At 47.1% G+C, this 57,671-nt stretch carries 49 protein-coding genes, 1 tRNA gene and 1 pseudogene (2 of these 51 running past the window's edge); 37 read left to right on the top strand and 14 right to left on the bottom strand.

The window, feature by feature from the left end; all coding sequences use genetic code 11:
• Positions 1–399 carry the final stretch of an ABC transporter substrate-binding protein gene (locus EHV15_RS32460; RefSeq protein WP_128634898.1) on the top strand. The gene continues 900 nt to the left of window position 1, outside the view, so 399 of the gene's 1,299 nt are visible here — the last part of the coding sequence; its start codon lies beyond the left edge, outside the window; its stop codon occupies positions 397–399.
• Between the two features lie 40 nt (positions 400–439).
• Here EHV15_RS32460 and EHV15_RS32455 read toward each other — a convergent pair whose 3' ends face one another.
• A complete protein-coding gene (locus EHV15_RS32455; RefSeq protein WP_128634897.1) occupies positions 440–1,750 on the bottom strand; it encodes a sensor histidine kinase in 1,311 nt (436 codons plus the stop codon).
• Positions 1,743–2,480: a LytR/AlgR family response regulator transcription factor gene (locus tag EHV15_RS32450; RefSeq protein ID WP_128634896.1), complete on the bottom strand. Its 738-nt coding sequence runs from the start codon at positions 2,478–2,480 to the stop codon at positions 1,743–1,745. The genes EHV15_RS32455 and EHV15_RS32450 overlap by 8 nt, the downstream gene beginning before the upstream one ends.
• A gap of 226 nt (positions 2,481–2,706) precedes the next feature.
• Between EHV15_RS32450 and EHV15_RS32445 the strand changes: the two genes are divergently transcribed.
• From EHV15_RS32445 to EHV15_RS32420, 6 genes and pseudogenes are all read left to right on the top strand, one after another.
• Positions 2,707–3,627, top strand: coding sequence for an ABC transporter ATP-binding protein (locus tag EHV15_RS32445; RefSeq protein WP_178076015.1), 921 nt, complete (start codon positions 2,707–2,709; stop codon positions 3,625–3,627).
• On the top strand, positions 3,624–4,421 hold the full coding sequence (locus tag EHV15_RS32440; protein WP_128634894.1) for a hypothetical protein: 798 nt from the start codon (positions 3,624–3,626) through the stop codon (positions 4,419–4,421). Before EHV15_RS32445 ends, EHV15_RS32440 begins: the two co-directional genes overlap by 4 nt.
• Positions 4,422–4,498: 77 nt before the next feature.
• A complete protein-coding gene (locus EHV15_RS32435; RefSeq protein WP_128634893.1) occupies positions 4,499–6,265 on the top strand; it encodes an ABC transporter ATP-binding protein in 1,767 nt (588 codons plus the stop codon).
• A gap of 121 nt (positions 6,266–6,386) precedes the next feature.
• Positions 6,387–7,658 (top strand): radical SAM/SPASM domain-containing protein, encoded by a 1,272-nt coding sequence (locus EHV15_RS32430; protein ID WP_178076014.1) that lies wholly within the window; start codon positions 6,387–6,389, stop codon positions 7,656–7,658.
• A complete protein-coding gene (locus EHV15_RS32425) occupies positions 7,655–8,713 on the top strand; it encodes a TIGR04066 family peptide maturation system protein (protein ID WP_128634891.1) in 1,059 nt (352 codons plus the stop codon). Before EHV15_RS32430 ends, EHV15_RS32425 begins: the two co-directional genes overlap by 4 nt.
• Positions 8,714–9,524: 811 nt before the next feature.
• A pseudogene (locus tag EHV15_RS32420) lies at positions 9,525–9,605 on the top strand (IS200/IS605 family transposase); the annotation flags it as partial.
• Positions 9,606–9,864: 259 nt separating this feature from the next.
• Here EHV15_RS32420 and EHV15_RS32415 read toward each other — a convergent pair.
• From EHV15_RS32415 to EHV15_RS32400, 4 genes are read right to left on the bottom strand one after another with little or no spacing between them, the layout of a single operon-like run.
• Complete coding sequence (locus EHV15_RS32415; RefSeq protein WP_128634890.1) at positions 9,865–10,572, bottom strand: ABC transporter ATP-binding protein; 708 nt, start codon at positions 10,570–10,572, stop codon at positions 9,865–9,867.
• A gap of 16 nt (positions 10,573–10,588) precedes the next feature.
• Entirely contained in the window at positions 10,589–11,890 is a 1,302-nt protein-coding gene (locus EHV15_RS32410; protein ID WP_128634889.1) for a hypothetical protein, read from the bottom strand.
• Between the two features lie 16 nt (positions 11,891–11,906).
• Positions 11,907–13,988 (bottom strand): peptidase domain-containing ABC transporter, encoded by a 2,082-nt coding sequence (locus tag EHV15_RS32405; protein WP_246061855.1) that lies wholly within the window; start codon positions 13,986–13,988, stop codon positions 11,907–11,909.
• A gap of 22 nt (positions 13,989–14,010) precedes the next feature.
• Entirely contained in the window at positions 14,011–14,286 is a 276-nt protein-coding gene (locus EHV15_RS32400; protein ID WP_128634887.1) for a response regulator transcription factor, read from the bottom strand.
• Between the two features lie 235 nt (positions 14,287–14,521).
• Between EHV15_RS32400 and EHV15_RS32395 the strand changes: the two genes are divergently transcribed.
• Positions 14,522–14,734: a mersacidin/lichenicidin family type 2 lantibiotic gene (locus EHV15_RS32395; protein WP_128634886.1), complete on the top strand. Its 213-nt coding sequence runs from the start codon at positions 14,522–14,524 to the stop codon at positions 14,732–14,734.
• An 80-nt stretch (positions 14,735–14,814) separates the two neighbouring features.
• The gene (locus tag EHV15_RS32390; protein ID WP_128634885.1) at positions 14,815–18,003 is read left to right on the top strand and encodes a type 2 lanthipeptide synthetase LanM family protein; all 3,189 of its coding nucleotides are present in this window, start codon (positions 14,815–14,817) and stop codon (positions 18,001–18,003) included.
• Between the two features lie 1,183 nt (positions 18,004–19,186).
• On the opposite strand, the gene EHV15_RS32385 is transcribed toward EHV15_RS32390, so the two are convergent.
• A complete protein-coding gene (locus EHV15_RS32385) occupies positions 19,187–19,531 on the bottom strand; it encodes a hypothetical protein (protein WP_128634884.1) in 345 nt (114 codons plus the stop codon).
• 400 nt (positions 19,532–19,931) lie between these two features.
• On the opposite strand from EHV15_RS32385, the gene bglB reads away from it, so the two are divergent.
• The gene (gene bglB, locus EHV15_RS32380) at positions 19,932–21,032 is read left to right on the top strand and encodes a beta-galactosidase BglB (protein ID WP_128634883.1); all 1,101 of its coding nucleotides are present in this window, start codon (positions 19,932–19,934) and stop codon (positions 21,030–21,032) included.
• 39 nt (positions 21,033–21,071) lie between these two features.
• Complete coding sequence (locus EHV15_RS32375) at positions 21,072–22,625, top strand: MFS transporter (protein WP_128634882.1); 1,554 nt, start codon at positions 21,072–21,074, stop codon at positions 22,623–22,625.
• Positions 22,626–22,685: 60 nt separating this feature from the next.
• Here EHV15_RS32375 and EHV15_RS32370 read toward each other — a convergent pair whose 3' ends face one another.
• From EHV15_RS32370 to EHV15_RS32355, 4 genes are read right to left on the bottom strand one after another with little or no spacing between them, the layout of a single operon-like run.
• The gene (locus EHV15_RS32370) at positions 22,686–23,777 is read right to left on the bottom strand and encodes a GerAB/ArcD/ProY family transporter (protein ID WP_128634881.1); all 1,092 of its coding nucleotides are present in this window, start codon (positions 23,775–23,777) and stop codon (positions 22,686–22,688) included.
• 20 nt (positions 23,778–23,797) lie between these two features.
• Entirely contained in the window at positions 23,798–24,040 is a 243-nt protein-coding gene (locus EHV15_RS32365) for a hypothetical protein (RefSeq protein WP_128634880.1), read from the bottom strand.
• A gap of 18 nt (positions 24,041–24,058) precedes the next feature.
• Positions 24,059–25,234 carry a Ger(x)C family spore germination protein gene (locus EHV15_RS32360; protein WP_128634879.1) on the bottom strand — a complete coding sequence of 392 codons (1,176 nt, stop codon included), beginning with the start codon at positions 25,232–25,234 and terminating at the stop codon, positions 24,059–24,061.
• Between the two features lie 30 nt (positions 25,235–25,264).
• The gene (locus EHV15_RS32355; protein WP_178076092.1) at positions 25,265–26,752 is read right to left on the bottom strand and encodes a spore germination protein; all 1,488 of its coding nucleotides are present in this window, start codon (positions 26,750–26,752) and stop codon (positions 25,265–25,267) included.
• A 179-nt stretch (positions 26,753–26,931) separates the two neighbouring features.
• On the opposite strand from EHV15_RS32355, the gene EHV15_RS32350 reads away from it, so the two are divergent.
• The 10 genes from EHV15_RS32350 to yajC all read left to right on the top strand — a co-directional run bounded on the left by EHV15_RS32350 (position 26,932) and on the right by yajC (position 35,539).
• On the top strand, positions 26,932–27,411 hold the full coding sequence (locus EHV15_RS32350) for a nucleoside deaminase (protein ID WP_128634877.1): 480 nt from the start codon (positions 26,932–26,934) through the stop codon (positions 27,409–27,411).
• 99 nt (positions 27,412–27,510) lie between these two features.
• Positions 27,511–27,584: transfer RNA gene (locus EHV15_RS32345), tRNA-Pro, on the top strand.
• Between the two features lie 102 nt (positions 27,585–27,686).
• Entirely contained in the window at positions 27,687–28,376 is a 690-nt protein-coding gene (locus tag EHV15_RS32340) for a BofC C-terminal domain-containing protein (RefSeq protein ID WP_128634876.1), read from the top strand.
• 297 nt (positions 28,377–28,673) lie between these two features.
• Positions 28,674–29,177 carry a crossover junction endodeoxyribonuclease RuvC gene (gene ruvC, locus EHV15_RS32335; RefSeq protein WP_128634875.1) on the top strand — a complete coding sequence of 168 codons (504 nt, stop codon included), beginning with the start codon at positions 28,674–28,676 and terminating at the stop codon, positions 29,175–29,177.
• Complete coding sequence (gene ruvA, locus EHV15_RS32330) at positions 29,174–29,791, top strand: Holliday junction branch migration protein RuvA (protein WP_128634874.1); 618 nt, start codon at positions 29,174–29,176, stop codon at positions 29,789–29,791. The genes ruvC and ruvA overlap by 4 nt, the downstream gene beginning before the upstream one ends.
• 36 nt (positions 29,792–29,827) lie before the next feature.
• On the top strand, positions 29,828–30,832 hold the full coding sequence (ruvB, locus tag EHV15_RS32325) for a Holliday junction branch migration DNA helicase RuvB (RefSeq protein WP_128635660.1): 1,005 nt from the start codon (positions 29,828–29,830) through the stop codon (positions 30,830–30,832).
• Between the two features lie 45 nt (positions 30,833–30,877).
• Positions 30,878–32,974 (top strand): SpoIID/LytB domain-containing protein, encoded by a 2,097-nt coding sequence (locus EHV15_RS32320; RefSeq protein WP_246061854.1) that lies wholly within the window; start codon positions 30,878–30,880, stop codon positions 32,972–32,974.
• Between the two features lie 8 nt (positions 32,975–32,982).
• The gene (gene queA, locus EHV15_RS32315) at positions 32,983–34,011 is read left to right on the top strand and encodes a tRNA preQ1(34) S-adenosylmethionine ribosyltransferase-isomerase QueA (protein ID WP_128634873.1); all 1,029 of its coding nucleotides are present in this window, start codon (positions 32,983–32,985) and stop codon (positions 34,009–34,011) included.
• A 24-nt stretch (positions 34,012–34,035) separates the two neighbouring features.
• Positions 34,036–35,175 carry a tRNA guanosine(34) transglycosylase Tgt gene (gene tgt / locus EHV15_RS32310; RefSeq protein WP_128634872.1) on the top strand — a complete coding sequence of 380 codons (1,140 nt, stop codon included), beginning with the start codon at positions 34,036–34,038 and terminating at the stop codon, positions 35,173–35,175.
• A 40-nt stretch (positions 35,176–35,215) separates the two neighbouring features.
• Positions 35,216–35,539, top strand: coding sequence for a preprotein translocase subunit YajC (gene yajC / locus EHV15_RS32305; protein ID WP_128634871.1), 324 nt, complete (start codon positions 35,216–35,218; stop codon positions 35,537–35,539).
• 50 nt (positions 35,540–35,589) lie between these two features.
• On the opposite strand, the gene EHV15_RS32300 is transcribed toward yajC, so the two are convergent.
• Entirely contained in the window at positions 35,590–35,982 is a 393-nt protein-coding gene (locus EHV15_RS32300) for a TIGR04086 family membrane protein (RefSeq protein WP_128634870.1), read from the bottom strand.
• Between the two features lie 254 nt (positions 35,983–36,236).
• On the opposite strand from EHV15_RS32300, the gene EHV15_RS32295 reads away from it, so the two are divergent.
• The gene (locus EHV15_RS32295) at positions 36,237–36,941 is read left to right on the top strand and encodes a DUF421 domain-containing protein (protein ID WP_128635658.1); all 705 of its coding nucleotides are present in this window, start codon (positions 36,237–36,239) and stop codon (positions 36,939–36,941) included.
• A 21-nt stretch (positions 36,942–36,962) separates the two neighbouring features.
• Here the strand turns inward: EHV15_RS32295 and spoVB are convergent, their stop codons facing one another.
• On the bottom strand, positions 36,963–38,546 hold the full coding sequence (gene spoVB / locus EHV15_RS32290; protein WP_128634869.1) for a stage V sporulation protein B: 1,584 nt from the start codon (positions 38,544–38,546) through the stop codon (positions 36,963–36,965).
• 195 nt (positions 38,547–38,741) lie between these two features.
• Here spoVB and EHV15_RS32285 point away from each other — a divergent pair, with 195 nt between their 5' ends.
• The 6 genes from EHV15_RS32285 to EHV15_RS32260 all read left to right on the top strand — a co-directional run bounded on the left by EHV15_RS32285 (position 38,742) and on the right by EHV15_RS32260 (position 45,544).
• Positions 38,742–38,999 (top strand): post-transcriptional regulator, encoded by a 258-nt coding sequence (locus EHV15_RS32285; protein ID WP_128634868.1) that lies wholly within the window; start codon positions 38,742–38,744, stop codon positions 38,997–38,999.
• A gap of 101 nt (positions 39,000–39,100) precedes the next feature.
• Positions 39,101–40,354, top strand: coding sequence for a protein translocase subunit SecD (secD, locus tag EHV15_RS32280; protein WP_128634867.1), 1,254 nt, complete (start codon positions 39,101–39,103; stop codon positions 40,352–40,354).
• Positions 40,344–41,237 (top strand): protein translocase subunit SecF, encoded by an 894-nt coding sequence (secF, locus tag EHV15_RS32275; protein ID WP_128634866.1) that lies wholly within the window; start codon positions 40,344–40,346, stop codon positions 41,235–41,237. Before secD ends, secF begins: the two co-directional genes overlap by 11 nt.
• Positions 41,238–41,348: 111 nt before the next feature.
• Positions 41,349–42,305 carry a cation diffusion facilitator family transporter gene (locus EHV15_RS32270; RefSeq protein ID WP_128634865.1) on the top strand — a complete coding sequence of 319 codons (957 nt, stop codon included), beginning with the start codon at positions 41,349–41,351 and terminating at the stop codon, positions 42,303–42,305.
• A gap of 62 nt (positions 42,306–42,367) precedes the next feature.
• Entirely contained in the window at positions 42,368–44,776 is a 2,409-nt protein-coding gene (gene recJ / locus EHV15_RS32265) for a single-stranded-DNA-specific exonuclease RecJ (RefSeq protein ID WP_128634864.1), read from the top strand.
• Between the two features lie 255 nt (positions 44,777–45,031).
• Positions 45,032–45,544, top strand: coding sequence for an adenine phosphoribosyltransferase (locus EHV15_RS32260; protein ID WP_128634863.1), 513 nt, complete (start codon positions 45,032–45,034; stop codon positions 45,542–45,544).
• A gap of 397 nt (positions 45,545–45,941) precedes the next feature.
• On the opposite strand, the gene uraA is transcribed toward EHV15_RS32260, so the two are convergent.
• A complete protein-coding gene (gene uraA / locus EHV15_RS32255) occupies positions 45,942–47,231 on the bottom strand; it encodes a uracil permease (protein WP_128634862.1) in 1,290 nt (429 codons plus the stop codon).
• Between the two features lie 288 nt (positions 47,232–47,519).
• Between uraA and EHV15_RS32250 the strand changes: the two genes are divergently transcribed.
• The 9 genes from EHV15_RS32250 to EHV15_RS32215 form a co-directional block, all read left to right on the top strand.
• Positions 47,520–49,697 (top strand): RelA/SpoT family protein, encoded by a 2,178-nt coding sequence (locus EHV15_RS32250; RefSeq protein WP_128634861.1) that lies wholly within the window; start codon positions 47,520–47,522, stop codon positions 49,695–49,697.
• A gap of 23 nt (positions 49,698–49,720) precedes the next feature.
• Positions 49,721–50,170: a D-aminoacyl-tRNA deacylase gene (dtd, locus tag EHV15_RS32245; protein ID WP_128634860.1), complete on the top strand. Its 450-nt coding sequence runs from the start codon at positions 49,721–49,723 to the stop codon at positions 50,168–50,170.
• Between the two features lie 457 nt (positions 50,171–50,627).
• Positions 50,628–50,795, top strand: coding sequence for a hypothetical protein (locus EHV15_RS36750; RefSeq protein WP_178076013.1), 168 nt, complete (start codon positions 50,628–50,630; stop codon positions 50,793–50,795).
• 255 nt (positions 50,796–51,050) lie between these two features.
• Positions 51,051–51,509 carry a hypothetical protein gene (locus EHV15_RS32240; protein ID WP_128634859.1) on the top strand — a complete coding sequence of 153 codons (459 nt, stop codon included), beginning with the start codon at positions 51,051–51,053 and terminating at the stop codon, positions 51,507–51,509.
• A 638-nt stretch (positions 51,510–52,147) separates the two neighbouring features.
• Positions 52,148–53,395: a histidine--tRNA ligase gene (gene hisS / locus EHV15_RS32235; RefSeq protein WP_128634858.1), complete on the top strand. Its 1,248-nt coding sequence runs from the start codon at positions 52,148–52,150 to the stop codon at positions 53,393–53,395.
• A gap of 220 nt (positions 53,396–53,615) precedes the next feature.
• Entirely contained in the window at positions 53,616–55,394 is a 1,779-nt protein-coding gene (aspS, locus tag EHV15_RS32230; protein ID WP_128635657.1) for an aspartate--tRNA ligase, read from the top strand.
• Positions 55,395–55,432: 38 nt separating this feature from the next.
• Positions 55,433–56,188 (top strand): tRNA threonylcarbamoyladenosine dehydratase, encoded by a 756-nt coding sequence (locus tag EHV15_RS32225; RefSeq protein ID WP_128634857.1) that lies wholly within the window; start codon positions 55,433–55,435, stop codon positions 56,186–56,188.
• On the top strand, positions 56,185–56,853 hold the full coding sequence (locus EHV15_RS32220; protein WP_128634856.1) for a YdeI/OmpD-associated family protein: 669 nt from the start codon (positions 56,185–56,187) through the stop codon (positions 56,851–56,853). The genes EHV15_RS32225 and EHV15_RS32220 overlap by 4 nt, the downstream gene beginning before the upstream one ends.
• A 432-nt stretch (positions 56,854–57,285) precedes the next feature.
• Positions 57,286–57,671: the 5' portion of a 4'-phosphopantetheinyl transferase family protein gene (locus EHV15_RS32215; RefSeq protein WP_178076012.1), read on the top strand. It continues 322 nt past the right edge of the window; only the first 386 of its 708 coding nucleotides appear in the window; its start codon is at positions 57,286–57,288; the stop codon falls past the right edge of the window.

The following is a 57,671-nucleotide window of genomic DNA, read 5'->3' as shown; positions in this document are numbered from 1 at the left end:
AAGGCGGCTTTATTCTTAAGACCAAGCATGTTTTTTTCCATCCCCAAGAGTTCAACGCAAAAAGAACAAGCGGCCAAGTTTATCGATTTCTTTGTAAATAATGTGGAAGCCAATAAGTTGATCAAAGGCGACCGAGGTGTTCCGGTATCTTCGAAGGTGATCAAAGAAATTAAACCGGAATTATCCGAAGTTGAAGCCAAAATCTTTGATTATGTTGAAAAAGCGTCCAGGCATGTAAGCGCTACGGATCCGGTTGATCCGCTGGGCAATGCGGAAATCATGAAAGCGCTTGATGAGTTATCCGAACAAATTTTATTTAAGAAAATTACACCGGAAGACGGAGCGAAGTCCTTTAGAAAGCAAGCAGAACTGATTTTAGGAAGAAATAAGCAATCCTAAAAACAAGTATGTTTTTTAAACATCCGTTTACCATATGAACTCACCTACGAATCTCTTTCGGTTCAGTTGTTTCAGGGATAATCACATTAAAAAGAACAATTTCCAATTGAAAAAGACGGTTGCTATAAGATACATCTACCAGGCCTCGACTATCGTCAACGATCTTTTTTATACTTTTCAGTCCTATACCAATACGAGAATGTGCATTAGACTTCGTAGAAAAGAATTCCCCATAAGTATTCATGCGAATTTCATGAACATACGGGTTTTGAATTCTCATGAATAAACTGTCATTTAAATAATGCATTTGAAGTTTAATGTAGCGATCAATATTGGTCTTTGCTTTGCATGCTTCGATTGCATTGTCTAATCCGTTCCCTAGAATGACACTGATTACAGTGGTATCTAGTTCAAGCCCTGACGGGATGTTCAAGTCGATGAAAAAGGGAATGTCGTACCTTTTCGTGACTTGAGCTTTGTAACTGATTATGGAGTCAATAATCAAGTTTCCACTATTGCAGATTCCTGACGGATTTTCGACATTGCCAAGTAATTTGTCTATCTCTTTAATGCTTATGTCATCCTCACCAGACTGCAGCTGCGCCCGCAGCCCAAGAAGAATGTTTTTGAAATCATGTTGAAATGTAGAGGATTCTTCGTGTCTTTCTTTAATTAATTGAAACTGGTTTATATAGTACGTATTTTGTTGTTCAAGTAGCTGATTTTTACTCTGAGCGGATTGGACACATAGAATCCGATCAGATAATACAAAAATTAGGAAGTTAATCAAAAGTAACCCAGACGATACCAAAGGTATAAGAATAGGGGAAGTTCGAAAGAGCTGGTTGGCTGATAGTTGGACTATCCCCAAAATGCTTATAAATGGACAACAGAATAAGACAACCCAGTACCATCCTGATAGACTGCCCTCGCCAAATGCATGTGATATACGCACAGATATGTAGACCAGCATTAACATGAGTAGCTTGGACAGAAAGAGAGTCATAATATAACCGCTTGTAGAATAAACAGGCTGCATGATCGCATCGCTAAGAAGTATAAGAGCCATAATAAACAGAGCAGTACACATCCTCCATTTAAGATTTCCCCTATAAAGAAATGATAAAATTGCAATGAGCCCTGTATTTATTGTAAGAAGTACAGAGCCAGGCCAGGAACTAAAGTATAAAGTGAGGTGGCATCCAAAATAGAGAGAATAGAGTAAAGCAATCTGAAATTTGTTCTCGATACGACAAAAGAAAAAATGGCTATAAAAATAATGAATGATAGGCAGCAAAAGCGGGAAGGTCACTATATAAAACAGTTCTTCCATAAAAATATTATTATTCAATCAGAGTCCCCCTAAACTTCAAATAGTTCTGCTTAACGGAGGCGCTGTTTTTCATGCTAATGGGAAGTTCTAGGCCGGTTATGAGAGTTACTTTCTTATAGCTGATTTCACGAATAAAGTAAAAGTTCACGATATATGATTGATGTATTCTGATGAAATCGCTAGAAGGAAGTTTGTTCTCTTCTTTGTTTAAGGTGCTGTAGTATTCGATTCGATCCATTCTGGTGTAAAGATGTACTTTTCTAATTCTACTTTCCAAATACATAATTTCCCGATAAGGAACTAAAACTTCCTTACCTTTTTGTTGCACAGGGAGGAAGTTTCTGATACCTAGTTGTCGTTTGCGGATTACTTTTTGCATGGTAGAAAGTAGTTTGTGTTTAAATAGTTCTGGTTGAATAGGTTTTTTAATAAACCCAGATGGTTGAACGTCGAAAAGTTGTACATGATATTGTTCATGACTAGAAATATAAATGAGCCGCACCAAATCATTTCCATCGTCAGCCCTTAACAAATGTCCTGCTTTAATGCCATTCATACCATCCATTTCAATGTCCATGAAAATAATATCAAATGGGCAACCGTTTTGAATAGCCTTAGAGAATCTTGTCCCCGAGTAAAAGGTAGTGACCTCTACTTTATTTGAAATACTATTCGAGATTTCTAGAATCAATCTTTCAACCAGTTCCGTTACTTGAATGTCATCATCGCATATAGCGATATGAATCACAAAATCATTCCCTTTCACAGATATTATATTATTATTATATAATTTTGGAAAAAAAATCTATATGATAAACTAAACAAATTAGGGTGAATGAACTAAAAATGACATAATTAGCCTTAATATAAACAATTTGTAGGCCAAATCTATGTACGAATGTTAATATTACCTTGTCAACAAACGATGATCAAGTTTTGCTGATGTTAGCAGGGGTAAGATGAGGAGTGTTCTGGTGGATACAACAATTTTTGAGGCAACAGGATTAACAAAGCAATATGGAATAGCTTTTGCACTACAAGATATCAATATGATAGTTAGAGCCGGGGATATTTATGGATTTGTTGGCGAGAATGGAGCGGGGAAGACCACCCTTATGAAAATTATTGGCGGCTTGGTTCATCCAACGAGTGGGAAAATATCCCTTTTTGGAAAAGATGATAAGAATCAACTGGATTTAGTTAGGCGACAGATTGGATTTCTGATTGAAAGGCCAGCTCTTTATCCACATTTAACTGCGGAAGAAAATTTGATATTCTATTGCCAAATTTATGGTATTAATGATCCAAATAGGATTACTGACGTATTACAGGCAGTAAATTTGACTAATGTTGGAAAAAAGAAAATATCGGACTTTTCACTTGGAATGCGACAGCGTTTAGGTCTTGCTGTTGCTCTTCTTAATGATCCAAAGTTTCTGGTGTTAGATGAGCCGATCAATGGACTTGATCCTTCGGGAATTGTAGAGGTGCGAAAAATTTTGGAGTATTTGGCAAACGAGAAGAAGGTGTCCATATTAATATCCAGTCATATTTTAAGTGAGTTGCAATTGCTGGCAACAAAGTTTGGATTTATTCATAAAGGGAGATTAATTAAAGAAATATCTGCTGACGAATTGTTGAAATCTGCAGAAAAACAGATATGTATTCGAACGCCCGATCCTGAAGTAACTGCGCAAATATTAAAAGATGAACTTCAAATCGAGTATATTACAATCTCTGAGACTGAGGAGATTCAAATCCCTAAAGAAAATGCAGATCTGGAAAAAGTAATGTCCGTTCTTTTACAAAGAGGAATTCAAATTCAAGGAATCAATTTGTCTACTCCTAATCTTGAAAACTACTATATGGATCTAATAGGGGGTAGTAACTCATGAGAAGTTTTCTAAAAGGTCAAACCTATTATTTAAAAAAGGATTCAGCTTTTAGAGGAATCAGTTATATTTTTCTGATCGGAACTATTGTATTGCTTGCTTGGATAGGGATAAAGGCTGGGTTTGAAATTAGTAACCTTTTACAGCCCTTAAGAACTGCAGTCTCATTATCTCCTTTCATGTATTTTATTATTCCTATACATGTCTGTTTTTTCGCAACAGAAGGGTTTGAATATGGTTCTGTAAAAAATATCATTTCATCTGGTCGAAGTAGATCAATGTATTTTATTGGAAAATATATTACAGAAATCAAAGCAATCCTATGGTGGATTTTTCAGTTCTTTGGACTGTTTTATTTTTTATATATGGTTGCCGCACTTATTACGGGCTCTCACATTGGAGTTAACAACCTAACGAAAGATTTCATAATTATAATCTCGGCACTCAGCTTCAATATTCTGTACTTGGCAGCTTATGCTGCCATTGTCATGATGGCAGGTATGCTTATCAGAAGAACATCTTCCGTAATCGTTGTCACTTTTGTCATTGTTTTTGGAGATTTCTTACTAAGTGGTTATCTTAAAGATTCTTCATCCCCATTTCTGCAAATTATCTCTGAAAATACATTAATGACTCAGATTTTGGAATTTTCTCGGGGGATCGTTGTGAACTCACAGCTGAACGGGTTATCGGGTATAAATGATTATATTCGTATGACGCTAATTCCCGTAGTCATCATTGCCATCTGTTTGATCGTTACTAAAATTTCTTTTGAAAGGAGTGATATTCATACTTAAATAAGCTGCAGAATTTTTAATGATGATTGTAAGCGCTTTGTCAGCTGTAGAGATATTACAATCGGGAGTTATGTGAAATGAAGCACAAAGAACTTGTCTTAAAAATGAAAGAACTATTTGCACCCTATCGAAAAAATTTAATCATTATAAGTGTAATTATGATTATTACTTCGATTGGTAGTTTTTTAACTCCATGGTTAACTAAGCAGCTCATCGATATTGGAATTATGAAAGGTAATTTTTTGCAAACTGTTTTTTATGTTGGATTGATATTTATAATTTTTTTTGCACAGCAATTATTTGGAGCAATCCAATTCTATTATTATAGAAATATCAGTTTAAGGATCCCCTTTGATCTAAACAATCAAGCATGCAAACATGTTTTATTAGTTCGTACGAAATACTTCAAAGATCGGAATTTCTCAGAGGTAATGTCGGAACTTTTTCAAGACATTTCCAATATTTCTTCTCTAACTGATACACAATTTCTTTCTTCTTTCGTTAGTTTATTTAAAATAGTAGCTGGATTAGTCGCACTTTTTCTAATTAATTGGAAATTAACATTAATTATGCTAGCGACTATACCTATTAAGGTCTTGATTAGTAGTTATTTATTTAAGAAACAAGAATCGATTTATAAAGTTATTATGAGAGTGCAATCAAATTTCTCGGCTTGGCTTGGGGATGGGATTAGCGGAATCGTCGAAATTAAATTATGGGGAATTATTAACAAAAAGCTCTCCAAACTGAACGATATATTAGAAAACAGTATGAAGGCAAAGTCTCGCTTGATGTTTTGCGGATATATTGACAACGTGGCAGGTTCTACATTATCTATCCTTTTTACATGCATTCTTTATTTGTTTGGTTCGTGGCTAATCCAAAAGAATGAAATGTCGATTGGAAGTCTGGTTTCTTTTGTTTCCTATTCTTCTTTAGTATTTGAGCCAATTGGAATTATTTCATACCTTATTACTCAACTATCGCTTGTAAAGCCTGCCTTTGAGCGGTTTTTGAGATTTCTTAGTACAGATATAGAAAATGATAATCCAGGATCCATAGAACTTCCAAATTCAATGGATATAAAACAGATCAAATTTGAAAACGTTTCTTTGGTTTATGACGAAGAAAAAGCATTAGATCATGTTAGTTTTACCATAAATAAAGGTGAAAAAATTGCTATTATTGGATTTAATGGAAGCGGAAAAACATCGATAGTAAATTTACTTCTACGTTTCTATGAACCAACGGAAGGGGTTATAAAGATAAATAATAATGATATAAGAACTTATACATTTGAGTCTTATCGCTCTATGTGGAGTTTAATGGCTCAAGACAATTATATGTTCAATGACACTATTAAAAATAATATTAATATATCCGAAGAGCTTTCCATGGACGAAATTATTGAAAGCTGTAAGAAGTCAGGCGCTTATTCGTTCATTCAAGAATTACCGGAAAAATTCGAAACTCGTATTGGTTATAACGGTTCAAAACTTTCTGGAGGACAAAGACAAAAGGTTGCTTTGGCTCGTACATTAGCTCGAAAGAATACAAAAGCATTGATTCTAGATGAAGCTACATCCAGTTATGACTATTATTCAGAACAAAATTTTAATGAGGATATTGTATCTTCAAGTTGTTATATTTTCACTATTATAATAACTCATAGGCCAGAAGTGTTGAAAAAACTAGATAGAATCATCTATTTAGATAAAGGTAGAGTTATGGGGACAGGTACTTTTGATGAGTTATACGAGTCTATGGAAGGCTTTAGAAATATTATCGTAAATACTCAAAACAAGGAGATGCAAGACCATGCCGTTCATGCCTTTTCAAACTAGGCCCAATCTGTTCTACGTATATGATATGAACAAAAATAGTATTTATAGAACAACACAACGACAGTACGAATCATTGTGTAGAGTTAAATCCGGAAGTGATGATGCTGAGGATTTTAAGATTTTGGAAAAATATCAAAAACAAGGAATATTGTTGGATTCACCGATAACAAAAGTACAACATCCGGCTACAGAATTTTTAGAGTATCAATTAGAGCGTTGCATTAACTCTATAACATTTCAAATGTCCCAAAATTGTAATCTGCGGTGTTCATATTGTCCTTACTCTGATAATGGAATTTACGAAAATCGTTCTCATTTGGCTAAAAATATAAAGTGGGAAACTGTAAAAAAAGGTATAGATTTTATGGTTGCTCATTCTAAAGATGTCGATCATTTACATGTGTCCTTCTATGGGGGAGAGCCTTTAATTGCTAAAGATTTAGTAATCGCTGCTATGGACTATACTTTAAAACAAGTCCATGGAAAAGATATATCTTTTGGTATGACTACGAACGCAACACTGTTAGATGACGAGTTTGCGAATGCAGCCAGTAGTTATAATTTAACCATAATGGTTAGTTTGGATGGGCCAAAAGAAATACATGATAGAAATCGTGCTTTTGCTAGTGGACGTGGTTCTTATGACGTGTTATATCAAAACATTAAGCGAATTAAAGAGAAGTATCCCCAGTTACATGAAAAAATGAAATTTAATACAGTAATTAACCCGGGGAGCAATTATGGTGAAATATTTGATTTTTTCAGGAGCAACCAAGACATAGTAGATCTTTCAAAAGTTAACTTCAATACATTATCTTTGAACTATACCGATATGAGCTTTACTTACGGAAAGGATTATTTCGAGGAAAGAAATTATGAGGCACTTAAAGCCTATCTAATACTTCTAGGAAAATTAAAAAAAGAACCTGTTTCGTATCATAAAGGAGATATAGAAATGATTTTTAGTTTAAAAGAATTTTTTTCTCCTATAAAAGAAACACCATCAGAAGCCCACCCAAGTGGAACCTGTGTCCCAGGACTAAAAAAACTTTTTGTTGATGTGAATGGAAACTTCTTTCCATGTGAGCGAATAAATGAAAATTCAACGTTAATGAAAATTGGAAATGTAGAGCAGGGATTTGAAATAGATAAAGTTCGAGAAATTCTTAATGTTGGATCAGTGACAGAAGATCATTGTAAAGATTGTTGGGCATTTCATTGTTGTTCAATATGTCCTGCCTCAGCGGATAATGGTAAGGATGAGCAATATTCAAAAAGCTATAAACTTAGTAAATGCAATAGGGTAAGGGCGGTAGCCTTAGAAAATTTAAAAAATTACACAATGCTAAGAGAATTCAAATATCAATTTAATAAGGAGGAGTTGATAACATGAGAAAGAAGTTGGCGATTTATCCGTTTTTTGAGGAATTAATGCCGGTTTTACAGTATAAAAACAAAATTCGAGATTATGAACTGGTGTACGCCATTACTCCTACTGGTTGGGAATCCTTTAGTGAATCTGGCGAATTTTCAGAGTACATTTGTTCTGAAGAAAGATTTTATTCGGAAAATCTAATTCATTCAATCGACATATTTTTATTGTGTTTACCCATGTTCCAAATTAATAGTTCTATATATCATCGGATAATTACTCTCGCAGAGCAGTATGGTAAACAAATTATTTATGAAATTGAGTTGGAACCAATCATTAAGGAATTATTTAAAGGGCAAGGGATTTGTTTAAACCCTGAACTGTCTGACATAACACCAAGTACCGAGATAGTCAGTATAGATGTTCCGGTTATCATGATTCTAGGACTTGGTGAAAATTGTGAAAAGTGGAGAATACAACTTGATCTACGTGACTTTTTTCACCTTAAAGGATATCGTGCCAGTCTAATTTCGAGTAATCCAATATCTCAACTCTTGGGGTTTCATACTCTTCCATCAAGTCTTGATAACAAGGGACTGATTTTCTCCCAGCAAGTTCAGAATTTGAACTCTTTTATAAAAAAAATTGAGTTAAAGGAGAAACCCGATGTGATTATTTTAGGTGTTCCCGGAGGTATCTTAAAGTATAGCAACAGTGTTCCTAATGGCTATGGTTATCTTCCGTTTTTAATTAGTAATGCTGTAACACCAGATTTATCGATTTTGAGTTTATATGGCGGAAATTATACAGAACAGAATATTCAAGAAATTAAATCAACTTGTTATTACCGTTTTGGCGTAGTAGTGAATTATTTTCATATTTCTAAAAAAATATGCGATTACAATTTTGAAACTAAAAGAATAAATTATTATTCCGTAGATAATTCTTACTTAGTTGAAAATATCGTCAAGCCACAGCAAAACAAGAATACCTTCAATATTTCAGATTCAACGAGTACGCAAATGGTTTTTGAAATGATTATACAAGAGCTCCAAAATAACGTTGCTGCAGTTTAAAAGGAGGGGAGACTAATATGATTTACACAAAGGTATATGAAGTTATCAAGAAGACGGTTTCTATGTATATAAAAGAAGACTTTAATGATACAACGAATCTTTTTGGCATAACGTCAGTTCGTAATATTATTTATATTTTGACGGACCTTGAAAAAGATCTTGGATTAGTAATCGACGATTTATTTATCGACGAAATTAAAAATTTGACTATCGAGAACTTAACTAAACTCATACCTAGATACTCTTCAACTTTTTTGAATTATTCGGTTATTAAGTAATAAGTTGTCATGTTGGCGCAAGAGATGTATTCAAAGCAGAATGCTAAAAGAAAAAAGGAGGACTAAAAATGTTAAACAAAAATGCTGCACAGCAGTATACTCCCTCTGTTTCGACACTAGCTACTTGTATTTGCATGTGTTTCTGCTTGATTTTCACAGAAAAACGTCATAACGATAATTTGGATAATCTTCACTCTGATCAGAACTAACCGTATTATTTTTTATCATGTTTGTCTTTGTTAATTTAGTATAAATTTAAGCACTTCTGTTTTGGATACATCCCTCGCACCAACATTCAACTAATTTATTTTTATCACAATATGCATGGAAATTTACTTGTTTTAAAATAAGAGAAAATTGATTTTTGCGAAGGTAGTCCTATAGAAGGGACTGCCTTTTATTGTATAAGAAAACCCCAAGTTCGACTGGGGTTCAGGAAAGCTTACAGATATGAGTGAGTCATCCATTGAACTTTGGTGATAAGATGGGAGCTGGTCTACCAACCGCTACCAAATCATCAAGGAGGACAAGGGATGGATAAGAGCAGTCTAGCTCACATGAAATGTAACTGCAAATACCACATCGTATTTGCGCCGAAATCCCGAAGACTGGTGGATTTATAGGGAATTGAGGGGGACATTCGCAATCAACTAGCAGAAAGCAAGAACTACGAACAACTCACCATGTAAGAATTGTACCGGTTCACGGGGGATTACGTAAAAAAGGCAGGCAATAAAATCACCTTTAAAGGGCACTCGCGCCCCTAGTAGACTTTTCAATGCGCATTTGAGGCGCTTGCTTGTACTATAGCCCTTTTAGGCCTGGTGGAAGCCACCGGCTAGGCCGGTGGCTATTACTGATTTAAGCAGCAGGTTATTTATTTGCCACGTATAGACTCTCCAGATCCCCCGTAAATTTGCCGGCATATACAATACGGCCATTTCGCAATATAGCGGCTTGATTCGCCAGTTTTTCCGCTAGCCCGATAATATGAGTGGATAACAGGATGAGAGCACCTCGGGCACAGTATTGCTGCAATGTATCGCGTACGATTATGACTTGATCTGGGTCAAGTCCGTTGGTCGGCTCATCTAAAAGAAGGATATCCGGTTCGTGCAGCAATGTGGATGCCAGTGCGACCCGCCTTGCAGTTCCTTGGGACAAAGCGCCAATCGCGTAGTTGCTGTACGGTTCCAATGTAAAATGCTTGAGCCAGTGCCGTATTCGATCCTCCAGTTGATCAGGGGAGACGTGGCGCAGTTGGCCGATAAGCCGCATCATTTCGATTAAGGTCAAGAACGGATACTGAAACGGAAACTCCATCATATAGCCGATGCGTTTTTTATATTGTTGGTCCTGCCAATGAACTGCTTGCTGGTTTAGCAAAATGCTGCCTTGCTGGGCCGGCTTCATCCCGGCCAACAAATGCAACAGCGTCGTCTTACCTGCGCCGTTGGGACCGAGCAGTACCGTAATTTCTCCCCCCTGTAGGGTCCAGTCGATGCCATGCAGGATGCGTTTATCTTCGTAAGCATAGCTGACTTGCTGCAGTTGCAAGGACAGCGCTAAGCTTGTCTGCATCTTATTTGATCTCTCCTTATATAGAAAACTTGCCGGGAAGACTTTTAGGTACCTGGCGTAAAAGTCGATAAAATCCAAGTTGTATAGTTATTGAGACGATTATGAATAATACTAGATTCGCTTGGTGTAAATAGATGAACAAAAACATGCAGATTGTAATTAAAAGCTGAGCGGGCAGCGAAATACGTCCTTGAGTTGTAAAGTAATATCCAACCAGCAAACTGAATGATACTAACGTGGAAGTAAGCAGCAGGCACTGCGCTAATAACTCGAAAAACGACCATACCGTCCAAGTCCAGTCTAAACGAAATCCCCAGATTAAGGTATGAACGATGAACAAACTTGTGCCTACTGTCCCATAAAAAAGCCATTTTGCCCATAACCCTCTATGCCAGGCATCCAAGGTAACGGTGTATAGTGCTATACCTCTGCCTTCGGCAGCGAAGCTTCTTATAATCCAAACGTCGCTGACTAGCCAGACCATCAAGGCTGCACCTACCGGGACAACTATCGGGGTATCAACTGCCGAATAGTAGGTAAAGAGCTGTAATAAACAAACGGTAATAAGAAAAGGAAACATATCTTTGAAGCGGGTTAGAAAATAAACCTCTTTACGAAGTAACGGATAGCGGGACAAGATATGCCGTTTGGCGCCGGATTCAGCCGGCGGAGCTGCGCTTATCATTTGCGGCCAGGAGAAGCGTGACGCTTGAAAAGCGGCGATGTATTGCAGCAAGGTAACGACTATTGCAACAATCAGCCGAACCGTAGGCATCATGGGCATCATCATCAATGAAATATTAAGCGCCAATACTGTCAATAACAGCAAGGCTAACGATAGCGATCCGGCTTTTCGCTCTCTTGCCATTCCCGAAAGCACCACAAAGCAATAGACACCGAGTTCTGCATAAGAGAGTCCGAGCAACAGCATTAGGAATGCTTGTCCAAAACTATATGACGGTGACCAAAGCAATTGACCCAGCAGCATCCAAACAAGCACAAGAACAAAGGGGGACTTTTTCCAGATCATATATGACGTTAAAAAACGAGCCCCTCGTCCAAGCGACCATAAGAAGCGCATTTCCGCCATCATCAGGTTCCCGGCAAACAGACCAATTCCAACGGTCATCCCTATTAGCCCCCAGCAGCCCGTTATAAATGTGGATGAGAAGCCCTTATCGGCTAACATCGTAGTGAATTGATATGTCCCGCGGAGCAGCAAAAGAAGGAGAAATAGCGTTAAAACGATATCGCGCCATGAAATATACTTGATGCGAATGAGATAAACGGATGCGTAAAGCTTAAAACTTGAACTCATTCTAATCTTTCTCCTGTCAAGAAATTGGTGAGAATGAATGCTTTTCTTCCTGTAAAGTATAGAGATTGTAATATTGCCCTTTTAAATATAACAATTCCCGATGGCTTCCTTCCTCAATTATTTGCCCATTATCAAGAACTACGATACGATCAGCATGTCGAACAGTACTTAAGCGATGAGCAATAATAATCTGAGTACATTGAATATGACTTAAAGAGTCACAAATAAGATGTTCCGAAGTCGAATCCAACGAACTGGTTGCTTCATCCAGTACAAGGATTTTAGGTTGATATAACAATGCACGTGCGAGGAGAAGCCTTTGTCTTTGACCTCCAGAAAAATTAAATCCGTTTTCGGATACCATTGTTTGATAACCAAGTGGAAGCTTCATAATGTCATCGTGAATGGCTGCTTGTTTCGTAGCTTGAACAATCATGTCCAACGTAATATCGTTGTGATGCATTCTTATATTATCTGCGATAGTTGAATTAAATAAACGAGATTCTTGTACCACGGAACTAATTCGTTTTCGAAGCTCTTGCTTATTCCATAGATGTAACATTGTTCCATCGATTTTGATAAAACCTTCGGTTGGTTCATATAGACCAAGCAACAATTTTGCGAGTGTGCTTTTTCCAGATCCCGACGTGCCAACAATAGCTAACCGTTCACCCGGACGTACAATGAGAGAAATATTCTTTAGAACTTCATTACCATATTTATTGTATTTAAAGGAAACATCACAAAATTCAACATGGCCTTGAAAAGATATTGAAGGTACCTTTTCTCCTGTATATTCAGGCGGACTTTCAATAACATCTTGTAATCTTTGAATATAGGTTCGAACATTCACAATATCAGAATAGGTTTGCCCCAAAGAAACAATAGGAACTATAAAAGAGGCAGCCAATGCTTGAAAACCCATTAAACTTCCTAAGGTTGCATTACCTTCAAGTACGTAATAAGCCCCTGGCCATAGTACAAATAAGGGGAGTGTCAATTGAATACTAACCGAATTGGAGCTTAATATCGATGTCCAAACGTTTCGCTTTTCAGTTGCTTTTAATTGCTTTTCAAAGATTGACTTCCATTTTGCAATCGCATCCCTTTCTGCTCCTAATAATTTCAAATCAGTAATATTCTGAATATTTTCGGATAAAAATCCGTACAGTTCAGTTTGAGTTGAAACTTCCTGACGGGATAATCTTTGCGAAATGTATGAACTTAAAAAAATAAATCCAAGCATGAAAATTCCTATAGTAATAACAATTATACCCATATTAACCATGTTGTTCAGCATTAATGCTGCAAAGGTGATAAAAGAAAGGCAGTCTATTATAATAGAAACAACACGGTTTGAAAGAACATTTCGGATTAGGATATTAGAATTTGCTCGAAAAACAAGTTCGCCTCCCTTTCGATTTTCAAAAAAGTTATAAGGGAGCATAAAAAGTCGTCCAATATATTGTGTCATCATCGTTGTATCTATTTTGGACTGCAGCTTTGCAATAAGCCATCCTCTTAAACAATGAAATCCCAAAATATATAAAAATAATAGAACGATAGCAATACTAAATGGAAACAATAAATTTTGACGTTGTCCTCCTATTACGTCATCTATGAACCACTGTGTTAATTGAGGAATGAATACTCCCATAGCCTGTAAGAACAAGGCTACAAGAATGATAGAAAAAAGCAGTTTCCATCCTTTGAGCACGGACAAAATAAAAAAAAACTCTTTCTTCCTTTTTTTCGGTGTAAAAAGATCTCCGGGGACAAGTGAAAGAACAAAACCAGAAAATTTTTCACCCAATTCTTTTATACTAATTCCGTACCGTCCTTTAGCCGGATCTAGTATGCTCACCTTATATTTCCTGAATTTTTCCATCACAACAAAATGATTATTGTCCCAAAACAAAATAAGAGGGGGCTTCATACGATCTAGTTGCTCTGTAGTTATCTTGTATCCTTTACATTCCAATTTATATTCAAGAGCCATCATTTGAAGTTGATGCATGTTTACTCCAGAGGGGGCTTCCCCAAATCTTTTACGTATTTCCGGTAGAGTTGTATTGTACCCATAATAACCCAATATCATTGCTAGACAAGCCAGGCCGCATTCACTGTGTTCCATCTGTTCGATGAAGGGAATCTTTTTTTTGAATATGTTCAGCTGGAATCACCTCCAAATTAGTCGTTATGCAGACTAGCCCAAAATGATGGGCGACTATCGCAAGTTCCGCTCTTGTTTTAATATTCCATTTGTGTTTAATAGAAGCTACAATTTCACCGGTACGTCGCATACTTATACCTAACGTCTTTGATATCTCGCTATCTTTAAGTCCTTGTGCCACAAGAATTGCGACTTCTTGTTCTCTACAAGATAATTTTGCCAACCCCTTTCAACCTCCTATAGAGCTATGGATAAATTTAAAGAAAAAGCTTTGTCGAAATTTAAAAATTGTATATGACAAAATAGATAATAATACCATTATTTACTTGTAATAATAATTATCCAACTATTTTCTTTTTTTGTCAAAGACGTTTCTGCAGCTTTATGAAGTGCAAATAAAACTCTTTTTGTAATATATTAGAATAGAAGTAAAAAAATAAATGAAAGGAGGTTGCTATATGACAACGCAAGATTTGGTAAAGGCTTGGAAGAATCCTAACTTCCGCACTGTGGATATTGTTCATCCTGCTGGTGACGCTCTGGTAGAAGTAGGTGCGGAAGAATTGGCAAGAGTTCACGGCGGTCTGGTTGAACCTCAAGCTACTCCGACTATTACTATTCCAATTACCATTATTACAGGATTATTTTGTTTCCCTACAACAGTGCACTAAGGTAAATAGGCTACTAGGAGGGTACGTATTAATTACGTACCCCATCTTTATTATTATTTAAATAAGGAGTGAGCGCTTATATGAAAGAACAATTTCTACGTTCACTTTTTGTACATGAGCGGTTGCAATTGTTACATAATCATGAAATTACCCGTGCTTTTTCCCAGCAACAAAGTAATTCGGCTTTAGAGGAATGGTTTCAGTTTGCTCTAGTTCAAACAGAAGCGAAAAGAAAAGCTAAGCTCGAGTCATTGGGAGTTAATAAATTGATTTTTGGTTCGTTAATACAGACCACACAGGATTTAAAATGGAACGAGAGCTGTCTTCCAGCTATTATGGATTACAATGCAGATTGGTTAATGGTACTAGAGGAAGCTTTGGAATTGAATTGCCAGATAAATATAAAAGAAAATGAACAACGTTCGATCGAACTTCTAGTAAGACCATTTTTGTTATGGGCAAATATGAAGTTGGAAAATTTATTGGCATCCATTGATGCACAAGGAAAATATATAAATACTTCCCTCTTAATATCATCAATTCTACCGCATTTAACATCCCAGTTATGTAAAATAGCAGGGCGTTCCTTTGTCCTGGAATTACATGTTGCGAAGGCTATGCAGGAACTGGAAGGCGACACTCCGGAAGAACGGTTCTCAAATTTTGTAGAAAAACATATGGTTGACAATGGTAATCTTCGATTGTTTTTTTTAGAGTATGCTATGTTTGCCCGATTACTTTCGGAACGGACAATCATGTTTGTTACCGTCATAGAAGAAGCAATAACACGATTTATTCAGGATTGGAAGGTGCTGAAAGAAACATTCCAACTAGAAGAAAGCCCTCTTATTGCGATAAAAGCTGATTTAGGAGATTCTCACAAGGGCGGAAAAACTGTAATGCGCTTTCAACTTAAATCTGGTCAAACTTTTATGTATAAGCCCAAGTCTCTGGCTGTTTCTCATGCATTCCACACTTTTTTAAGTTGGATAAATAGTAAAAGGTTTTATCCTGAGTTTAAAGGAGTCCCAATTATCGATCGAGAAGAGTATGGATATGAAGCCTTTGTGAGAGCCGAACAATGTGAGACTAAGGACCAGATTCGGAATTTTTATCGGCGATTAGGTGCTTACTTAGGAATCGTTCATCTCCTGGAAGGTGCGGATTTCCACAGTGAAAACATTATTGCTTGCGGAGAGCATCCAATGCTTATTGACTTGGAGACATTGTTCCATAACCAAGTAAAGCAAGATGTTCCTGATTCAGCCGATGTAGAAGCTCAATTTGCAATACGTAATTCTCCTATAGGGACATCATTCTTACCAATCCTTTTTCATCAGGACGAAAAAGGATTGGGAATTGAGTTAAGCGGTCTAAACGATAGAGAGCAATTAATTCCCTACAATGTGTTAAAGGTTGTAGATATGAATACTGATAATATGCGCTATATTCGGGCGCGGCATATCACTACATCAAGTCACAACTTACCATCATTGAACGGTACAACTATATCAGCTGCTGATTACTTAACCGATTATGTAAATGGCTATAAAGATATTTGTTATTTCTTTATCGAGAACAGAGAAGAAATGCTCAGCATCGATGGACCATTAAAGATATTTTCTAAAGTTCCAGTACGTATTCTTCTGCGAACCTCCCAATTTTATATGAATTTTCTTCTAGAATTAACACATCCCGATTATGGAAGGGATGCCCTTGACTATGAACGTTTGCTCGATAGAATGTGGTTTTCCTACCTTGACGATAGGCTTATTTCTTCAGAGATAAAGGATTTGTGTATAGGGGATATTCCTTATTTTTATTCGTTCCCCGACTCTCATCATCTGTGGGATAGCCGTGACCAAAAGATTGATAATGTTTTTAAAGAAACCGCCATGGATCATACTAAACAGAAGCTGTTATCTCTGACTCCTGAAAAAATTGAATTATACGCTAAATGGATTACCGAATCTATTATAGGTTCATCTTTAAGCAAAAAAATTCACTCTGTTGAACCAGAGGCAGCTAATATGGATACAACCAAAGAGTCGGTTATTAAGTCGGATCAATTTTTAAATGAAGCAATCAGAATAGGAGAACAGCTGGTAAAGGAAGCTATATTGAGTCGTAACGAACGGACAGCGACCTGGATAGGATTAAATCCTAATTATTTGGGGCAACTAGGTATGTCTGGACTAAGAGGGGGCTTATTTGATGGTACAGGCGGCATTTCGCTCTTTTTTGCACATTTGTATCGAATAACGCAGAAACAACATTTTAAGAAATATAGTTTGGCGGCATTTCAATCGACGTTAGAGAAATTCCCAATAACCATTAAATTCCCATCTTCTTTTTATGGACAGGCTTCCGTACTATATGTTATCACCCAACTGGAAAATATAATGGGGGAAAATAAAGAATGGAAACAGCATCGTCTAAATCTATTGGACAATTTGAGTAGAAGTGTAGAGCAGGACACATTCTATGATTTACTTGGCGGGGCAGCTGGAGCTATTCATGTCCTCCTCAACGAATCAAAGATGCGTGGTTCGGAGCAGGAGATTGAGATTGCCTCTATGTACGGAGATCACTTGCTTAAAAATGCCCAAAAAAGTGATAAAGGATACTTTTGGCAGTCAAGCGTGTTATCAGATGTTTATGTAGGTTTAGGACATGGAAGCATGGGAATTGCTTGGGCCCTTTTCCGTCTTGCAGCGGTCACAGGAAAGGAAGCTTATCGTGAGACAGCAGAAAATGCACTTCAATATGTTCGTTCTCATTATTCGAGTGAATGGGGGAATTGGGTTGATTGCGAAGCTGGTACCACCCTGGCTAATTGGTGTCACGGAGCAAGTGGAATCGGGCTTGGCTTGACGATGTGTCTTCCATTTTTACGATCTTCACAAGTCAAGCAAATTACAAACGAAATTGAACAGGCAGTAGCGACGACGATTCGATACGGTTTTGGCAATAGTCATTGTTTATGCCATGGCGATCTTGGAAACTTAGAATTATTACTTCTAGCGGGAAAATACTTGAATCGGCCAGAATGGGTTGAATTGGCCCGAGGATATGGAATGGAAGCTGTAAATTACTATCAGAGCAAAGGAGAGTACTTGACAGGTATCACTAAGTGCTCAAACATTCAAGGACTATGGTTAGGTCTATCCGGGATAGGATATCAAATGCTCCGTCTTGCTTCAGATAAAGATTTCCCTTCAATTTTATCGCTTCAAGAGCCGCTCGTCCAAACGAGGTCATTAAGATAGGCTATTTTATTCGCGTTACAATACTTGGTTTTCAAGATAGCTACCAGCTGTTTGGTGATCTCTACAACATAGTAAGGGAGCACGTCATTAACATTGGTGGTGTCAAAATTTTAACTCCCTAAGTTTTACATCAAGCTTCAATGCCATAGGTTCGAAGGTTTATTATACATGTTTTGGAGTAACGGCCAGTGGACCGGCCTTATTCTTACGTTATCAAGGGCTACCCTCGCAGTATATTCAACTGCTTTAGTTAAGCTTGTATTTTTATCGAGTATGAAGCAGAGGGAAATGGGTTCTTTACGGATGTGAAGGTTCTGGCCGTCACGAAACTGACGGATAATAAGCTGCATGATGCTGAACGAGAAATATATAATGGAAAGTCAGACGCTATAAAAGGATTTTATGGCCGTTATGGACAAATGGAAAGCAAGATGAAAGGGAACGTGGTTATCAGTACATCAAGAGGAGACCAGGCGAAGCCAGAGTAGCGTCTCCTTTGCCCTATACGTAAAATATTATGTATGCCGCCCAGAACTCGTTCCGGGCGGTTTTCTCGGTGTCTTTTGGTTATGCTTGCTTAAACCTGGAACGCGGCCCTTCATATATTCTCACCTTTCCATCCAAAATTTGGATCATATACATATATCTTTGCTGATCTTTTCTATCACACAAAATTTCGATAATTTGGAGGTCGTCATGGCAGAAACTATCAAGTTGATCAACATAAACAAGTCCTATAGGGGAGATAACGTTGAAACTCACGTCCTATTCTAAGCGACCATAAGAAGCGCATTTCCGCCATCATCAGGTTCCCGGCAAACAGACCAATTCCAACGGACATCCCTATTAGCTCCCAGCAACCCGTTATAAATGTGGATGAGAAGCCCTTTTCGGCTAACATCGTAGTGAATTGATATGTCCCCCGGGTCAGCAAGAGACAAAGTTAAAACGATATCGTGCCATGACATATGCTTGATCCGAATGAGATAAACGGATGCGTAAAGCTTAAAACTTGAACTCATTCTAATCTTTCTCCAGTCAAGAAATTGGTGAGATCGTCGAATGCTTTTTTTCTATGAATATACCATATGAACCATTTTAATCGACACCAATCAGCAAAGGTATGAAAGAAGTAAAGCGAGTCCTAACGTGGAGCCGATTGTTCCGGCGGCGAAGGCCAAAATCAGTTTTTCGGCCAGGATGGTGCGCAAGAGGCGAACAGTGGACCAGCCGACCGTATTAAAAATGGCCACATCCCTTTTTTCTGGAGAAGCGAAATGACTACCTGGTTCCCGATCATCAAAATCGCCGTCAAAAACGAAAACAGAGCCATCGCGAAAAAGAAGGCGCTTTGCGTTTTGAGCGTTTTCTGCAAACTTTCAATGACCGTACCGTTTACGGAATAGGCGACAGCGGAGGAAGGCAAGGAACTGTTTAAGGTGGCCAGCGTGGTTTGCAATTCCTTGGCTCTTGCCTCTACGTAATAAACAAGCCGCGTCGGCTTTCCGTATTGCTCCAGCGTGCCCATCGGGACACGAATTCCCGCCGCTCTGCAGCGAAGCGAAATTTCTCCGCAGCTTCTTCCTCATTAATGCGCGAAAAGAAACCCTTCCACGGTCTATCCGAGCAGATTTTATTTAAGAAAATTACACCGGAAGAAGGGGCAAAGTCCTTTAGAATGCAAGCGGATACGATTTTGGGAAGAAATAAGTCACCCTAAAACACTCATGAAATGTGCTACCAGCCTATGGGCTGGTTTTTTGTTTTGATTGGTGCGCCCTAAAAACTTAAGCAAGTATTCAGTCTGTAAATTAAACGTAAACCTCTGTTTTTTTTATGGTTTCAAGAAAGCACTTTCACTACAATGGCAATATAAGTGAAAACGGTCACAATCGGGCAGAAAGAGATCATGATTTGGAGGGATTACGGTGTTGCAGGAAAGGGCGATCGCCAAGAAAGAGGTCATTGATGACATTCATTTATTAATGAATAATCTCACGGAAATCAAGGACCAAAGCGGTGAATTTTTACTTAACTTTGATGGGTTGATTGTGGATGACAAAAGCTGGAACGTGTGGAACTGGCCGCAAGGCGTAGGGTTATACGGAATCTATAAATACTGGAAATTGACCAATGACCAAAGGGCTCTGGAAATGATCAATGAATGGTTTCATGCCAGAATCCAGGAAGGCGCGCCGCCGAAAAACGTCAATACGATGGCGCCGCTGTTAACACTGGCCTTTTTATATGAGGATACCGGAAACCAGACCTACCTGCCCTATTTGGAGGATTGGGCTGAATGGGTCATGCATGATATGCCTCGGACAAAAGAAGACGGGTTACAGCATATGACCTATGGACCGGAGAACAAAAATCAGCTTTGGGATGACACATTGATGATGACCGTGCTGCCGCTCGCAAAAATCGGCAAACTGCTAAACAAACCTGAATACCTGGAAGAAGCCAAAAAGCAGTTCCTCATCCATATCAAATATTTAACGGATAGAAAGACAGGGTTATGGTACCACGGCTGGACCTTTGAAGGAAACCATAATTTTGCCGAAGCGCTCTGGGCAAGAGGAAATTGCTGGATCACGATTGCGATTCCCGAGATTATTGAAATCTTGGAATTGGAAAAAGGGGATTTTCTCCGTGAATTCCTGATCGATACATTGAACAGGCAAATTGAAGCTCTTGCCGGCTACCAGGATGAAAGCGGTTTATGGCATACGCTAATTAATGACCCGAGCTCTTATTTGGAAGCCTCAGCTACAGCCGGATTTGCCTATGGAATTTTAAAATCCGTGCATAAGCGGTATGTCAGCCAGGAATATAAAGAAGTCGTCCACAAGGCTATCCGTGGGATTATGAGTGAAATTAATGAAGCAGGCGCATTGCAAAAAGTGTCCGTAGGAACAGGTATGGGAGACACCTTGGAATTTTACAAGGCAATTAGAACGACCACCATGCCTTATGGACAATCGCTTGCCGTGCTTTGCCTATCGGAATATCTTCATACGTATATCTAAATTTCCAGCTCATAATTTCCCAAAATGGAGGAGAGTAAAGTGGTTAGACAACCCAAATTTATGAATTATTTGTCCTACGGGTTAGGTGATTTCTTAGGGGCAGGCGCCTTTGCCTTGACAGCAGCGTGGTTGCTTTTCTTCTTAACCACGTTTTGCGGCCTAACCGCCGTGGAGGCCGGTTCTATTTTCGCGATTGCCCGGATTGTAGATGCGGTTGCCGCACCAACGATGGGATATATTACGGATAATTTTCATAAAACCAAACTTGGCCGGCGTGTTGGAAGACGGAAGTTCTTTATATTAGCGTCCATTCCGCTTGTCCTTGTTTATACGGCCATTTGGATTTCCGGGTTTAGTTACTGGTATTACTTATTAACCTATATCTTGTTTGAAATTGTGTATTCCATGATTTTAATTCCTTATGATACGCTTGCCGCCGAAATGAGCAGCGACTATAAAGTACGTTCGAAGTTTACGGGAGCCAGAATGTTTGTCGCTCAAGCTTCCGCCGTATTCGCCGCATTTATTCCCGGCCGTCTTGTGGAAGCATTGGGTAAGGATGATCCTCTTACCTTCCTGTACTCAGGTATGATTTTCACGGTCATATTTATAGTGGTATTGTCCCTGCTTTACAAAAATACATGGGAACGTCCTTTCGATGAAATCCCTCAAGAGGAAGTCATTGATAGTAGAACCTTTTTCCAAAATGTTCATAAGATCTATGCGGATTTAATTTCGACTTTACGGGTAAAAACATTCCGCCACCATCTGGGGATGTATTTGGGCGGATATTTAAGCCAGGATGTATTCAACGCCGTATTTACTTATTTTGTTGTTTTTGCTCTCATGCAAAGTGCTGTTGCCGCATCCAACTTGTTAACCTTTATGTATGTCATGCAGCTTTTTGGCGTATGGATTGCTCTTACCTTAACGATTAAATTAAATCCCGCCCCGGCGTATCGAACGGCAATTTCTCTCTTTATCGCAGGAATTATTGGTTTTATCGTCTTAAAGTTCACCGGAACGCTGAATAGCACCGCTTTATTGTTTGTTATGATTGGAATTTGCGGATTGGGACGCGGGGGGCTGAACTACATCCCCTGGAACAACTACGCATTTATTCCGGACGTAGATGAAGCATTAACCGGTCAAAGACGTGAAGGCGTGTTCGCCGGTGTCATGAGTTTGATCCGAAAAGGGACACAGGCTTTAGCTGTCTTTTTAGTGGGTGTGGCCTTGCAAGAAGCAGGTTTTGTATCCGGACAATCATCGCAACCGGATTCGGCTATAACGATGATTATTTCTATCCTGCTGTTTGGCACACTGATCTTTTTGGCGGGAGGTTTGATGATCTCCTATCGTTACAAATTAACGAAAGAAAATCACGTCGTATTGTTGGATGAAATTAAACGCTTGAAAAATGGCGGCTCTAAACAAGAGGTTACACCCGAAGCCCGCAAAGTTTTTGAACAATTAACCGGCTGGGAGTATGAAAAAACATGGGGAAATAACACGGTGGGGTATGAAAATCTGGTGAAGTATAAAGAAAACAGAATTTTTGGAGGTTCATTGCACGACAATGCCATCAAGTGAATTTTTATTGGGATGGCTTGCGCGATAACGACCATTTTCATAGCCGTATCACATGGAATTTCATGTGGTGCGGCTTTTCTTCAGCAGATGAATGGCAACCACGATTAACAAAGGAATTGTAAATCCGCTAAACTTCCAAAGGGGGAGGATTACCGTGATGTGCTCGAACAATCTGGTTTCGCTTCTATGCAAAATAAAAGCACATAGCATATTGATAAAAGCCAGTGGTAATATAAGCACTTTCTCATCCTTTAATTTACATACACGTACAATTAATTGATTTAATATGAAAAGTGTAATGCAGGCTTTCATATAGGAACTTACGATTAAAGCTATCCCAACAATGAATTCTACCCGCTGAATAATAGGTTGTATATCAATCATTCGCGCAACCTCTACCATCGAATACTTTCTTTCCCCGGCCAAGGGTCCGAAAACAAGAATGGTTGATATCGTGACCGCAATCAATGTGATAATACTGATAGCAAACGCAATAATCAGCTTTTTATGTAACCCCCCGGCCGGCCGGCGAACAAAAGGAAAGAGCAGGGCAAGCAAGACCGCTTCCGCGTGGGTGAAACCAAATGAAACGTAGGCGCCATGTAATACAGGTTTGATTCCGTCAGGAAGAATAGGCAAAAGAAATTCGCTGTGATAATTAGGAAAGGACAACAACATCGTCAAGATGATGAACAGCATCACGACGAAGATTAAAATAGTAAACATTCTGCTCATGACTTCAATCCCTGCACGTACAGTGACGGCCACTGTGGTGAAGATAAAGATATCGAATATGTATTGGGGAGTTTGCCTCATTAAAGAACTGTTAACATATTTGCCTACTTCAAATACGATATCCGTACTCATTTCAAACATGAGCGAAATAAACGGGATAACAATAACAACGGTGGGCCACTTTCCCAAAACAGCTTGGCTGTATTCAATAAAAGATTTCCCGGGATATTCCTTATCCAAATAAAGGACAAGCAGCAATTGAATCATGGCAGCCGCGCCGGAGAGCAGCAGAGAAATCCATACCCCGTTCTGGGCGAATCCAATTAACGGACCGGGAAGGTTTACAATAACCGAGCCGGTCAAATAAACAAAAAACAATACGATCAATTGTTCTTGACTTATGATTTGCTTATTCATAAAAATTATGCTGCTCCTTTCTAAGAAGCTACGTCTAAATACCTGGTAATACTACGCCCCAAACCTTTATACAGCCATGCTGCAATGTCGTGAAGAATCGGCATTCCCAAATCCCCAACATACTCAATACCAAGATAAATAGAGACAATTACGGTCACTCCGTATGCGATCTTGTCGCGCAGCTCTATTTTCTTTGTTTTGGCAAGATTATAAACCGTCATTAACAAATAACTCGAAATCACGACCATCAATTTTTCAGCCATTCGTTTAATGCTCCTTTGCTACTTGTCCGTAGAAAGCGGTTTTGGTATTGCAGTTCCGCTATTCTTTATTTCAACCTTTACTTTAACGTCGAATTGAGTATCGGCGAAACGCTCTTCCCAATTCCGCTTCCACCGTTTCCATAAGGCTGGATCTTTACGATAAATCCGGTCTCCTAATCCAATCAGGTCTAATTTCTTTTGTTTCATTTGGTTCAAGGTTTTCCTTAAAGATTCTTCAACTGTCTGAGCCGCGGCCGCGGCAAATTTTTTTTCATCTTCCGGAGTTTTTAATTTCGTGCACTTCATCTCTCCCATAGCTCCTGAGAACTGAACGAATACTTGAAGGTTGACCGTCTCACCTTCAATTTGCGGTTTTAGTTTGGAATGGAAGGATAATACTTCCAGGGAATTGTCGCGTGCACCTTTCGAATCGCTCCCCGTTTCGCACGGAACTCGGATAATTCCACCCTTGTACTGATTTAGCAACATATGAATCATTCGCGTATCTTGAGGAGAAACGATCCCTTGCCATTTTCCTTTTTTTAAGACGGCCATTCCGTTAGCCATCAGTTCTGCTCCTTTTTCTCCGTCTTTTTTAGTGATGTAAGGGACTAACGAAATCCCCGTCTGGCTGCGAAGACCGAGAAAAAGATCAAGTAAAGAAGTGTCGGTTGTTTTGTAATTGTGCCGATTAGAATATTCTGTAATTTGTATTAACTGTTGACTTACTGTTTTTTCTATTAAAGGCTTTATCTCCAAATATTGCGCTGCTTTCCCCTGGGAAATAAAAAACGAAGAACTTAGTCTAGCTTCATGATCCCGATAAAAGAAATCCAAAACGTCACCGACAGGATAGATTTGTACTACCTGATCTTCTACAATGATCGCCTTCAAATGGCTCCATTGTCCTTTGCGTCCTACATGAAGGGTAATATCCCGAATCCCGTCAAACATCGTTTCACCCTTAGTTTGCACATTGATATAGGAAATATCTCCACCGCCTTGCTTTCCTTCCGAACCGCCGGAGTGTATCGGCTTGTATATTTGCACGGTAAGATCAACCATTCCGTTATCGGCTTTGTCTATAGCAAGTCCTAAGATAAAGGACCGATCCGTAAGTTCTGCCTTATCCCAGCAACCCGGCAGCAATAGAACGCAGATTATCAGACAACCGGCAACAGCAATTTTTCGCATCACAAAGCCTTCTTTCAAAAAAATTGCTTTTTATTTTTTAGATCCGAATATCAGCTTGCTGCGCGGTGAACGCAGTAAAATTTTTAACGGGGCACGAATGAGCGTATCCAATAATTGTTTAGGTTGAAGAGGCGCTAACGGGGCAAGGTAGGGCTGCCCAAGGGATCTGAGACTCGCTAAATGCAGCAAGATCCAGAGAAAACCGATCATCAGGCCGAATCCGCCCAGGACTGCGCTTAAAATCATGAGCGGAATCTTTATAATTCTTAAAGCGGTAGCCATGTTGTATTGAGGAATGGCAAAAGAAGCAATTCCGGTTAATGCAACGACCACGACCATCGTCGGAGAAGCAATACCTGCAGATATGGCTGCTTCACCAATAACGAGAGCGCCGACAATACTGATCGTGGCGCCAATCTGTCTTGGCAATCGGGCCCCGGCTTCTCGAAGAAGTTCAAAGAAAAATTCCATGATAGCTGCTTCAATAAATGCAGTGAACGGAATTCCTTCCCGCGCATTCATGATGGCAAGCAAAAGAACGGTAGGAATCAATTCCGGATGAAAAGTCGTTAAAGCAATATAGATGCTGGGCAAACTTAAAGCAATAAAAAATGCAATGATCCTCATAATGCGAATTAGAGAGGCCATCATACTTCTTTGGTAAAAATCTTCCGGGGATTGATACATTTCCGCAAAAAGTCCCGGACATATTAAAATCGAACCCGTGCCTTCGACGATCACGAGGATTTTGCCATCCAACAAAGCTGCGGCAGCGGTATCCGGCCGTTCTGTATAGCGGTATTGAGGGAATGGAGAATAAGTCGAATCCTCAATCGACTCTTCAATAAAAGAGGTATCAAGAACATTAACTTGCTGCATCCCGGAAATTCGCTTTTTTAACTCATTTAAGACCTCCGAGTTAACCGTATTTATCAAATAAGCGATATTGACTTCCGTTTTGGTTTCTGCGCCAAGCATAAATTTTTCTAATTTAAAATTAGGAGTTTTTAGCCGCTGCCGCAACATACCGATATTCTTTTGCACATTTTCAACCGTACTCTCGCGCGGGCCATGAACTACGGATTCTGCATTCGGTTCGGTCACTTGCCTGGTGATTAGTGAAGCAACTTTGTAAGACAAAGCTTGATCCCAACCATCAAAGAAAATAACAAGATGCCCTGTAACAATATGATCCGTTGCTTCTTTTAAATCGTTTACAAGTTTGGCGGATTGTGTGGAAACACCGTGGTTGCTGAAAAAGCGAATTACATCTTCGGGAATGATAGAAATTGCAGGGCCTACTTCGTGGGGGACCAGGTCCTGAAGCGATGTTTTCATATAATTTAATGTTTTATTTTCGATTAACGAATCAAAATAAACGGAAAATGCGGTGTGCCGGAACTCCGGTCCAAAGTGCCACTGAAAAACGGATAAATCATCGCAGTGTTCAAAACGCTTTTCGAGCCACTTTAAATTAGATTCCAATACGGGTGAAATCGGCTGTATATCCATATCCATTTCAGAACGGGTATCGGAAACGATCGTTTGGTTCACGCTGTTAGCCTCCGGAAGTAAGAATTATGCTAAAATTATCTCCAGCTCAAGTAGGGCTCATTCATGCTTTTTCGAAAGCGGGCAATCCGGGTTATAATGCTTAAAGCACCGCTTAAGGTGCATTACACGAGAGGTGACATCGTATGGGAGAAAATAACCATAATTATTGGATGGAAACGGCGATACGCGAAGCTTACGAAAATGTACGCCATGCACAGGGAGGCCCTTTTGGCGCGATTGTGGTTAAGGATGGGAAAATCATCGGGAGGGGACGCAACCTGGTTACCTCACTTAAGGACCCTACAGCCCATGCCGAGGTGCAGGCCATTCGCGAAGCTTGCCGGCATCTAAACGATTTTCAACTGAAAGGCTGTACGATTTACACCAGCTGCGAACCTTGTCCGATGTGCATTGGGGCGATTTATTGGGCGCGTCCCGACGCCGTTTATTATGCCTGCACCAAGGAGGAGGCGGCCGGGATCGGATTTGACGATCAGTTCATTTATGAAGAAATCGCCAGACCGATGGAGCAGCGGTTTATTCCAATGGAACAAATCAAAACAGCCGAAAGCCTGCTGCCGTTTAACGCTTGGAGAGCTTCCAGCGACAAGATCGAATATTGAATATGCCTCGGAGCCAAGAATAAATAATTAGAGTTGACTAATTAATTGCCGACGCTATAATAGAAAAAGCGGCCTGATTTCCGGAGGCCTGAAATTTTACGGGACGTAGCTCAGCTTGGTAGAGCACCTGGTTTGGGACCAGGGGGTCGCATGTTCGAATCGTGTCGTCCCGATTCATCAACAGTCATCCGCGCGGATGGCTGTTTTTTTGAACTGAATAAATCCCCTTTCCGTCGGTCACAATAGAAAATAAACTCCGACAGAAGGGGATAACCGTGAATATCTTCCATATCAAAAAGCAACTCAAAAGAAGATGGAGAAGATGGAGACGTGCCATCTGGACGATCGGCGCCTGCAGTTTGGTTGCGATCATGGCTTGGCTCGGGATGCCCTTGTCCGATCAGATGGAAAACTTGATGACCAATGAGCCGATCGCGATGGAAACTTGGGGCAAGCTGCAGGAGGCAGCGCCCGAAGCGGCCGAGGATGATTGGTTAACCGAATTGAAGAGAACGGATCGCACCCGCATCGTTCATTTGAATAAAATCTATACCTGTGGCGCAGAAAGCAGCGTATTGGGCATTATGCGGCCGGATGAAATCGCGGCATTGATGAAAGCCCATCCGGAATGGGAAGGGCGGCTTGGGGCCGGCGGCGATGTGTGGATCGACGAAAGGATCAACGGGCTGTCCGAAACCTGCAGCAAGCAAGGATATATCGGCATCGACAAGGATGGCAATCTGACGTTGTTCGACGGACCTCCCAAGAAGGAAAAGGTCATCCGGACCTTTTTTCAATTGGATGTTGAGATGATGGAGAGCGCCTTGCCGGCGGATGTTTTGAAGCAGCTGCAGCAGGGCATCCGCATTCAGGACGTTGAAGAGTACAACAGCGTTTTGTCCACTTTTAGCGATTTTGCCTTAGAGCAGACTGAGAAGGTCATGCAGCAAAATGAAGAGCAGTAGCAGTGCGGCGGGCCAAAGGAGCGTCCTCATTCCGAATCATGGGATGGGCGGCGCTTTTTTTAATGGACGTTGACGTTGCCCTCCAGTGTGGTATTATCGCAGAAAGAAGCTGCTTATTTGCTGCTCAAGAAATAGCGGAACTTTATGTACTTATCTATCCCGGCGCTCTACAAACTTTTTCCTCAATGCATGCGATCTTTTGTTATAATAAAGTGAATACATATGTTCGCTTCAAAAAGGGACGCGAGCTCCGTTAGAAAGACGGGAGTTCGAGCACACACTTGGGGAGAGATGAGCTTGCGTATACTTGGAATCGACCCTGGGATCGCGATCGTAGGGTTCGGATTTATCGATAAACAGGGCAGCAAACTGACTCCGGTTCAATATGGCTGCATTCAGACGGAGGCGCATACGCCGGAGGAAGAAAGGCTGCTTCATGTGTATGAAGGCATGGTTCAGTTGATCGAAAAATATAAGCCGGATGCGGTGGCGCTGGAGAAGCTGTTTTTCAACCGCAACGTCACGACGGCGATGTCGGTAGGACAAGCTAGAGGCGTACTGGTTTTGGCCGCGGTCCAGAAGGGGCTGCCGGTCTCGGAATACACGCCGATGCAGGTCAAGCAGGCGATCGTCGGATACGGCAAAGCCGAGAAGCGGCAGGTGCAGGAGATGACCCGCATGTTCCTGAAGCTGCAGGCGATCCCAAAGCCGGACGACGTGGCGGATGCTTTGGCCGTCGCGATTTGCCACGCGCATTCTTACACATTAAATTCTAAATTAAATGAGGTATTGCGTTCATGATCGATTTTTTGCGGGGCCAGGTGGCCCATTTGGAAACGGAGTATGTTGTACTGGACGTGCAGGGTGTAGGTTATCAGGTGTTTTGTCCAAACCCGTACGCCTTTGCCGCGAAAGGACAAGAGACGGTGACGATTTATACGCATCATCACGTCCGTGAAGACGCGATTTTGCTGTTCGGCTTTCCGACCCGCGAGGAGCAGAGGCTGTTCCGCAAGCTGATCGAGGTGTCCGGCATCGGGCCGCGCGTGGCGCTGGGCATTTTGAGCGGGGGCAGTCCCGACCATGTGGTGGCCGCGATTCACCAGGAGAATATCGGTTTTCTGACCAAACTTCCGGGCATCGGCAAAAAAACGGCGCAGCGCATGATTTTGGACTTGAAAGACAAGCTCGAAGGGATGGGCGGCCCCTCTTTATTTGATGATCCGTCCGAGGCTCTCCCTGCGGCCGAATCCGCATATCCCGGCTGGCCGGAAGCCCGGGAAGGGCTTAAGGCGCTCGGATATACGGACGCCGAATTGGACAAGGTGTGGCATCGCATGAAGGAGGATGTCAGCCCGGATGAAGCGGTGGATTCGGTAATGAAAAAGGCGCTTAAGCTGCTGTATGCCGGCTGATGAGAGAAGGACAGGAAGGAGAGCGAACGCGCGATGATGGAAGACCGGATCATATCGGCGAATTTGATGATGGAGGATCAGGCCGTCGAGCTGAGCCTCCGGCCCCGCTACTTGGCGGAATATATCGGACAAAGCCAAATCAAGGAAAATTTAAAAATCTACATTGAAGCGGCGAAAATGCGCAACGAAGCGCTGGACCACGTTCTTCTTTACGGGCCGCCGGGACTCGGCAAAACGACGCTGGCGAACATTATCGCCAACGAGCTTGGCGTCAACATCCGCACGACGTCGGGCCCGGCGATTGAACGGCCAGGCGACCTGGCCGCCCTGCTGACGAATTTGCAGGAAGGCGATGTGCTGTTCATCGACGAAATTCATCGCCTGCACCGCACGGTGGAAGAAGTGCTGTATCCGGCGATGGAGGATTTTGCCCTGGACATCATGATCGGGAAAGGGCCAAGCGCCCGCTCGGTCCGGCTTGATCTGCCGCCGTTTACGCTGGTGGGGGCGACCACCCGGGCGGGGCTGTTGTCGGCGCCGCTGCGCGACCGCTTTGGCGTCGTAAGCCGCCTCGAATTTTATACGGTCGACGAGCTCAGCTTTATCGTATCCCGGGGAGCCGATATCTTCGGCATCGAAATGGTCGGCGACGCCGCCGAGGAGATCGCCTTAAGATCGAGAGGGACGCCGCGGATCGCCAATCGGCTGCTGAGACGTGTCCGGGATTACGCGCAGGTGCGGGGGGATGGGATGATCACGACGGACATCGCCAAGGAAGCGCTGAAGATGCTGCAGGTCGATCCGATGGGACTCGATCTCATCGATCACAAAATGCTGCGGGCGATGATTACGAGCTTCCGGGGAGGGCCGGTCGGACTGGATACGATTGCGGCGACGATCGGCGAAGAGAGCCAAACGATTGAAGACGTGTATGAACCTTATTTGCTGCAGATCGGATTTTTGCAGCGGACCCCGCGCGGCCGCATGGTGACCCCCGCGGCTTATCAGCATCTGGGGCTGCCCATGCCGGAAACGCCTTAATGGCGGCAAATCGATAGCATCGCATCATAGAGAGGAGAATCGCGTTTGAGAGGGACGAAACGGGCAATCACATTCAGCAAATGGGGAAAAGGAATCGCAGCCGCTCTGCTGCTGACTACAGCGGTACAATTTCCGGGGGTTGCCGGCGCTGCGGCTTCCGAACAAGTTCGCGTAGCCATGTACCTGGATCTTGGCAGCACCTACAGATCGACCGCGCCGGCGGTAACGCTGAAGGCGGAAGCGGCCGCGGAAGCGGGCATCTTAACTGGCGGGGAGTTTGAGCCTTGGCTGGAAATGGCCGCAGCCGAAACCTCCCGCTTTAGCGTCAACGGCTTTAAAGTGAAGGCGCTGGAAAGCGCCGATTGGGGAACGGTCGCCGCCGCGGTCAAAAAACTGCAGGGCACCGCCGACAAACCGGTGGCCTACGCGGTTGATCGGCCGGACGGCACGGTTTACCGGATTTATACCGGCCCGTACGCCAGCGCGGCCGAGGCCCTGACAGCTGCCGGCCGGGTCAGTCAGTCCTTATCCGGCCAGCTCCTAGGCCAAAAGCCAAGTGTGCGGGGGCCTTATTACATATCGGCCGGCCTTTTCGGTTCACGGAATGAAGCCGAATCGCTAGCCAAAACGTTGAACGGGCAGGACATCGAGGCGTTTGCGGTCATGACCGGCCCGCGAAAGTATGCGGTGTGGATCGGGGGGATGTCCAGCGTGGCCGAACAAGCGACATTGCAGGCCGAGCTGGCCCTAACCGAGCCGCAGCTGTTTTTAACCCCTGTGGATATGGTGACGCCTGCTATTTTGCTGCATAATGATGTTTCGCTCGCTTTGGGCGCTCCGAATGGGGCCGCGCATTACGAACTGTACGGAGAAGGGGCCAAGCTGATGGTCCGTGACAATAAAGACAACTCGGCGATTAAGGTCGTCGAGCGTTCCGAACGCAGGTACCGGGGCGATTTTGAAATCAGTAAAGTGAACGGGCAGTTGGCGCTCGTTAACGTGCTGCCGCTCGAGCAATATTTATATTCGGTCGTATCCGCCGAAGTACCGTCTTCATGGCCGCAGGAAGCGCTCAAGGCGCAGGCGGTCGCCGCCCGCAGCTACGCGCTGTACAATGCCGAATTGAACAAGTATAAGGTCGCGGGTTTGGTGGATACCACGTTAAGCCAGGTTTACAACGGCGTGGATCAGGAGGCGGACAGCGTCGTGAAAGCGGTCGAAAGCACCGCCGGCGAAGTGCTGGAGGTAAGCGGCAAAGTGGTTGAAGGCCTGTTCTCATCCAACAGCGGCGGCGTCACCGCCGATGCCGCGGAAGTGTGGAGCAACGTCAATCCGATTTACGCCAGCGTGAAGAGCGAAGGTGACGAGTCCGCCCAGGCTTCTTTGAAATCGTGGTACCAGATTCTGCTCGACAACGGCAAAACCGGGTATGTCCGGGAAGACAACGCCAAGATCGCGGGAACGAACGCGGCCGGGCTGGAGCTATTGACCGTGACGGCAGACAACGTGAACGTGCGTCCGCTTCCCCTGATTCAATCCGACGCTGATCCAGTGGCGAAACTAAGCCCGGGAGATAAGGCCATCGTGCTCAGCAAGGTGGAGGAGTCCAGTTCCTATGCTTGGATTCGGGGGCCTTACACCTCCGATCAGCTGTCAAAATCGCTAAAAGGCAAAACGGCGGCCGAAGCGCCTTCTCCGATTACGAGCCTGGAGGTTACGCAAAGAGGAACGTCCGGAAGAGTGACGCAAATCAAAGCGAACGGCCAAGTTTTGGACGTTAAATATCCGGATTCATTCCGATCCGCCTTAAACGGCTTGCCCAGCACCCTGTTTGAAATTGTTCCAACCGGAAGGTATACTGTTCAAGGTGCCGGAGAGGCCACCGGTTCGGCCGCTTCTGACGCGGCGGTTTTATCCGCTTCCGGAAAAACGTCCTTGAGCGGCGGAAGTATGGTGGTGCTGGGCGCGGACCAAACGGCCCGGGTCATCGACAAGAGCAACGCTTTTCTGTTTGTCGGCCGCGGAAACGGCCACGGGCTCGGATTATCTCAATGGGGAGCCAAAGGAATGGCCGACGCCGGGTATGATTACCGGGAAATATTGCAACACTACTACCAAAATGTAACTATCGTTAAGGAATGAGCAGAACAATGAATGTAGATATGTACGACTTCGATCTTCCGGAGGAACTGATTGCCCAAACTCCGCTTCCGGAGCGGAGCGCTTCGCGACTCTTGACATTGAACAAGGAAACCGGAGAAATCCGCCATCATAGTTTTTCCGCTATTTTGGATTATCTTCATCCCGGCGATACGCTTGTGCTGAACGATACCCGCGTGATCCCGGCCCGGTTGTTCGGGGTCAAACAGGATACCGGCGCCAAAGCGGAAGTGCTGCTTCTGAAAAACCTTGGGGAAGACCGCTGGGAAGCCCTGGTCAAGCCCGGGAAAAAACTAAAGACGGGCGCGGTGATCGTTTTTGGCGATGAGCTGCGGGCGACGGTGGAATCGGAAGCGGACATGGGCGAGCGGGTGCTGCGTTTTTTTTACGAAGGCATTTTCAACGAAATTTTGGATCGCTTGGGCCAGATGCCCTTGCCGCCTTATATCAAAGAAAAATTGGACGACCGCGAGCGGTATCAAACCGTTTATTCCAAACACGAAGGCTCTGCGGCGGCGCCCACGGCCGGGCTCCATTTTACCGAGGAGCTGCTGGAGCAGGTACGGGCCAAAGGGATCAACATCGCGTTTGTTACGCTGCATGTCGGCCTTGGCACATTCCGCCCGATGTCGGTGGAGCGGGTCGAGGATCATGTCATGCATGAGGAATATTACGTGCTGCCGCAGGAGACGGCCGACATCATCAACGAGACCAAAGCCAAGGGCGGCAGAGTCGTTGCCGTAGGAACGACGTCCGCGCGCACGTTGGAGACGGTCGCTCAAGCGTGCAAAGGCGGTCCGATTGTCCGCAGCAGCGGGTGGACCGGGATTTTCATTTACCCGGGTTATGAATTCGGGCTGGTGGATGCTATGCTGACGAATTTCCATCTTCCGAAATCAACGCTTGTTATGCTGGTCAGCGCGCTGGCGGGACGAGATCATATTATGGCCGCCTACAAAGAAGCGATCGCGATGAAATACCGCTTTTTCAGTTTTGGCGACGCCATGTTTATTTATTAAGAAAGAAGAGGACGGTTGATTAGAGTGGCAGCAGCAATAACGTATGAACACATAAAAACCTGCAAGCAGTCCGGGGCGAGACTGGGCCGCGTGCACACGCCGCACGGGTCGTTTGATACTCCGGCATTTATGCCGGTCGGTACCCAAGCCACGGTTAAAACGATGAGTCCCGAGGAATTGAAGGAGATGGATGCGCGGATTATTTTGAGCAATACGTACCATCTTTTTTTACGGCCAGGCCACGAGATTATCCGCGAAGCGGGCGGACTGCACAAGTTCATGAACTGGGATCGGGCGATTCTGACCGACAGCGGAGGTTTTCAGGTGTTTTCGCTGGCCGAAATGCGTAAAATCTCGGAAGAAGGCGTGCATTTCCGCTCCCATTTGAATGGCGACAAGCTGTTTATTTCTCCTGAAGTGGCCATGGAAATCCAAAACGCCCTGGGCTCCGATATTATGATGGCCTTTGACGAATGCCCTCCTTACCCGGCAGAGTACGAATATGTGAAAAAATCGACGGAACGCACCACGAGATGGGCCGAGCGCTGTCTGAAAAGCCATGCCCGTCCGCATGATCAGGGCCTGTTCGCGATTCTGCAGGGCGGCATGTACAAAGAATTGTGGGAACAAAGCGCGCGCGATTTGACTTCCCTGGATTTTCCGGGGTATGCTATTGGTGGACTAAGTGTAGGCGAGCCCAAGCAATTAATGTATGAGATGCTGGAACATGCCGTGCCTCTTTTGCCTGCGAACAAACCGCGGTATTTAATGGGTGTCGGTTCGCCTGATGCATTAATTGAAGGTGCGATTCGCGGCGTCGATATGTTTGACTGCGTTCTGCCGACCCGCATCGCCCGCAATGGCACGACGATGACTAGCCAGGGCAGACTGGTGGTACGGAATGCCCAGTATGCCAAGGATTTCGGACCGCTTGATCCCGAATGCGATTGCTACACGTGCCGAAATTATTCCAGGGCTTATCTTCGCCATCTGATTAAAGCGGACGAAACGTTCGGGCTTCGGTTAACTACATACCATAACCTGCATTTTCTCATTAACCTGATGAAAAATGTTCGCCAGGCCATCATGGAAGACAGGTTGCTTAGTTTCCGCGATGAATTTTTCGAACAGTATGGGTTGTTCGGCAATGAAAAAGGATTTTAAAAGTCCGTAGTTTGTTTTTTGAAAGGGGGGAACGCGCAAGATGTTTCAGTTTGCAGCAGCAGGAGGAGCCGGAGCAGCCGGAGGCACAGGCTCTCTGATCCAGATGATTATCCCGTTTGTTATCATGATCGCCGTATTTTACTTTTTGCTGATCCGTCCTCAAAAGAAAAAGCAGCAGCAGCGCAACACCATGCTGAATCAGCTGAAAAAAGGCGACAAAATCGTCACGATCGGCGGCCTGCACGGTACGATCATGGAGATGACGGACGATACGGTCGTCATCCGCGTCAACGACGTCACCAAGCTGACGTTTGACCGCAGCGCCATCAGCCACAGCGTTAATACGGAGTCCGACAGCAAATAATCGAAACAAAAAGGGTCTTAGCCATTTTCCGGCTTAGGCCCTTTTTTCATTCACTTCCGGTTTAAATTCACCCCGATCATTCCCCCAAATGCCCCGATGACAAGCCCCGGCGCCAGCAGGATGCAGTCGCGCAGGGTCAGCGACGTGTCGAGGGCGAGAAAGCTGATAAGCAATAGCAGCACAACGTACAACAGACCGGTCAGGCCACCCTTGTACCAGCCTTTCTGCTTCGCTCTTTTTCCGGATACGATGCCGCCGAACAACACGGCGATGCCATGAACGAGATAGGTGTACAGCGCAAGCTCGGGCTCCTCCAGCATTTCGCCTTGCAGCAGCAGCGACAAAACCAGAGCCCCGATCATCATCCATAAGAAAGCGTACCAAAGTCCCGAGACGGTAGGCTGCGAAATCCGAAAACTAAATAATTTGCGGATGAAATGCATAAGGCCATCCTCCTGTCCTCTTATTACCACCATTTTATGGTCAAGCCCATGCAGTTATTACCGCGTAGCACCGATATTTTTGGAGAGGTTGATCAAAAGCGACCTTTTTGAACTACCTCTAAGGAAGATTCTTGCAGGCAATCCGCTTTTTAGTTCCATGTTACACCGCATGGAATGGAGAAGCGGCGGTCAGAATACCCAGTACCATGTTCTGTTCGATCTTTTCATGAGGAGGGATTGCCGTGGTCGATGATATGCTGCCCCATGTCTTTCGAACCGTTCTGATGTATATTACTGTATTTGTCGTGATGCGAATCATGGGAAAAAGAGAGGTCGGTAAGCTATCGATTTTTGATCTGGTGATTTCAATCATGATTGCGGATATTGCCGTATTTGCTTTGGAAGACGTCAAAAAACCGCTCTATGAAGGAATTGTCCCTATGGCCACGCTCGTACTCATTCAAATCGGCATGGCCATGCTGTCGCTCCGCTTCCGCAAGCTGCGGTTATGGCTTGACGGCAAGCCGAGCGTCATCATTCATAACGGTAAAATCAACCGCGAGGAAATGAGAAAGCAGCGGTACAATCTGGACGATCTGCTCATGCAGCTGCGTGCCAAAAAGGTCGACAGCGTAGCGGACGTGGAGTTTGCCGTTCTGGAAACGAGCGGACAGCTAAGCGTTTTCCCCAAGGACAAATCCGGCAATGCGGACAATAGCGGGGGGCGCAAAAACAAGGAGAGCGCGTCCATCGTCTCCAAAATTAAATATGAAGAGCTGCCGCTGCCGCTGATTATGGACGGCAAAGTGAACGAAGAAAACTTGCAAAAGATCGGAAAAACCAGATTTTGGCTGAAAAATCAAATTCAGTCCAAAGGGCTTAGCGATTTTAAACTGGTGTTTTTCTGCAGTATCGATCATAATGGCAAACTGTATATCAACCCTATGGATGAAACGTGAAGAACCTAAACCTAAGCCGCATCAGCGGCGGAACCACTTGCCCAGGAACGGCAGCCGTTTCAGGTCGTGCAGGTCAAACAGCCCCATGACGCCGGCCAGCGCGAGATACAAGATTCCGGAGGCCGCCGCCGCGGCGGTAAATTGGACTGCCGGGACGGAAGCGAACGGCAGGCGGTTCATCGCGTAATGAGCCGCTGCGGCCATAATGACCATGGCGGCGCATACTTTGGTGAAATCCAGATATGGCAGCGAATAGCGGAGCATGCGGGCCACGCTGTATCCGTGCATGAGCGTCACGACGATAAAATTGACGACAATGGCGATGATGGCTCCATAAATGCCCAGGGACGGATTGGAGGCGAGATACAAGATCAGCGATATTTTGATGACGGCTCCGGTCAGGGTGTTGATCAGGGCCCGCCCCGGCTTGTCTAAAGCTTGGAGCGTCGCCTGCAGCGGCGCCTGCGCGTAGAGGAACAGCGCAAACGGAGCCATCGTCTTCAGCATTCCGGCGATTTCGGCGTTGTCGTAGATGATCAGGCAGAGCGGCTCGGCCATCACGTACATGATCGCGGCAAACGGGGCGCCGGTGACCAGTGCAAGCCGGAGCGATTGATGCAGCCGCAGCTGAATCGACCGCATATCCCCGCGAGCCTGGGCTTCGGCCAGCGAAGGAACGAGCGAGACGGCCAAAGAAGACGTCAGCGCCCCGGGCAGCAGCAGCAGCGGAATAACCATGCCTTGCAGCGCCCCGTATTGGGAGGTGGCCACGGCGACGCCGATTCCGGCCATCGCCAGGCTTCGCGCTGTCGTGATGGATTCCAGCAGGTAGGACAGCGAGCCGACGAGCTTGCCGCCGGTAACCGGAATCGCAATGCGCAAAATCCGGCGCAGCAGTTTGCCGAGCAAGGGTTGTTTCTCCGGGTCCGGATTGCCCGGCGTTTCCTGGGCTTCGGTTTCCTTCCGCTCACGCCGTTTGAGCTGGCGGTACTGCCATAACAACACGCCAAGCCCGACGATTTCCCCGGCCACGACGCCTAGCATTGCTCCCGCCGCGGCGTACGCCATCCCCATCGGCAGAAGCAAATACGCGAACCACAACGTGCAGACGATGCGGGCCACCGTTTCCATAATGGAGGAGACGGCGGACGGAATCATGTCCTGCTTGCCCTGAAAATAACCGCGAAAAACGGAAGAAACGGCAACGATGACGATCATCGGGCTCATCGCGACAAAGGTATGGTAAACGCGGGCATCCGTAAGGATATAACGGCTTACCCAAGGCGCCCCGAACAAGCATAAAAAGGTGAACAGAAAACCCGCCGCCGTCGTGAACACCAGGCTCGTCCGCAAAATGGCGCGGGAACGCCCCGGATTCCCCGAGGACTCGGCTTCGGCCACCAGCTTGGCGACGGCCAAAGGAATCCCTCCGGTAATGATCGTTACGATTACGAGGAAGAAAGGATATCCAAGCTGATAAAGTCCTACCCCTTCCGCCCCGATCACGCGGGGCAGCATAATGCGCGGAATGAAACCAAGGAGCCGGTTGACGATTCCCGCCACCAGCAGAATCATCGTTCCTTGGATGAAGGTTTGTTTGTTCAAAGTGCTTCCCTCTCTCCCGGAAATAGCTTCGCCGATAGTTTTTTTCTTGGGGGTTATTCTATGGATATGTCCTACCTGTACAAGTTCATGACTTGTCTTTTCGGAAGCTTTTAAAATTGGAAAAAGTCAGTAGAGGCAGGAATCGGTAAATTGGAGTAGAATGTATTAAGACGGGGGTTGAAGGGGGCAGAAATCGTGGCTGAAGAGGAATTGACGGAACAAGAGTTGAACGAGGCGATAGAAAGCCTATGCCGCAGCAAAGCGGAGGAATTCAGATTGATCGGTTACGAGCATGTAACCGGGCCTGAGATTTGGGAATGCGTCAGTCAAAAATATGAAAAAGAAGGCATTCCGCCAATGCACCAACTTGTCAACGATATACTTTCCTTAAAAGTGACCCAATTTATGAATTATATGACGATTTCCGCATACCGTGGATCCCGTCTTATATGAGGCTGGGGTCTTTTTTTCGTCAAAATTTGATAAATTGACTCGCTTTTCAGGCATCGCTATAATAGGAATATTGAGAATTTGAAAGGGGAACGAAGTACGGGATGAAAAGAATCATCGCATTCATAACCGTCGTGGTTGTCTCGCTCGGGATTATGGGCTGGACAAGCCCCGGCCTGTTGAAAAACGTACGTCTCGGCCTGGATTTGAAAGGCGGCTTTGAAATTTTGTATGAAGCATCGCCGCTGGAAGGCGGAGGAGCGGTGACGAGGGCATCGCTTCTCAAGACGGCGCAAAGCCTGGAGGACCGGGCGAACAAACTGGGGACAAGCGAACCGGAAGTCACGACCGAAGGCACCAACCGGATTCGCTTGAAGCTGGCCGGTGTCACCGATGAGGCAACGGTGCGCAAAACGATGAAAGAGCCTGCCTCCCTTACATTCCGCAGTAAGGACGGTACGGAGAAGAACCCGGACGAGTACAACAAGATCGAAATGGTTGGTACGGATTTCGTCGAAAACGGGGCAAAACTGGAATACACCCAGATGAACGAGCCGGTTGTCAGCATTAAAGTGAAAGACAAAGAAAAGTTTGCGGAAATAACCAAGCGTTTGCTTGGAAAACCACTGGCGATTTTCATGAACGACCAGCTGATATCGGCTCCCGTGGTTCAGGCGGTGCTGACGGACGGCTCCGCGCAAATCAGCGTTGGCGGAGACTTAAACGAAGCCAAGGAGCTGCGCGACCAGATCAATCTCGGCGCCCTGCCGCTGAAATTGACCGAGAAATATTCGCAAAGCGTAGGCGCTACGCTGGGCATGCTATCACTGCAACAAACGATTGAAGCCGGGCTGATCGCTTCCGTGTTCATCTTGTTGTTTATGATCGGCATGTACCGGGTTCCCGGGCTGATCGCCTCGCTTACGCTTATCATTCATACCTGGCTGCTTATTCTGGTGTTCGTGTGGGCGGACTTTACGCTTACCCTGCCAGGGATCGCGGCTTTAATTCTCGGGATCGGGATGGCGGTCGACGCCAACATCATTACCAATGAACGGATCCATGAAGAAATGCGTTCCGGGAAGAGCGTTATGTCCGCCGTGAAGGCAGGCGACAAGCATTCCCTGCGTACGGTTCTCGATTCGAATATTACGACCATTATCGTTGCCGCGGTAATGTACTGGTTCGGCACCGGCGCGGTAAAAGGTTTTGCGCTCGTGCTGATCGTGGAAATCGTGCTCAGCATCGCCACGAATGTGTATCTCTCCCGCTTCCTGCTGAATCTGCTGCTTAAGGCGGGCAAGCTGTCGAAACCGAAGTATTTCGGCGTAAAGGAGCGTGATATTCGTGCGCTTTAATAAAAACCTGGACTATGTGCATCTCAGCAAGTACTTTTATATTGCGTCGATCGTCTTGACGATCGTTGGTCTCATCTGCCTATCGGTGTTTGGCTTGAATTACAGCGTCGATTTTAAAGCGGGCTCCAATGTGGACATCTCGCTTACAAAACCGCTGACGGCGGAGCAAGTAAAACCGGTCTTGGACAAGCTCGGCATTGCGGAAGGCACGACGATCAGCCCGGGCGAGGACCGGATGAATATCCGCTTTACACAAGTGCTTAGCGATGATAACGATGCGCAGCTGAAAAGCGAAATCTCGAAGCTGGACGACAAAGCCTCCTTTGAAGTCAATACGGTCGATCCGGAAATGGCCCGGGAATTGGCGCGCAACGCAATTTACGCCGTGCTGATTTCCTGTATAGGGATCATCATTTACGTCAGCATCCGTTTTGAATGGCGGTTTGCTCTTGCCGCGATCGTGGCCTTGCTGCACGATGCGTTTATGGTCATCGCGGTTTTCTCCATTTTCCGATTGGAGGTCGATTTGACCTTTATCGTCGCGGTATTGACGATCATCGGTTATTCGATCAACGATACGATCGTTATCTTCGACCGGATTCGCGAGAACTTGCGCTTTTCCAAGCTCAAAACGCGGCAGGATCTTGTTGAATTGGTCAACCACAGCGTAGCGCAGACGATTATGCGTTCCTTATATACCGCGCTTACCGTGTTTGTGGCCGCCTTCTTCCTGTTCCTGTTGGGCGGCGAGTCGATCAAGATGTTCTCGCTCGCCATGGTCATCGGCCTGCTGTTCGGAGCTTACTCTTCAATCTTTATTGCCAGCCCGCTCTGGTTTGTCTTTAAAGGTACGCAAAAGAATAAACCGGCTAAAGCATCCTAAGCGGCTTTTTGAAGATATCTAGCCATCGGTTGGTTCAAAAAAGAGCCGCGTCGATTTAAGACGCGGCTCTACCATTCTTCATCAGTTTTTACATGGTTTTAGGAGGTCATTATGAAACGCGAACATGCTGCCTTTTCCGATTCCGCCGCTTGGCTCAGCATCGTGAGTCATATTGCGCTCGCCATCTTCAAAGGGATGGTGGGGCTATGGTTTGACAGCCGCGCGCTGCTGGCTGCCGCTTTGCATTCCGCTTCGGATGCCGCGGCCGAGATCGCCGGCAAAGTGGAGTGGCCCGGTCTGAGGAAGCGGAGAGCGCTGCACGCGGCATATGCCGGGAGAGAAAGGGCGGAGCCGCTGCTCGCGATCTTTTTTTCCGTGTTTCTGCTTATGGGCGGACTGCAGATGATGATTGCCGCCATATCGAATATCGCCAGAGGTGAGCTCCAGCCTCCGGAAGTGATGGCCGGAGTTGCCGTCGTCGTTTCATTTGCCCTGAAGGAAGCGGTGTTCCAATTCCGTTTTCGCCAGTCGCGGAAAGAGGAGCCCAAAACCGCACAGTCGCTGATTGCCACGCACCGTTACTCTCTCTATTCCTCCGTGGCTGCGTTCATCGGCGTCTTTGGCGCGGTAGCCGGTCAGGCGATGGGGGTTCAGGAATTGCTTTATCTTGATCCTGCGGCCGCCTTTTTCATCGCTTGTCTCGTCTTTTGGCGAGCGTACCGCCTGATCAGGGAATCCCTTTACGGACAGCTGGTTTCCGCCATTCAAGAGGAGGATGCCGCTTCTTTTATCGAGACGGTGCAACGGGTTCACGGCGTGATTGCCGTCGATGAGCTGAAAGCGCAGGAGAACGGGCATTACGTCACCGTGGACGCCAAAATCAGCGTGAATCCGCGGATCACGGTCATGGAAGCCAACGACATCGCCAACCGCGCCAAAATGCTGCTGCTCAACCGGTTTTCCCATGTGAGCGACGTACGGATTCAAGTGGCGCCTTACGACGCCGGTTATCCCTATAAGAGCAACACGGAGGAAAACGGCAGCGATCTGCCGAATTTACTGCAATGACACTGGCCCTGAGTAAAAGACATTAATGAAGTTCAACTTCTAGAAAGAAGGTGACGCCACCTATGCTTCATTCCAAGTATCGCTGGGACCCGCTTCCCGCGGACGAAGAAGCTGCCCGCTTGCTCGCCGAAGGGCTTCATCTCTCCCCGCTTATAGCCTCGCTGCTGGTCACGCGGGGGATTGCGAAGCCGGAGGAAGCGGAGCTTTTTTTGCAAGGAACGGTCGCCGATCAACATGATCCGATGCTGCTTAGCGGCATGAAGGAAGCGGTTCCGAGAATCCGCCGCGCCGTCGAAAACGGGGAGCGGATTCTAGTCTGCGGAGATTACGACGCCGACGGGGTGTCCTCGACGACGCTGATGATTTGTCTGATGCGCAAGCTAGGCGCTACATATGAATACTATATTCCGCATCGCACCAAGGAAGGTTACGGTTTACATATTCCGGTTCTGGAGCAGGCTAGGCAGAAGGGAGTTACGCTGGTCATTACCGTGGATACCGGCATCAGCGCGGTGGAACAGATCGCTTATGCCCGTGTGGCGGGCATGGACGTGATCGTGACGGATCATCACGAGCCGCCGGCGGTGCTTCCGGAAGCCTATGCCTTAATTAATCCGAAGCTCCCCTTTTGTCCTTATCCGTTTAAGGGATTGGCCGGTGTCGGTGTCGCTTTCAAACTGGCCAAAGCGCTGCTTGGAGATGACACGCCGGAATGCTGGACGGAGCTGGTTGCGCTTGGAACGATTGCCGACCTGATGCCGCTGGTTGGAGAAAACCGTATGCTTGTCCGCGCCGGACTCGCCGCGATGTCGCGATCCGCCTTCCCGGGGATGACGGCCTTGCTTGGGACGGCCGGTTGGTCCAAAGGCGAAGTGACCTCAACGGCGGTTGCTTTCGGGCTGGCGCCGCGCATCAACGCCAGCGGGCGCATGAGCCACGCGGACCGGGCGGTGGCCTTGCTGACCGCGGAGAACGCGGACGAGGCCGAAGCGATTGCCGAGGAGCTCGATGTGCTCAACAAGGAGCGGCAGATGCTGGTGGAGAGCATGGTGCAGGAAGCGCTGCTGCAGCTGGAACAGCAAACCGGTGACACGGGTTTGCCGAATATCATCGTTGTGGCCGGCGAAGGCTGGAATGCCGGAGTCGTAGGCATCGTAGCCTCCAAGCTGCTGGAGCGGTACTATCGTCCGGCGATCGTGCTTGGCATCAATCCGGAAACCGGCGAATGCAAAGGCTCCGCCCGCTCCATACCCGGTTTCGATATCTACGAGGGGCTAACCGATTGCGCCGATTTGCTCGGCCATTTCGGCGGCCATCCGTCGGCGGCGGGCATGTCGCTGGCGCGCGGCAACCTGGCCGAGTTTTCGCGGCGCCTAAATGCCTTCGCCGCAGACAAGCTTCGGCCGGAGCATTTTGTACCCGTGATTACGACCGATTTGGAATGCTCGCTTAAGGAGATCACGTTATCGGCCATCGAGGAGCTGGAAAGCCTGGCTCCGTTCGGGATGGCCAATACGTGCCCGCGCCTGCTGATACGCGGCGTAAAACTGGTGGAATGCCGGCAAATGGGCAAAGACGGCAAACATTTGAAGTTGGTTGTCGGACAAAACGGAAAAACCGTGGAGGCTGTAGCCTTCGGCAAAGGAGAGCTTGCGCCCCTGCTGGCGGAAGAAGCGGTTTTGGACATGGTATGCGAAGCCGGAATCAACGAATGGAACGGCTCGCGCAAGCCACAGCTGATGATTCAGGATCTTGCGGTTTCCCATCTTCAGGTGTTCGACTACCGCGGTTCGCGGAATCCGGCTACGCAATTGGAGCAGCTTAAGAGCACGCTTGTTCACCTGCCGGCGAATGAACGGGACAACCCCGCCGTGATTGCGGCGGGCTTGGGCTCCCAATTGCTTCAGCTTGGCGATTTGAAGGACACCTCAGTTTGGGTATATGATAAGGACGATGGCGCCATACCGGGGAACGCCTTGGCGGAATCGGCGGGCGCGAACGGCGTTACGACGTTGTTTGTGATTGAGCTTCCGGATTCCTCAGAAGGCTGGAGCCGGATGATGAACGCGTTTGTTTCACTGGAAAGGATCTATCTGCTTCATCCGCTGCGCTCGCCGCAGGAAAGGATCGAAACACCGTCCCGCGATCATTTCAAGCAAGTTTACGGACTGCTGCTCAGAACCGCTGGGCAGGCCCTGCGCGAGGAAGAAATGATGGCGGCGCTGCTGAAACGGACCGGCTGGTCGCGGCGGATGCTGGAGTTAACACTGGGCGTGTTCGAGGAGCTGGGTTTTATTTCCCGGACGTCTGGAACCATCACCGTCAACCCTTCTCCTTCCAAACGGCCGCTGGAAACCTCAAGCCGTTACCGGGAGCTCGGGCTGCTCGCCGAAATGGAACAGATGCTGCTTCATGCCGGGGTTCCGGAAATTACCGAATGGATGTTAACCCGTATGCGCGGGGCTTCATAAGTGTCTATCGGCGTATTGTTAAAGAACGGAACAAGCTTATTTTATAAGTTGAACTAAGGAAAGAGCGGGATATAGGCAAGAGTGTGAAATGATGCTGAAGAAGCGCCAGCGTTCGCCTTTGTGAGCGGATTTCTTCCTTGTTGGAATCTAAAAAATCATCAGAAATCCGCGAACAACAGTGATCGTAAGAACATTTCACACGGCTGTCCTAATCCGTACAATCAATAGTTCAACTCTACCTAGGAGGAGATTGAATTGGACTATAAAAATTATATCCGGGTGATTCCTGATTTTCCCCAGCCCGGGATCAGCTTCAAAGATATCACGACCTTGCTTAACGACGGTGCCAAATACCAGCAGGCCATCAACGATTTGAAGGAGCTCGTTGCGGGCCTGAAAATCGATCTCATCGCCGGGCCGGAAGCGCGCGGTTTTGTCGTCGGGGCGCCGCTCGCCTATGCGCTTGGCGTTGGCTTCGTGCCGATCCGCAAAAGCGGCAAGCTCCCTTACAAGACGATTGAGGTGGAATACGATCTGGAGTACGGGAAAGACCGGCTGGCGATGCATAGCGACGCGGTGAAACCCGGCCAAAACGTGCTGATTGCTGACGATCTGCTGGCGACGGGGGGAACGATTTCCACTTCCGTTAATCTTGTGCGCGAGTTGGGCGGTAATGTGATCGGCACGGCGTTTTTGATCGAGCTTAGCGAATTGAACGGCCGGGCCAAATTGCCGGGCATTGAAGTATTCTCCCTTGTAACTTACTAAAAATGAAAAAAGGCCGAGCAGGATAGATTCCTGACTCGGCCTTTTATTAGCTCAATGATGGAGCGCGGGGCTCCCACCAAATGCAAAAATACAGTTGCTGCGAAAGCTGAGTTATTAAATTCAAAATAGCGGTATTTTATGTTCCTATTATCTGAGCCATGCAGATTGATCCGCAATAGGGGAATATTTTGGCCTTATTTTCCTGTGAACGGTTCAGAACGCGGACATTTCCTGGCGATCCGAGAAAATAGAGGCATAAATTTCCTTTATTTCTCTCCATTAGACTGATATCGCTGGAATAACGGCATTTTTTACCGCTATTTCTGGCAATCGGGCTGCACATCAATGGACCGCCGGAGTGATATGCTCCGACGGTTTTTTTATCCGCTTAATCGTGTTAATGCACGGCATCTTCTTTCTCGTTGGACCAGCCAAGCACCTGGATCAGCTTGAAGAACAGGCTGAGCAGGATGCCGACGATCGTGGCCAGGGCCATTCCTTTAAGCTCGACGTTGCCCATCGTCAACTTCGTTCCGCTGAGGCCGATGACAAGGACAACCGTAGCCAGCAGCATATTGGTCGGCTTGGAGAAATCGACCTTTTGCTCGACGAAAATCCGCAGGCCGGAAGCGGCGATGACGCCGAACAGCAGGAGCGAAACGCCGCCCATGACCGGGGCCGGGATGCAGGCGACGATCGCCGAAAATTTGCCCGAGAAGGAGAGCAGGATGGCAAAGATGGCGGCTCCGCCGATGACGAATATGGAGTACACTTTGGTGAGCGCCATGACGCCGATATTTTCCCCGTAGGTCGTGTTTGGTGTAGAGCCTACAAAACCGGAGAGGATCGTCGAAATGCCGTTGCCGAGCAAAGAACGGTGCAAGCCCGGATCTTTGGACAGGTCTCTGCCGACGATATTGCTCGTGACGAGCAGATGCCCGATATGCTCAACGATAACGACGAGCGCCACGGGGATGATCGTGATAATGGCCGGCACGCTCCACTGCGGCGTGGTCACCGTCGGCAGCGAAATCCAATTCGCTGCAGCGATCCTGGCGGTATCGACTTGGTCCAGGACTAAAGCCAGCACATAACCGACGACGATCCCGATCAGGATATGTATGATTTTGGGGAATCCGCGAAACAGTACGGCGCCTAGCACGGTAACGCCCAGCGTAACGAGCGAGAGCATGATGCTGGTTGGATCGGGAGTCCATGGTTTGCTCGGATCGCTGTTGATCCAGCCGGCCATGCCCGCCGCCACCGGAATAAGCTCGAGGCCGATCAGCGCAACGATGGCGCCCATGGCCGCCGGAGGGAACACAACGTCAATCCATGTGGTACCGGCATATTTGATCAGGAGCGCAATGACGACAAAAATGACGCCGGTCACGATAAAAGCGCCGAGCGCCATGGCGTAGCCGTTACCCGGATTGTTCTCGATCACCAGGGTAACCGGGGAGATAAACGCAAAGCTGGAGCCGAGATAAGCGGGGATTTTCCCTTTGCAGATCAAAATATAAAGCAGGGTGCCAATGCCGTTCATCAGCAAGATCATGCCGGGGTCGACGCCGAACAGGTTCGGGACGAGCACGGTGCTTCCGAACATGGCGAACAAATGCTGTAAGCTCAGCAGAACGCCGGGTCCGAAAGGAACTTTTTCGTTAACTTGAATTTCGCGTTGCAACCAGGACCACTCCTCTAAATTTAAACGTTCATAGGATAACTATCCTTAATAGATTAAATACATTGCCATCATTTTTCAACAAGAAATTACTCGGACATGTCATTTTCCATAACATCCCCTGCCTGGTCATTTGACATGCAACAGGGCATCCCGCCATGCCGGAAATGCTGCGGGCCGCCGGATAGCCGGTAGTTGACGGGAGGGGACGCAAGAGTCATAATTATAGGAAATCAAAATAAGGCGATTTATGCATATTTTCATATAGAAAGGAATCGAACGGGGATCTCAATGGGCATAGAGCAATTACTCGAAAAGGCGTCTGCCTATATAAAGGAACCGGAGCTTCAGCGCATACGGGTAGCGTACGAGTTTGCGGAGCAGGCCCATCACGGACAGGTCCGCAAATCCGGAGAGCCGTATATTCTTCACCCCCTTGCGGTGGCCGATATCGTGGTTAACATGCAGATGGATGCATTGTCGATCATTGCGGCCTTGCTTCATGATGTCGTAGAAGACACTACCGTGTCTTTGAAAGAGATACAGGAACAATTCGGAAATGACTGCGCTCTGCTTGTCGACGGGCTGACGAAACTGGAACGGATCAAATTCAGATCCAAAGAAGAGCAGCAAAACGAAAACTACCGGAAAATGTTTATCGCCATGGCGCAGGACATCCGTGTGATCGTGATTAAACTCGCGGACCGTCTGCACAATATGCGGACCCTGAAGTACCAGTCGGAGGAAAGCCAGCGGCGGATCGCTTACGAAACGCTGGAAATTTTTTGTCCGATTGCCAATAGATTGGGTATTTCCGCGATCAAATGGGAGATGGAAGATATCGCGCTGCGGTATCTCAATCCCCAACAGTACTATCGGATCGCCAACTTAATGCGCAAGAAGCGGGCCGAACGCGAGGAATACATCAAAAACGTCATCGCCCGCATCGCCGAAAAGCTGGAGGAAATGGGCGTGCAGGCTGATTTGTCCGGCCGGCCGAAGCATATTTACAGCGTATACAAAAAAATGACGACGAAAAACAAGCAGTTCAACGAAATTTACGATCTGCTGGCCATTCGCATCATTGTGGATAATATTAAGGATTGCTACGCTACGCTGGGCATTATCCATACGTTGTGGAAACCGATGCCGGGGCGGTTCAAGGATTACATTGCGATGCCCAAAGCGAATATGTACCAGTCGCTGCATACGACGGTCGTTGGACCGAACGGAGAGCCAACCGAGGTGCAGATCCGCACCTGGGAAATGCACCGGACGGCGGAATACGGGATTGCGGCCCATTGGGCTTATAAAGAAGGCTCGGGCGCCAATGGCCTGGTGAACAAAATTACGTTTTTCAACGAAATTTTGGAGCTGCAGCATGAGGCGAAGGACGCCTCCGAATTCGTGGAATCGCTCAAGATGGATTTTTTCTCCGACCTGGTGTTTGTGTTCACGCCATCCGGGGAAGTCATCGAGCTGCCGGCCGGCTCCGTCCCGCTCGATTTTGCCTACAGGATTCATACCGAGGTGGGCAACCGTACGATCGGCGCCAAAGTGAACGGGCGCATCGTGCCGCTCGACCATCGCTTGAAAACGGGCGATATCGTCGAAATTTTGACTTCGAAGCATTCCTATGGGCCAAGCCAGGATTGGCTGAAAATCGCCCAGTCCTCCCACGCCCGAAGCAAAATCAAGCAATGGTTCAAAAAAGAGAAGCGGGAGGAAAACGTCGAGAAGGGGCGCGAAGCGATCGAACGCGAGCTGAAACGCGCGGGGCTCGAGCCGCCTTCGTTTATGACGGACGAGAAGCTGCTGGAGGCGGCCAGGAAATACGCCTTTAACGACATCGACGACATGCTGTCGGCCATCGGCTTTGGCGGCATTACCGCGTCCCAGGTCGTCACCAAGCTGACCGAAAAGCTGCGCAAGGAGCAGGAGGAGGCCGCCGGCCATATCGAATTGACCTCCGAGGTCAAGGAAGTGAAGGCTCCGGAAGAACGCAAGCATCGCCCGACGAACGGCGTGGTGGTCAAAGGCATTGACAACCTGCTGGTGCGTTTTGCCCGCTGCTGCAATCCGGTGCCTGGCGATGAAATTGTCGGCTACATTACCCGCGGCCGCGGGGTTTCCGTGCACCGCAGCGACTGCCCGAATATCCCGTCGGGCGCCGACGGGGAAGAGGCGGCCCGCGTGATCGAGGTGGAATGGGAAGGCGCGATCGAAGCGAACTACAGCGTCGATATCGAGATTACCGGCCACGACCGCCGCAACTTCCTAAACGAAGTGCTGCAGGCGGTTTCGGAAAGCAAAACGAACATTTCGGCGGTATCCGGCCGTTCGGATAAAAATAAAATGGCTTTGGTGCATATGACGATTTTGATCCGCAATACCGATCACCTGCAATCCGTGGTGGAGAAAATCAAGCGGGTCAAAGACGTGTATACGGTGCACCGGATTATGCAATAGCCGTATTTGAAAGGTGAAGGAAGATGAAAATTGTAGCTCAGCGCTGCCGGCAGGCTCGCGTCACGGTGGAAGGGGAAACGACCGGTTCCATCGGGCGGGGCTTAATGCTGCTGGTTGGCGTTACTCACGGGGATACGGAGCGGGACGCCGCTTATTTGGCGGAAAAAATCGCCGGTTTGCGCATTTTCGAGGACGAGGCCGGCAAAATGAACCTTAGCGTGCTGGATATCGGCGGGGCTATTTTGTCCGTGTCGCAATTTACGCTGTACGGCGATTGCCGCAATGGCAAACGTCCAAGCTTCACGGCGGCCGCCCGGCCGGAAACCGCCGAGCCGCTTTACGAGCGGTTTAACGCTCTGCTCCGGGAGAAAGGGCTGACGGTGGAAACCGGGAAATTCGGGGCCGACATGGATGTCGAGCTCGTCAACTGGGGACCTGTCACGCTGATATTGGACAGCCCCGGCGGCGCTTAAGTGGGGATTTGCTGGCGCTTGCAGGACAGGACGATCCAACGATCCGGCAGGCGAATCCAATCCTAACGGACACCAGCGTCTGATGCAAGCTAATAGGCGGTTCCTATAATAACGTGAGCACGGGGAGTCGAACTCAAGCAAGCAGATAAGGGAAAAAAATGGCGTTAATTCGGCGTGATTACCCACTTTGAGGAAAATAGAGGGAATTTATGTCGCTATTTCTTCAATTCGCAGGACGATGACCGCTTTTTGCACCGTTCATTGGAAAATAAGGACAAAAAAGTCCCCTATTGGCGATGAGCGTGCTCAATTTCGGAAATTAAGGTCATAAAGTTCCGCTATTTTTAAGTGGGGGCACCCTCCCTTAGATCTATCACGTTTCATAAAGGGATAATTGGGGTTTGCCGAGGGTACACTTGAGGGTACCAACAACGTACCTGAAGGAGTTCATAATCCCATGCGTCAATCGACGAAGTCCAAAGATTGGCAGAGCGTTCCGCTGCTGGCGGCGGGGGACCGCAGTGAAGCTCGCATGTTGGCGCGTTCGGCGGAACCGGAAGCCTATGAGTTGATCCCACGGGAGGTTAAGCCGTCCGCCGAGTGGCTTCCGCGTCCGGGAAGCTGAACGCTTGCCAAGTGCGGCCGCCGTACGCAGTGGCGTGGCAACAGAGAAATTTTGGCGGTGCTCAAGTCCGTTCTGTTTTGAAAACAAGCGCAAGCTGTAGGAGTTCAAGTGTTCTCTAGCGGCTTGCGCTTGTTGTTTTACGGCATTTCGGATTTAGGCGCATTCGTCATAAAGTCTCCCGATTCGGGCAATAACAAGCAAAGAATCGTTCGGCAATCGATGCTTGCTACCGAAATAAAGGAGAGATGATCAAACATGACCAAACATATTCAGGCCTATTTCCGCACGGAGGATCAGGTGGAGGGAGCGCGGATCAGCCTGCTGGCGTATGCGCCGGGCCAGGTGGAGGCGGGGCATGTGGACGACAGAACGGGCGAAAATGACAAGCTGCTGGTGCAGATGCTCCCCGTTCCGAGCGGCTCAATGAATTCCGGCGGCACCGTTGGCTTGCCGCTTCCGGGGACGCTGCGGGGCGGCCAAAGCGCGCTGCCGGCATTCGCCTTCGGCGGCCGTGGCGCTAGCGACACTTTGAACGGAGAGCACAGCGAGGCGGTGGCCGGCGAGCGGGAAATGGACCCGGCCCGGGACGTTATCGACACCGGGGACGAACCGGAAGGGTGGAAATACGTGCTTAGCGCGGCGGTAGAGGACGAGGATTACGACAGGATCGTGCAAAAATTGCGCGCTCACGGAGCGTATATTTCAGCGGGTTAAGCGAACCTGTAATATAACTGTAATATTAGATTCATGATCCCTTAACATAAGCTGTTTATAATAACAGCATGACCCCCTTTTTAATACAATATATACCTTTGGACCTGCACCCCGTTGGTGACAGGTTTTTTTCTTTGATCTGACATTTTTTTCGTATAGACTTGACTTTAGCGCGGTGGTTTCATACAATCAAAAAATAGCAGTGGAATGTATCATAATGATTCGATGACGGGACAAAGTAATTCAACCCCACACCCTCAGAGAGGAATCCCAAGTCTTCGTGGCGTCGGCGCCCATTAGGAGCGGCTTACCCGCTTATGAAGCAGGCTGGAAGGATTCCGGTGATGATTGAACGAAAGACTTCCCCGAGAACCGGCGGCGAAATGCGGCAGCGGCGCTTTAACTAGCTTCCGCTTCGGCAGAGTAGACGTACGGCGTAGGCGGGCGATAACCGCTTAAAGCGAATCCCTTTGTCGTATGCTGTATTGCCGTCCCACGGCTGGCGCGGCGCGAATCAAGGAATTCGGAATGTGGGTGGCACCACGGGTGATTTGGAAACCAGTCTCTCGTCCCTGTTTGTATCAAACAGGAACGGGAGTTTTTTATTTTGATGAGCAATTTAGGATGGAGGATGAGCTATGGCTTTTCAAAAACCGAAGGGCACGCAGGATTTGCTGCCGGGTACCGTCGAGAAATGGCAGTTTATCGAAGACACGGCCAGGGATATTTGCCGCCGTTTTAATTACCGCGAGATCCGCACGCCGATTTTCGAACAGACCTCGCTGTTTGAGCGGGGGGTAGGGGAAACGACCGACATCGTCGAGAAGGAGATGTACACCTTCTTGGACAAAGGGGACCGGAGCATGACGCTGCGGCCGGAAGGCACGGCGGGCGTCGTTCGCGCATACGTGGAAAACAAGCTGTACGGGGAGCCGGACGTCAGCAAGCTGTATTACATCGGGCCGATGTTCCGGTATGAGCAGCCGCAGGCCGGCCGCCAGCGCCAGTTTCATCAATTCGGAATCGAGGCGTTTGGGGCGACGGACCCGGCGATCGACGCCGAAGTCGTATCGCTTGGTTACGAGTTTTGCCGCGAGCTGGGACTTCAGGGAGTTAAAGTGGAAATCAACTCTGTGGGCAATCCGGCGAGCCGGGCCGCCTATCGCGAGCAACTGCTTGCGTTTCTGCTGCCGATGAAGGACTCCTTGTGCAAGGACTGCCAGTCGCGGATCGAGCGCAATCCGCTGCGCGTGCTTGATTGCAAAGTGGATCAGGATAAATTCGGCGGAGCGCCTTCGATCCTGGACAGTCTGGATGAGGAATGCACGGCGCATTTTGCCAAAGTCCGTGAACTGCTGACCGCCATGGGCGTCGATTACGTTATCAATCCCCGGCTCGTGCGCGGGCTCGATTATTACACGCATACCGCCTTCGAATACAAGGCCCAGGGGATCGGCGCGATCGACACGATCGGCGGCGGCGGCCGCTACAACGGCCTGGTTGCCGAAGTGGGCGGACCGGATCAGCCGGGCATCGGGATGGCGTTGGGCCTGGAGCGGATCGCGCTGATCCTGGAAAAACAGGAAATCGACGCCGGCGCCGCCAAACCGCTTGATATTTATCTTGTCGCCCTTGGCGAAGCGGCCGACAAGGAGATTACGACGCTGCTGTATAAGCTGCGGCAGGCGGGATTTTCCGCCGAACGCGACTATCTGGGGCGCAAAATGAAGGCGCAAATGAAATCCGCCGACCGGATGGAAGCCCGTTATACGGCGATCCTGGGCGACGACGAGCTGGAGCGCGGAGAAATCGCCCTCAAATCGATGGAGACCGGCGAGCAGCGCACCGTGAAGCTAAGCGAATTGATTCATGAGCTAAAATCATAAAAAATTGATGCTTATAAGTGCGGGTTTAAAAAGTCAGGTTTTTAGCACCGAGAAGGTTGGATGAAGCCAGGGACTGAGTAGCGGAGCGTAGGTGAGCCTACGTGAGCAACGGAAGGCCCGGCTGAATTCAAGATTCGACGTCGAATCCGCTTCATGAATTGCTTCGTGATCAAAAGATGACTTTTTTAACAACATATATAAAGGAGTGTTTTTTTAAATGATGCAGCGTACTCATCATTGCGGCGCCCTGGGCTCCGCACACATTGGAGAAACCGTCACGTTAAACGGTTGGGTGCAAACCCGCCGCGACCTGGGAGGCGTTTTGTTTATCGACCTGCGCGACCGCAGCGGCATCGTGCAAATCGTGTTTAATCCGGCTTATTCCGGGGAAGCTTTGCAAATCGCCGACAAGGTGCGGAGCGAATACGTGCTTGCCGTGAGCGGTACAGTCGTACAGCGGGACCCGGAGACGGTGAACCCGAACCTGCCGACCGGGCAAATCGAAGTGCGGATCACGGAAATCGAAGTGCTGAACGCCGCGAAAACACCGCCGTTTTTCATTGAAGACGGCATTGAAGTGGACGAATCGCTGCGCTTGAAGTATCGTTACTTGGACCTGCGCCGTCCGGAGATGCAGCAAACGCTTTGGCTGCGTTCGAAAGCGGCTAAAGTATTCCGCGACTTCCTCGACGGAGAAGGCTTCATCGAAATCGAAACGCCGATCCTGACCAAAAGCTCGCCGGAAGGCGCGCGCGACTATCTTGTGCCGAGCCGTGTGCACGAGGGCGAATTTTTCGCCTTGCCGCAGTCGCCGCAGCTTTATAAGCAGTTGCTGATGGTCAGCGGCGTGGAACGCTACTACCAAATGGCCCGCTGCTTCCGCGACGAGGACCTGCGTGCCGACCGCCAGCCGGAATTCACTCAGATCGACATCGAGACTTCGTTCCTGTCGCGGGACGATCTGCTCGGCATGATGGAAAAGCTGGTTGTACGCCTCTTCAAGGAAACGAAGGGGATTGAGATCGAAGCGCCGTTCCAGCGTCTGACCTACGCGGAAGCGATGGGCAAATACGGCTCTGACAAGCCGGATTTGCGCTTTGGCCTGGAACTGGTGGACGTTAGCGATCTCGTGGCGAACAGCGGCGTGAAGGTGTTCTCCTCGGTCATCGAAAAAGGCGGCGAAGTTAAAGTGCTGAACGCCAAAGGCTGCGGTACCTGGAGCCGGAAGGACATCGACGATCTGGGACCGTACGCCGCCCGTTACGGCGCGAAAGGCCTCGCCTGGATTCAAGTGAAGGAAGGCGAATTCCGCGGCCCGATCGTGAAGTTCTTCTCCGAAGAGGAAATCGCGGCGGTGAAAGAACGCACCGGCGCGGAAGAAGGCGACTTGCTGCTGTTCTCCGCCGACAACAAAAAAGTCGTTGCCGACGTGCTTGGCGCGCTGCGCCTCAAAATCGGCCGCGATCTTGGCTTGATCGACGACAGTGTCTATAAATTCGCCTGGGTGGTCGACTTCCCGCTGCTTGGCTGGGACGAGGAGCAGAAGCGGTACGTCGCCGAGCACCATCCATTCACCCGTCCGCGGGATGAAGACCTGCCGTTGTTCGATACCGATCCGGGCAAAATTTTGGCCCAAGCCTATGACCTCGTGCTGAACGGCTACGAAGTGGGCGGCGGTTCGATGCGGATTTACCGGCGCGACGTTCAGGAGAAAATGTTCGATGCGATCGGTTTGTCGCCGGAAGAAGCCCAGGACAAATTCGGCTATCTGCTCGACGCGTTCGAATACGGCACGCCGCCGCACGGCGGAATCGCCTTCGGCTTCGACCGCCTGGTCATGCTGCTTGCCGGCCGCTCGAACCTGCGCGAAACGATCGCTTTCCCGAAAACGGCGAGCGCGACCGATCTGCTGATGAACGCGCCTTCCGAAGTGGACATGTCGCAGCTGGAACAGCTGCACATCAAACTCGCCGTCAAACCGGTGGAAGCGAAAAAATAAACAACATGAAATATCATATTTCGGGAGGTGTATAGACGATGCTTCATCAATTTTCACGGACCGAGCTGGCGATCGGGGCGGAAGGGCTGGACATATTGAAAAAAAGCACCGTAGCCGTGCTCGGCATCGGCGGGGTCGGTTCGATCGCCGTCGAAGCTTTGGCCCGGACCGGGGTCGGCCGCATCATCCTGATCGATAAAGACGTCGTCGACATCACCAACATCAATCGGCAAATTCATGCGCTGACGACGACGATCGGGCAAAAGAAAGCAGACCTGATGTGCGAACGGGTCAAGCTGATCAATCCGGAATGCGAAACGATCGCCCTGAATATGTTTTACACGGAAGAGACGTATGAAGAATTGTTTAAATACAAAATCGACTACGTGCTCGATGCTTCCGATACGATCAAATACAAAATCCATCTGATCAAGGAGTGCCTGCAGCGCGAGATTCCGATTTTGTCCAGCATGGGCGCGGCCAACAGGATGGACCCGACGAAATTTCAGGTGGCCGACATTTCCAAGACCCATATGGACCCAATGGCCCGCGTTATCCGCGCGAAATTACGGGAAGAAGGCATCCGCAAGGGCGTTAAGGTCGTGTTCTCCACGGAGCAGCCGGTGAAGCCGCGCGCTGACGTCACGAAAAAGATCGTCCCGGAAAACGCCCCGGAAATCCGCAAAGCGAAGCAGCCGCCGGCCAGCAACTCGTTTGTCCCGCCGGTGGTGGGGCTGATCATGGTCAGCGTTGCCGTCCGTGAGCTGCTGGAGCGCGGGGGAGTACGGGGATGAACGAGGCGCTGGCGAAAAAGCTGCGTTTGCCCGGAGGCGGCGAACGGACTTTGGTGTTGAATGCGCCGGACGGTTATTTGGGTGAGCTAGGCCTAGGGCCGGATCACGCCGTGTACGATGCGAAGCTGGCCGGAAGTTATGACTTTGTTCAGATGTTTTTTCACTCGATCGGAGAAGTGGAGGACCGGGCCGGCGAGGCGCTTGGCGCGGTCAAACCCGACGGGCTGTTGTGGTTGTGCTACCCGAAGGGCGGCGCCAAAGCGGGCACGGACCTGACCCGGGACAAGGGCTGGGAAACGGTGAGAGCGGCGGGATTTGAGGGAATCGCCCTCGTCTCGGTGGACGAGGTGTGGTCGGCCATGCGTTTTCGCCCGGCCGAATTGGTGAAGGCTGCGCCGTCATCGTCCCGCCGCGCTGCGGGGAGCGGAGCTGTCAACGCCAAGCGGGAGCCGGCCCGCCCTGTTGAAACGCCGAAGGATCTGGCCGCGGCGTTGGAGGCGGAGCAGGCGGCTGCGGCATTTTTTCGCGGGTTGGCTCCTTCTCACAAGAAAGCGTATATCGAGTGGATCACGGACGCCAAACGCGCGGAAACGCGACAAAATCGGATCGTCCAAACGCTGGAGAAGTTGAAGCAGGGCTTGAAGCGCCCGTCGGACAAGGCGTGAACGGAACCGAATAGCAAGGAAGCAAGACGCGGATCTGATGGTTACTGTCGCTATCGGATCGGCGTCTTTCTTTTTTGAGAAAATTCGCCTTTTCGCCGCTAGGACAAAATCGAATTCAGGATCATTCTATGAACGATCCACCGCTTCTTTAGATAACGTTTCATGATTTTGTCATGTTGGATACCGTTTGTGGTGTGTAGTAGTGTAGAATAATATTTTATTCTCCAGTAAAATCCAAATATAATAGTACTCGAGTACTTAAAGCATGCATGACCCAAAATTTAGATTATTCTGTTTCCTTTTACAGGTGGATCGGCATCATTTTATAGAGAGTAGTCTAGCTAGCATTCGTATGAATATGCAAATACCGAAAAGAGTGATTGATAAAAGACACACACCCAAGGTTGAAGTTTTTTAGGAGAGATGTCTACTGTGCATATAGAAGCTATACAATTTACCCATAGTGTGAATAATAAAGATTTTGATCATTGTATTAGAATACTTCCTTTATTTGTGCAACAAAAAATTTTAAGATACGTGAAGCAAGAGGATCGAGACCGAGCCTTAGTGGGTGCTTTACTTGGGCGGACACTGGCTAGCCAGCAATCCAATTTATCAGTGGAAGAAATTGAAATTGATCACACAAAATATGGAAAACCTTATTATATTAATCCATCGTGTTTACAATTTAACATTTCACATTCAGGAAATTGGGTAGTTGGTGTAGTGGATCATAGACCAATTGGTATTGATGTGGAGTGTATTAAGCCAATCGATTTTGAAATTGCTAGGCGTTTTTTTGCTGCAACTGAATGGTT

The organism is Paenibacillus oralis, from assembly GCF_003863965.1.
Taxonomy (GTDB): domain Bacteria; phylum Bacillota; class Bacilli; order Paenibacillales; family Paenibacillaceae; genus Fontibacillus; species Fontibacillus oralis.
This window is presented reverse-complemented; position numbering and strand designations above follow the sequence as displayed.

Coding starts and splice junctions, on each gene's coding strand:
- EHV15_RS32440 (WP_128634894.1), top strand. CDS start 3,624: ATGAGAAGTTTTCTAAAAGGTCAAACCTATTATTTAAAAAAGGATTCA.
- EHV15_RS32435 (WP_128634893.1), top strand. CDS start 4,499: ATGAAGCACAAAGAACTTGTCTTAAAAATGAAAGAACTATTTGCACCC.
- EHV15_RS32425 (WP_128634891.1), top strand. CDS start 7,655: ATGAGAAAGAAGTTGGCGATTTATCCGTTTTTTGAGGAATTAATGCCG.
- EHV15_RS32415 (WP_128634890.1), bottom strand. CDS start 10,572: ATGCAGACAAGCTTAGCGCTGTCCTTGCAACTGCAGCAAGTCAGCTAT.
- EHV15_RS32410 (WP_128634889.1), bottom strand. CDS start 11,890: ATGAGTTCAAGTTTTAAGCTTTACGCATCCGTTTATCTCATTCGCATC.
- EHV15_RS32405 (WP_246061855.1), bottom strand. CDS start 13,988: ATGATATTGGGTTATTATGGGTACAATACAACTCTACCGGAAATACGT.
- EHV15_RS32395 (WP_128634886.1), top strand. CDS start 14,522: ATGACAACGCAAGATTTGGTAAAGGCTTGGAAGAATCCTAACTTCCGC.
- EHV15_RS32390 (WP_128634885.1), top strand. CDS start 14,815: ATGAAAGAACAATTTCTACGTTCACTTTTTGTACATGAGCGGTTGCAA.
- EHV15_RS32385 (WP_128634884.1), bottom strand. CDS start 19,531: ATGGGCACGCTGGAGCAATACGGAAAGCCGACGCGGCTTGTTTATTAC.
- EHV15_RS32370 (WP_128634881.1), bottom strand. CDS start 23,777: ATGAATAAGCAAATCATAAGTCAAGAACAATTGATCGTATTGTTTTTT.
- EHV15_RS32365 (WP_128634880.1), bottom strand. CDS start 24,040: ATGGCTGAAAAATTGATGGTCGTGATTTCGAGTTATTTGTTAATGACG.
- EHV15_RS32360 (WP_128634879.1), bottom strand. CDS start 25,234: ATGCGAAAAATTGCTGTTGCCGGTTGTCTGATAATCTGCGTTCTATTG.
- EHV15_RS32355 (WP_178076092.1), bottom strand. CDS start 26,752: ATGGATATGGATATACAGCCGATTTCACCCGTATTGGAATCTAATTTA.
- EHV15_RS32350 (WP_128634877.1), top strand. CDS start 26,932: ATGGGAGAAAATAACCATAATTATTGGATGGAAACGGCGATACGCGAA.
- ruvA (WP_128634874.1), top strand. CDS start 29,174: ATGATCGATTTTTTGCGGGGCCAGGTGGCCCATTTGGAAACGGAGTAT.
- ruvB (WP_128635660.1), top strand. CDS start 29,828: ATGGAAGACCGGATCATATCGGCGAATTTGATGATGGAGGATCAGGCC.
- queA (WP_128634873.1), top strand. CDS start 32,983: ATGAATGTAGATATGTACGACTTCGATCTTCCGGAGGAACTGATTGCC.
- yajC (WP_128634871.1), top strand. CDS start 35,216: ATGTTTCAGTTTGCAGCAGCAGGAGGAGCCGGAGCAGCCGGAGGCACA.
- EHV15_RS32300 (WP_128634870.1), bottom strand. CDS start 35,982: ATGCATTTCATCCGCAAATTATTTAGTTTTCGGATTTCGCAGCCTACC.
- EHV15_RS32295 (WP_128635658.1), top strand. CDS start 36,237: ATGCTGCCCCATGTCTTTCGAACCGTTCTGATGTATATTACTGTATTT.
- secD (WP_128634867.1), top strand. CDS start 39,101: ATGAAAAGAATCATCGCATTCATAACCGTCGTGGTTGTCTCGCTCGGG.
- EHV15_RS32270 (WP_128634865.1), top strand. CDS start 41,349: ATGAAACGCGAACATGCTGCCTTTTCCGATTCCGCCGCTTGGCTCAGC.
- recJ (WP_128634864.1), top strand. CDS start 42,368: ATGCTTCATTCCAAGTATCGCTGGGACCCGCTTCCCGCGGACGAAGAA.
- EHV15_RS32250 (WP_128634861.1), top strand. CDS start 47,520: ATGGGCATAGAGCAATTACTCGAAAAGGCGTCTGCCTATATAAAGGAA.
- dtd (WP_128634860.1), top strand. CDS start 49,721: ATGAAAATTGTAGCTCAGCGCTGCCGGCAGGCTCGCGTCACGGTGGAA.
- EHV15_RS36750 (WP_178076013.1), top strand. CDS start 50,628: ATGCGTCAATCGACGAAGTCCAAAGATTGGCAGAGCGTTCCGCTGCTG.
- EHV15_RS32240 (WP_128634859.1), top strand. CDS start 51,051: ATGACCAAACATATTCAGGCCTATTTCCGCACGGAGGATCAGGTGGAG.
- hisS (WP_128634858.1), top strand. CDS start 52,148: ATGGCTTTTCAAAAACCGAAGGGCACGCAGGATTTGCTGCCGGGTACC.
- aspS (WP_128635657.1), top strand. CDS start 53,616: ATGCAGCGTACTCATCATTGCGGCGCCCTGGGCTCCGCACACATTGGA.
- EHV15_RS32225 (WP_128634857.1), top strand. CDS start 55,433: ATGCTTCATCAATTTTCACGGACCGAGCTGGCGATCGGGGCGGAAGGG.
- EHV15_RS32220 (WP_128634856.1), top strand. CDS start 56,185: ATGAACGAGGCGCTGGCGAAAAAGCTGCGTTTGCCCGGAGGCGGCGAA.